This is a genomic window from Pseudomonas syringae group sp. 26L6 (assembly GCF_032587815.1).
GTDB lineage: Bacteria > Pseudomonadota > Gammaproteobacteria > Pseudomonadales > Pseudomonadaceae > Aquipseudomonas > Aquipseudomonas amygdali.
In genome coordinates this window covers 1-57,671 of sequence record NZ_JAWHPJ010000001.1, presented here as the reverse complement: position 1 = coordinate 57,671, position 57,671 = coordinate 1, and the positions used below count along the sequence as shown (strand labels likewise).

Here is a 57,671-nt window from a genome sequence, read left to right as displayed (position 1 = left end):
TGTCCGGCGAGTTCTCCCTTTCGGCAGCCCAGAGCAGCCTGATTCTGTCCGTCGCCACGGCGATGCTCGCCATCGGCCTACTGATCACCGGACCGATATCCGACCGGCTGGGGCGCAAATCGGTGATGGTCATGGCGCTATTCTGTGCATCGCTGTTCACCATCGCCAGCGCGCTGATGCCCAGCTGGGAAGGCGTACTTATCACACGGGCAATGGTGGGCCTGTCGCTGAGCGGTCTGGCGGCAGTGGCGATGACTTACCTGAGCGAGGAAATCCACCCCACGCATCTGGGCCTGGCAATGGGGCTGTATATCGGCGGCAGCGCGGTCGGCGGGATGAGCGGGCGGCTGATCGTCGGGGTCATGATCGATTACGTAAGCTGGCACGCGGCGATGCTGGTGGTCGGCGGACTGGCCCTGATCGCAGCTGTGGTGTTCTGGAAGATCCTCCCGGAATCGCGCAACTTCCGCCCCCGCTCACTGCACCCCCGCAGCCTGCTGGACGGCTTTGTGGTGCAGTTCAAAGACGCCGGGTTGCCGCTGCTGTTTCTGGTCGGGTTTCTGCTGATGGGCGCATTCGTCACGCTGTTCAACTACATCGCCTACCGCTTTTTGAGCGCCCCCTACAACCTGAGCCAGGCCGTGGTCGGGGTGTTTTCCGTGGTGTATCTGTCGGGAATTTACAGCTCGGCAAAGATCGGCTCATTGGCCGACCGTCTTGGCCGCCGACGGGTGCTATGGGCCGTGATCGTGATGATGCTGGCCGGCCTGCTGCTGACCCTGTTCACACCGCTGCCACTGGTTATCACAGGCGTACTGATATTCACCTTTGGCTTTTTCGGTGCGCATTCGGTAGCCAGCAGCTGGGTGGGACGCAGGGCCACCACGGCCAGAGGCCAGGCCGCGTCCCTGTACCTGTTCTGTTACTACGCAGGCTCGAGCGTAGCCGGAACCGGCGGCGGCGTGTTCTGGCACTACGCGGGATGGAACGGCATCGGGCTGTTTATCGGCGTGTTGCTGCTGATCGCCCTCGGAGTAGCGCTGCGCCTGGCAAGGTTGCAGCCGCTGGGGGCGAAGGTTTAGTCACAAGTCTCCACTCCAAAGAAATTTATTTTCATATATTTGTTTATATTTCATTTTCGTGTAATTTATTTTCATCACGAAAACAGAGATAAAAATAATGAATACCTGTGATCGCCTCGAAACCTGCTTCACTCCTTTTCCTGCGTCATCCCTGCCGAGTACTCCCGAGTCGCCTTCCGGCTGACGGCTTCAGCCGTCGGTATTGCGCTCTCGCCTACCCATTCTGCAAGGAACCGCCGCTATGTCGCCGTCACCCGGTATTTCGCTGTTGGTCTACGCCGCTGTCGCCATCATTGCCTTGATCGTGCTGATTGCGCGCTATCGTCTCAATCCGTTTATTGTCATTACGCTTGTGTCGGTCGGTCTGGCGCTGGTTGCCGGGATGCCGGCCAGTGGCGTGGTCGCCTCTTACGAAGCGGGAGTGGGCAAAACGCTGGGGCATATCGCGCTGGTCGTCGCGCTGGGCACCATGCTCGGCAAAATGATGGCCGAGTCCGGTGGTGCCGAGCAGGTGGCGCGCACTTTGATTGACCGCTTTGGCGAACGTAACGCGCACTGGGCCATGGTCTGCATTGCGTTTCTGGTGGGTTTGCCGCTGTTTTTCGAAGTGGGTTTCGTTCTGCTGGTGCCGATTGCCTTTACTGTGGCCCGACGTGTCGGGGTGTCGATCCTGATGGTAGGCCTGCCGATGGTCGCCGGTCTGTCGGTGGTGCACGCGCTGGTGCCGCCACACCCTGCGGCAATGCTCGCCGTTCAGGCTTATCAGGCGTCGGTAGGGCAAACGCTGTTTTATGCCATTCTGATCGGCATACCCACGGCCATCATCGCCGGTCCGGTATATGCCAAATTCATCGTGCCGCATATCCATCTACCGGCTGAAAACCCGTTGGCGAAGCAATTTCTCGACCGCGAACCAAGAGCAAAACTGCCCAGTTTCGGCCTGACCATGGCGACCATTCTGCTGCCGGTGGTGCTGATGTTGCTGGGTGGCTGGGCCAACCTGATCAGTACGCCGGGCAGTGCGTTCAATGGCTTTTTGCTGTTCATCGGCAACTCGGTGATCGCCCTGCTGCTGGCCACCCTGCTGAGTTTCTGGACGCTGGGCATCGCTCAGGGTTTCAATCGCGACTCGATCCTGAAATTCACCAATGAGTGCCTGGCACCGACCGCCAGCATCACGTTGCTGGTCGGTGCCGGTGGCGGTTTGAACCGTATTCTGGTCGACAGCGGCGTCACCAACCAGATCGTTGGTCTGGCGCAGGACTTTCATCTCTCGCCTTTGCTGATGGGCTGGCTGTTCGCGGCGCTGATGCGTGTTGCGACAGGCTCGGCAACGGTGGCTATGACCACCGCATCGGGGATCGTTGCACCAGTGGCGATGGGCCTGGGTTACCCGCACCCCGAGTTGCTGGTGCTGGCGACAGGCGCAGGCTCGGTGATCTTTTCCCACGTCAACGACGGCGGTTTCTGGCTTATCAAGGAATATTTCAACATGACTGTAACGCAAACCTTCAAGACCTGGACGGTACTGGAGACACTGATTTCCATCGTCGCTTTCGCCTTGACGCTGGGCCTGGCGCAGGTGCTTTGAGTGGACATTCTGTACCAGATACGTGCCCGTCAGGATTCACTCAGCGCGGGAGAAGGCCGGATCGCCAGGCTGGTGCTCAGCGATATCGCCTTTGCCGCAAGTGCCAGTCTGGACGAGCTGGCCAGCCGCGCCGGGGTCAGCAGCGCGACGCTGTCACGCTTCGCTCGCAGCATCGGTTGTCGGGACCTGCGCGACTTGCGCCTGCAACTGGCTCAGGCGAGCGGCGTGGGCAGCCGATTTCTCAACCCTGAACCGGCCCCGGAGCAGTCGGCCTTTTTCACCCGGATTGTCGGTGACATAGAGGCCACTCTGCATCAGCACCTGGCCGGGTTTGATGAATCGCGCTTTGCCGCAGCCGTAGCGTGCCTCAGCGATGCACGCATGATTCATGCGTTCGGCATGGGCGGTTGCTCCAGCCTGTGCAGCGAGGAGCTGCAAACCCGGTTGGTGCGTCTGGGCTACCCGGTGGCGGCCTGCCGCGACCCGGTAATGATGCGCATGATTGCGGCCACGCTTGGTCCGCAACACAGCCTGATTGTCTGCTCGCTCAGCGGGCGCACGCCGGAGCTGCTCGACGCAGTAACCCTGGCGCGTAGCTATGGCGCGCGCGTGCTGGCCATTACCTTGCCTGACTCCCCTCTGGCGCAACTGGCCGAGGTGGTGTTGCCGTTGCAAATTGCTGAGACCAATTTCATTTATAAACCCACCGCCGCGCGCTACGGCATGCTGCTGACCATTGATGTTCTGGCCACTGAACTGGCGCTGCTGAGCCCTGAAGACAATCAGGAACGGCTGCGTCGAATCAAGCTTGCACTGGATGAATACCGTGGTGGCGAAGACGGCCTGCCGTTGGGAGACTGAAGCATGATTTACGACCTGATCATCCGCGATGCGCTGGTCATCGATGGCAGCGATACGCCCGGAGTGCGCGCCGATGTAGCGATTAGCGACGGGCGCATCCAGCGCATCGGCAACCTGATCGATGCCACTGCGCAGGAAGAGGTCAACGCTGCCGGTCGTGTGCTGGCCCCCGGCTTTATCGACGTCCACACCCATGACGACACGGTAGTGATTCGCAAGCCCGACATGCTGCCCAAGATCAGCCAGGGCGTAACCACGGTTATCGTCGGCAATTGCGGGATCAGCGCATCACCGGTCTCGCTGCGCGGCAATCCGCCAGACCCCATGAACCTGCTGGGCGACGCGGCAGCGTTTGTCTATCCGCGCTTCGCCGACTATCGCGCAGCCGTAGATAACGCCCGGCCCGCCGTGAACGTGGCCGCTTTGATTGGCCATACGGCGCTGCGCAGCAATCACATGGATGATTTGTTTCGTAGCGCCAGCCCGGAAGAGATTGACGCGATGCGCGAGCAGTTGCGCGACAGCCTCGAAGCCGGCGCGCTGGGTTTGTCGACCGGCCTTGCTTACGCTTCGGCCTTCTCGGCCGAGACCAGCGAAGTCAAGCAGCTGGCTGAAGAGCTCAGCGCTTTTGGCGCGATCTACACCACCCACTTGCGCAGCGAATTCGAGCCGGTGCTGGAGGCGATGGCGGAGGCCTTCGACATAGGCCGCCATGCGCGCTCGCCAGTGGTGATTTCCCACATGAAATGCGCTGGCGCGGGTAACTGGGGCCGCAGCCCGCAACTGCTGGCGGCCCTGGAAAAAGCTGCGCAGGACCATCCGGTCGGTTGCGATTGTTACCCTTATGCGGCCAGCTCTTCGACGCTGGACCTGAAACAGGTCACCGACGCATTCCGTATCACCATCACCTGGTCAACGCCGTACCCGGATCAGGGCGGCCGGGATCTACAGGACATTGCCGCCGACTGGGGGCTGTCATTGCTGGACACCGCACGCAAGTTGCAGCCTGCGGGTGCGGTGTACTACGGCATGGATGAGGGCGACGTCGAACGCATCATGTCTCACCCGCTGTCGATGATCGGTTCTGATGGCCTTCCGGAAGATCCGTTTCCACATCCGCGCTTATGGGGAGCATTCCCCAGAGTGCTCGGCCATTTCAGCCGCGACAAAGGGCTGTTTGCATTGCACACCGCCGTACACAAAATGACCGGGCTGTCGGCAGCGCGCTTTGCCTTGCACGATCGCGGCTTTATTCGCGAGGGCTATTGGGCAGACCTGGTGCTGTTCAATCCGCAAACCGTGCGCGATGTGGCGGATTTTAAAGACCCTCAGCGAGCGGCACAGGGCATTGATGGCGTCTGGGTAAACGGCCGATTGAGCTATGCCGAAGGCAAGCCGCAGGGCAAGCGCCAGGGCAGGTTCCTGCCGCGCAGCGGTTCGCTGCTGGAGGGTTTTACAGATGGAAAAGCGCCGACGTAATCGTCGGCGCTGAAAAGAGCCGATGCGCCCTGATGTATCGACGCATCGTCAGCCGGACAATTACTGGTGATACTGCGCCGACAACTCATGTACTGCGTTGATGAACGCACCAGCATTGGCCGGGTCGACTTCAGGGGTGATGCCGTGGCCGAGGTTGAAGACGTGGCCGGTGCCGCTGCCGTAGCTGGCGAGGATGCGTGCGACTTCCTGGCGGATGGCTTCCGGGCGGGCGTAAAGCACGGTCGGGTCCATGTTGCCCTGCAACGAAACCTTGCTGCCGACGCGCTGACGCGCTTCGCCGATGTCGCAGGTCCAGTCCAGGCCCAGAGTATCGGCGCCTATGTCGGCGATGCTTTCCAGCCACAGACCGCCGCCTTTGGTGAACACGATGACCGGCACCTTGCGCCCATCGTGCTCGCGAATCAGGCCGTTGACGATCTTGCGCATGTAAGCCAGCGAGAATTCCTGATACGCCGCCGAAGACAGGCTACCGCCCCAGCTGTCGAATATCTGCACCGCCTGGGCGCCCGCGAGAATCTGGCCATTCAGGTAGGCCGTGACTGACTGCGCCAGCTTGTCGAGCAGCAGGTGCATGGCTTGCGGGTTGTCGTAGAGCATGGCCTTGGATTTGCGGAAGTCCTTCGAGGAGCCGCCTTCGACCATGTAGGTCGCCAGGGTCCACGGGCTGCCGGCAAAACCGATCAGCGGCACACGGCCATTGAGTTCGCGACGGATGGTGCTGACCGCGTCCATCACATAGCCCAGGTCCTTCTGTGCATCCGGGATGGGCAGTGCTTCGATGTCAGCCAGCGTACTGACGGTTTTCTTGAAGCGCGGGCCTTCGCCGGTCTCGAAGTACAGGCCCAGGCCCATTGCGTCGGGAATGGTCAGGATGTCGGAGAACAGAATCGCCGCATCCAGCGGGTAGCGATCCAGCGGCTGCAGCGTGACTTCACAGGCGAACTGCGGGTTCTTGCACAAGCTCATGAAGTCCCCGGCACTGGCGCGGCTGGCGCGGTATTCAGGCAGGTAACGGCCTGCCTGGCGCATCATCCATACCGGCGTGACGTCTACGGGTTGCTTAAGCAAAGCGCGAAGGAAACGGTCGTTCTTCAGGGCAGTCATGTCGGCATCCGCAATAAAAGTGCCGGCATTTTCTCAGAGCGCGACGCAAAAGGCACGGCAAGAGCCGTGCCTTTTGTCTATCGTGCCGATTTGCCGTGCTAATACAGCTCCGCGCCCGGCGTAAGACTGGGGCGGACCTGCGCTATTTGTGGGGATCTATGACGTCAAACGCCTTGATAACGCTTTTTTCAGCCCGGGCAAGTATCAGGCGCCAGGCACCTCTGCCGGTGCTCCTGCCAATACCGGGAAGGTCCAGCGAGAACTGGCTTTTACCATACTTGTGCAGACTGCCATTGCCATCCAGCACATATCTATCAACTGCTTTTTTGACAGCAGCTTCAAGGTCATCGTTAGGGAGGTCATTTTCCGCATGCCTGAAACGCCGACTTTCAAAAAAGCCATCGATGTCCACTTTGTATCTTTTTATCCGATTGCTATCCGAGGAATCGCCATCACTCCCCGAGCCGTTCGATGGTCTGCCTTTTAATCGTTTGTTGCCGCCGCGCAACCCTGCCGACGCATGTACCCAGACCCCTTGCCTATCAAGTTGAATCGGCAATTGATAATGCGCATCTGGCCGCCGGGGATCGATCACCCTCCATGCTGCGAAATCGGCATCGTATCTGACGGCATAGGTCTTACCTTGTTGCACAGCATAAAAGCGGCTTGGCGCACCTTCCTGGGTCTTTTCATAAACGCCGTTGTCGAGCTGTTTCAATCCACCGGGTGTTTTTGCCACTGCTGTTTTCGGATCAAGGACAGAACGGCCGATTGATGTGGTCGACGATGTCTGAACCCTTCGTGCTCTGGGCAGCGTCAAACCATCAGCCAGCAGCAACGCCGCCTGGACAAAATACAAGGGGGCACCTTTCTCTTCACCGCCAGCTTTTGCGACGCCCTGCCAGATGGCATAAAAGCTGCGCAATGCTGCAATCGGCAGCCTTACCTTGAAAGGCGCGAAGGTGAGCACGATGTCGCCAACGACTTTGGTGATTTCCCAGGCACTTTCCCAATAGATTTCCCAGTTGGTTTTGGTCTGTTCATTCACAGCAGAAATCACCCTCCCGACTTCAGAGTCATAGACTGCCTCAAGAAAACTTCCAGTGCAGGGCTGCAGTTCCATGAACAGCGTTTCACGGCGGACGGTCAGAATATGCCTGACATCGTCCTGGGAGGCCAAAGGCACCCTGCCCACCAGATAGTCCAGTAAATCCGGTTCAAGCAGTATCCGCTGCTGAAACTCCTGCGGATCGCTCATTTCCCGGAAGCATATTCCGTCAGGAGCCTGCGGGGTGAAAACCACAAAAGCGGCGACGCTGGAGCGCGACTCTGCGCCGATCACCAGTACGCCGCTCAATGACACGTCATTGATGGATAACTGGCTGACCTGAATGCGATGCCCCTCCACCGTTGCACGGTCATCACTGTCAATTGGGTGATCAAGCACGGCAGCAACCCATTTGTAGCCCCTGCTCGCCAGCTCGGGAGGAAGTCCGCCATCGCCCAGAAAGTCACCCGCCATCTTCGCCTCTATCACGTCGAGGCGCATTTGCGCGCGCATGACACGAGCATAACGTTCACGGTGCCATTGCCCTGCCGCCGACGTGGACAGTACTGTGCGGAGGTATCTTGAATAATCTTCGCCAATGTTCAGATCACGAATCAGGCCGAACAGATAACCGGCGTTGAGGAAACTGACCAGTTGCCCCTGATCGTCAAACGCGCGGCTGGTGAGCAGAAAGTTGATATTGGTGAGTGCAATGTTTTCCAGCGACAGATCTGTAAGGCTGCGCTTATGCGTTTCATAATGCGGCTCCAGTTCTGAAGGGCCGATATATTCGTAATCGGTATCAATAATAATGCCTGGATCAATCTCGATGCTGACGGTATGCACGCTGATATGGTCAGGATCCACTGCAATACCGTGGTCGAGCAAAATCCGTTCCTGCAGCTTTTGCCGCGCATATTTGCGCAATTGGTCGGGCTGTCCGTAGCCGGAAGGATCCAGCAGGTCAGGTGCCTGAGCTTCGAGCAAGGCTTGGCTGTAGTCCTGCACCGCCATTTTCCAGCTTTGTTTTTCGGCAGCCGTCGCGTTCGCGAACCAATCAGGCAGAAACCCGCTTTCGATTTCGGTTGGTTTGCCGGGGTCGAACCAGCCGCGATTTTCCTCGATCGCGTGCTGGGTCAGAACATCGCGAAAGCCCTGTACGTCCTGCTCGAATTGCATACCCAGCGATGACCGCTCGTCAGCCTTCAATTGCGAACTGATTGCCAGATAGAAGCTGTCGGTGCCCTGTTTGAATGAAGTTATCTCACCGTTGCCGGTGTCCTTTGCGCTGTAATTTCCGTAGTTGTCATGCAGCAGAATAATACGGTTATCGTCAGTATCTGCCGGGGCGTAATTGCTCGCACCAGCGTCGAAGATCAACACGTCCCGGCCCGATTCGGCCGCCAGTAATTTGCGGACGATACTGCGGGCCAGCTCATCCGTGTAGGAATTGAAGCTTCGCGTTCGCGACAGCCCGTCGATAGCCAGACTGTTGCTCCACTCATCCAGCGAAATGTTCATTGCTTCGCCAAATGCGTCCGGCAGAACAAGATTATTCAGGAAATCGGCCTCTTCCTGTTCTGTCAGCGGCATCTGCTGCAACAGCTCTTCGAGACGTCCTGCCGGAACCTCGGGGCATAAGGCGCACAGCGCGCTAAGGGCCGGAGACAGCGGCGTCTGCTGACGAACCCACAGAGGCAAGAAAGGATTGCGCGCGCGGGTATCCAGTTGGCCCTTTGAGGTGCCTTCATCAGCTGCCACCAGCGCATCGAACAACAGCGGTCTCTGGTCTTTTGCCAGCCCCGCTATTTGCTCACGCAGAGTAACGATTCGCCCGGCATCACTGCTACTGCCCGGAAAGTTACCCCCCATTCCAACGCTGGAACCTGCCGGCAACTGACTGAACACCCAGCGCAGTAACGGCTCGTCATCGGCGACCTGAACATTGTCCGGGACGATGTAAGCGTCGACATTTTGCGTCAGGACAATGCTGTCCTGAACGACGCTTTCATCACTGCCTTTCAGAAAGACTGCGAGTACTTCATCGTTTTCGTTGTGAATCCTGATGGACAGGTCTGCTGGCCAGTCTGGCAACTGAACCAGCAAGGAGAACAGCGCGTCTTCACCGTCTTCAGGAAAAAAATCCTTTTCTGTAAAGCGCTCGACGAACTGGTCGATTATCCGGTCCGCGCGTTCTCGGGTCCGGTGTTCGCGCACGGCAACCGTGCTGGGCGTGAACCTGTCCGGCCCTAGAGATTTCTGCTCATTGGATCGAGCAAGTTTGCCCATGGGTGCTGCTTTCAACATGGCTATTTCCTTATAGCGACATGGATGGCGGGAGTATCTAAGGCGATGAACTCCCCAAAAGGATCAGGAGCCTAAACCTTTTTAAGGGCAGGTACAGAGGGCGGAAAACAGCTGTAAACAATCGCTTGTCGCAGACGCCGGAACAGGCCTTGATCGGGACCTGGACAAGAGGGTTGAAACCTTGATGCGCCGCCTCTGGCGGGGCGACGCAACTTAATGAAAGGCGGTTGTAATTCCGGGACCGGATTATTTCAAAACGTCACAAAACCGTTTTTTCAGAGCCCCGTCCCCGCCATCCAGGCCTGGCCTGCACCAGACTGGGATAGGGAATCAATCAGCCTGGCTGATACCCGAATTAACCGAAGCTGCCGATGTTGCAAGCGCCTGTTCGAGTGCGTAGGCATAGCTCAGCAAAGCACCTTCATCCCAGGCAGTGGAAAGAAAATATAACCCTCTTGGCAGGCCATTCTCTTCGAGCCCGACAGGCACGGTTATTCCCGGATAACCTGCGATAGCGCCAACCGCTTTGAAAGAAACCTCTGACCAGTCAATGAGCACGTCCAGCGAGTGTTGCTGCAAGAGCCCATCGATCAATTGTCGATGAGCAGCACGCAAGCTGGTTGCAATCGACAGGTAATCCTCCTGATCTACAGACACGCTGGAGGAGTCAATCAATAAATCCTGATCATAAGCTTGCGCCCCAGGAAACGCGGTGTTGAATGCAATGATCTCATCCAGCGTGCTGACACCCAGCCCGGTGCGTGTGCTCAAGTAAGCGTTAAGCTCGCGCTTGAAATCATGCAGCAGCACTAAATACTCTGAAGTGCTATCAATCGACGGAACATCGACGGGAACCAGTATCGCCCCGGCAGCACTCAGACGACTCTTCACCTTTTGGAATTCAGGATCGTCATCCATTGGCATGCCGTCATGGGTGTGGTTTGGATAGCCCAGGCGCTTGCCGCGCAAGGCGTCCGTTCTGAGGTGGTCGACATAGTTCACTACATCGGTGGAGGCTCGGGCGGTGGCTTCGTCGAGAGGGTCGTTGCCGCTCATCGCCGTCAGCAGGATCGCGGTATCCGTGACCGTTCGCGCCATTGGGCCGGGGGTGTCCTGACGACTGGAGAGCGGAATCATACCGGTACGACTAAGCAGACCCAGCGTAGGCCTAAGCCCTATGACACCACTCGTGGCGGCAGGTTGAATGATCGAACCATTGGTCTCGGTGCCTACCGCCAAAGGTGAAAATCCAGCTGCAAGACCCACTGCCGAACCTGAGCTGGAGCCAAGCGGATCAGCGCTCAAGTCATAGGGATGACGCGTCTGCCCGCCTCGGCTGCTCCAGCCGCTAGGTACCTCGTACCCACGGAAATGCGCCCATTCGCTGAGATTGGCCTTGCCGATAATGATCGCGCCGGCATCGCGAAGCCGCTGCACCACAAAAGCATCGCGTGGAGCAGGCAATCCGACCATTGAGAGAGCGCCCGCAGTGGTCTGCATCTGATCGCCCGTATCAAGATTGTCTTTTACCAGTATGGGGATGCCATGCAGCGGCCCACGTTTCTCCCCGCGAGAACGCTCCCCGTCCATTTGCGCAGCTATCTGCAGAGCGTCGGGGTTGATTTCAATGACAGCGTTGAGCGCCGGGCCATTTTTGTTCAGCACTTCGATGCGCTGAAGCAAGTCTGTCACCAGCCCGACAGAGGTCAGGTTGCCTGCACTCATGCGTCGCTGAAGCTCGACACCGGATTCAAAGTAAACAGCCTTGTTTTCGATGATCGAACCGAAAACGGGTCCATCGAAGTTGGCGGGTGTCTGGCTGGCAAATGCAAAGGGCGCTATCGAGAGCGCGAAGCAGAAACCAAACTGATTTTTCATGATGTCCTTCCCTGGTTGATAAAACGCTCGTCTTGAGCGAGTTACACCAAGCTTAGGAAGGAGGTGGCAGAGGGGATGTCAGAAAAGTCGGTAAATAACACATGAAGGGTAGGCGCTTGTTGTCAGAGCGCGCCTCAGTAACGGCGCGCTCTGGCAACACAAGGCTCAGACGCCCAGGTAATCCAGAATCCCTTCAGCCGCATTACGGCCTTCGAAGATAGCGGTCACCACCAGGTCGGAGCCGCGCACCATGTCGCCACCGGCGAAGATCTTCGGGTTGCTGGTCTGGTGCTTGTACTGTGCTTGTTCCGGGGCCACGACACGGCCCTGGCTGTCAGTACTGATCGTGAACTGCTCGAACCATGGCGCAGGGCTTGGGCGGAAGCCGAATGCGATGACCACGGCTTCTGCCGGGATAATCTCTTCGGAACCCGGAATCGGCTCCGGGCTGCGACGACCACGAGCATCAGGCTCGCCGAGACGCGTCTCCACCACCTTCACGCCTTCGACCTTGCCATCGCCCACGATGGCGATAGGCTGACGGTTGTAGAGAAACTTCACGCCTTCTTCCTTGGCGTTCTTCACTTCCTTGCGCGAGCCTGGCATGTTTTCTTCGTCGCGACGATAAGCGCACGTCACCGACTTGGCACCCTGACGGATCGAGGTGCGGTTGCAGTCCATCGCGGTGTCGCCACCGCCCAGAACCACGACACGCTTGCCTTTCATGTCGACAAAATCTTCCGAGGCCTTTTCAAAGCCCAGATTGCGGTTGACGTTGGCGATCAGGAAGTCGAGCGCATCGTGCACGCCCGGCAGATCCTCACCGGGGAAGCCGCCTTTCATGTAGGTGTAGGTGCCCATGCCCATGAATACAGCATCGTATTCTTCGAGCAGTTGATCGATGGTGACGTCCTTGCCGACTTCGGTGTTGAGCCGGAACTCGATGCCCATGCCGGTGAACACTTCACGGCGATGGCTGAGTACGGATTTTTCCAGCTTGAACTCGGGGATGCCGAAGGTCAGCAGACCACCGATTTCCGGATTCTTGTCGAACACCACCGGCGTCACGCCGCCGCGCACCAGCACGTCGGCACAGCCCAGGCCTGCAGGCCCTGCACCAATGATGGCGACGCGTTTGCCGGTTGGCACGACTCTGGACATGTCCGGACGCCAGCCCATGGCAAACGCGGTGTCGGTGATGTACTTCTCGACCGAACCGATGGTGACCGCGCCGAAACCGTCGTTCAGCGTGCAGGCACCTTCACACAGGCGATCCTGCGGGCACACGCGGCCGCAGACTTCCGGCAGAGTGTTGGTCTGATGAGACAACTCCGCCGCCGCGAGAATATTGCCCTCGGCGACCAGCTTGAGCCAGTTGGGAATGAAGTTGTGCACCGGGCACTTCCACTCGCAATACGGGTTGCCGCAACCCAGGCAGCGATGCGCCTGATCGGCGGACTGCTGGGGCTTGAACGGTTCGTAGATTTCCACGAACTCCTTCTTGCGTTGACGCAGCAGTTTCTTCTTCGGGTCTTTACGTCCGACGTCGATGAACTGGAAGTCGTTACTGAGACGTTCAGCCATTCTCTGGAGCCTCTTTACGGCAGCTTCAGGTTACAAGCCTGAAGCTGCAAAAAATCGTGATCGCAGGCAATTAGCGCACTGCCGTTGGCTTGCGGTTTGAAGCTCACCGCTAGCAGCTGCTTTTATTGCGGATTCGCCCGAGTGCTGGAGAGCAGCGATTTCAGGTTGGCAGCCTTGGGCTTGACCAGCCAGAAACGACGCAGGTAGTCGTCCAGGTTTTCCGCAAGATTACGGCCCCATTCGCTGTCGGTTTCAGCCACGTACTCGTTGAGAACGCTCTGCAAGTGTGTGCGATAGGCTTCCATCGACTCGCCGCTGATGCGCTGGATCTCGACCAGCTCATGGTTGACCAGGTCAACGAAGGTGTTGTCCTGGTCGAGCACGTAAGCGAAACCGCCCGTCATACCGGAACCGAAGTTGTAGCCGGTCTTGCCCAGTACGCAGACGAAACCACCGGTCATGTATTCGCAGCAGTGATCACCAGTGCCTTCCACAACGGTGTGGGCACCCGAGTTACGCACCGCGAAACGCTCGCCCGCCGTGCCCGCCGCAAACAGCTTGCCGCCGGTTGCGCCGTACAGGCAGGTGTTGCCGATGATCGCGCTCTCGTTGGTCTTGAACGGGCTGCCCTTGGGCGGCACGATCACCAGCTTGCCAGCGGTCATGCCCTTGCCGACGTAGTCGTTGGCATCGCCTTCCAGATACATGTTCAGGCCACCGGCGTTCCACACTCCGAAGCTCTGACCGGCAGTGCCTTTGAAGCGGAAAGTGATCGGTGCCTTGTTCATGCCCTGGTTGCCGTGCAATCGGGCGATTTCGCCGGAAATCCGTGCGCCAATGGAACGGTCGCAGTTGCAGATGTCCAGTTCATACTCGCCACCGCTGAGCGATTCAATGGCCGGCTTGGCCATCTCCACCATCTGCTCGGCCAACAGACCCTTGTCGAACGGCGGGTTGCGATCCACCAGGCTGAACTGAGGCTTGTCAGCCGGAATGTGGTCGCTGCCCAGCAACGGTGTCAGGTCCAGATGCTGCTGCTTCTCGGTTTCGCCCGGCAGGATATCCAGCAGGTCGGTACGGCCGATCAGTTCTTCCAGCGTGCGAACGCCCAGCTTGGCCAGCCACTCACGGGTTTCTTCAGCCACGTAGGTGAAGAAGTTGATCACCATATCGACGGTGCCGATGTAGTGGTCCTTGCGCAGCTTTTCGTTCTGCGTCGCAACGCCGGTAGCGCAGTTGTTCAGGTGGCAGATACGCAGGTATTTGCAGCCCAGCGCGATCATCGGCGCGGTGCCGAAACCGAAGCTTTCAGCGCCGAGAATGGCCGCTTTGATCACGTCCAGTCCGGTTTTCAGGCCACCGTCGGTCTGCACCCGGACCTTGCCGCGCAGGTCGTTGCCGCGCAGGGTCTGGTGAGTTTCGGCCAGACCCAGTTCCCACGGCGCGCCAGCGTACTTGATCGAGGTCAGCGGCGATGCGCCGGTGCCACCGTCGTAACCGGAAATGGTGATCAGGTCGGCATAGGCCTTGGCCACGCCAGCGGCAATGGTGCCAACGCCCGCTTCTGCCACCAGCTTGACCGAAACCAGCGCCGCCGGGTTGACCTGTTTCAAGTCAAAAATCAGCTGCGACAAGTCTTCGATGGAATAGATGTCGTGGTGCGGAGGCGGCGAAATCAGCGTCACGCCCGGCACGGCATAGCGCAGCTTGGCGATCAGCCCATTGACCTTGCCGCCCGGCAGCTGCCCGCCCTCGCCCGGCTTGGCACCCTGTGCAACCTTGATTTGCAGCACATCGGCGTTGACCAGGTATTCTGGCGTGACACCAAAGCGGCCCGTGGCGATCTGCTTGATCTTGGAGCTGCGGATGGTGCCGTAACGCGCCGGATCTTCGCCACCTTCACCGGAGTTGGAACGCGCGCCCAGGCGGTTCATTGCCTCAGCCAGCGCTTCGTGAGCCTCCGGCGACAAGGCACCCAGAGAAATACCGGCCGAATCGAAGCGCTTGAGGATTTCGCTCAGCGGCTCGATTTCGTCGATGTTCAGCGGCTGGTCAAGCGTCTTGACCTGCAGCAGGTCGCGAATCATCGACACCGGACGCTGGTCTACCAGCGAGGTGTATTCCTTGAACTTGCTGTAGTCGCCCTGCTGCACGGCGGCTTGCAGGGTGCTGACCACGTCCGGGTTGTAGGCATGGTATTCGCCACCAAACACGAACTTGAGCAGACCGCCTTGCTGGATCGGCTTGCGCGTGCTCCAGGCTTCGGCTGCCAGCGCTTTCTGTTCGGCTTCAATATCGACGAAACGCGCGCCTTTCAGGCGGCTCGGCACACCGCGGAAACTGGTGTCGCAAACTTCCTCGGACAGACCGATGGCTTCAAACAACTGCGCGCCACGGTAGGACGCAACGGTCGAGATACCCATCTTCGAGAGGATCTTGAGCAGACCCTTGGTGATGCCTTTGCGGTAGTTCTTGAAGACTTCGTACAGATCGCCCAGCACTTCGCCAGTACGGATCAGATCGCCCAGCACTTCATAGGCCAGGAACGGATAGACCGCCGACGCGCCGAAGCCGATCAACACCGCGAAATGGTGCGGGTCACGCGCGGTTGCGGTTTCGACCAGGATGTTGCTGTCGCAGCGCAGGCCCTGTTCGGTCAGACGGTGGTGAACCGCGCCGACCGCCAGCGAAGCATGCACCGGCAGTTTGCCCGGTGCGATGTGTCGGTCGCTCAGCACGATCAGGGTACGACCGGCACGCACGGCCTCTTCGGCCTGATCGGCAACGCTGCGCACAGCGGCTTCAAGACCCAGGCTTTCATCGTAGTTCAGGTCAATGATGTGGCGTTCGAAGCCCGGACGCTCCAGGTTCATCAGCGAACGCCATTTGGCTGGCGAAATGACCGGCGAACTGAGGATTACGCGTGAGGCGTGCTCTGGCGATTCCTGGAAGATATTGCGCTCGGCACCGAGGCAGATTTCCAGCGACATGACGATGGCTTCACGCAGCGGGTCGATCGGCGGGTTGGTCACCTGCGCGAACTGCTGGCGGAAGTAATCGTAGGGCGAACGCACACGACGCGACAACACCGCCATCGGTGTGTCGTCACCCATCGAGCCCACAGCTTCCTGGCCCTGTTCACCCAGCGGGCGCAGCACCTGATCGCGTTCTTCGAACGTGACCTGATACATCTTCATGTACTGCTTGAGCTGCTCGCTGTCGTAAAAAGCCGAGCCGTGGTCGTTGTCTTCCATGGTGGCCTGAATGCGCAGGGCATTCTTGCGCAGCCATTGCTTGTACGGATGACGCGACTTGAGACGGTTGTCGATGGCGTCGGTGTCGAGGATCTGACCGGTTTCAGTGTCCACGGCAAAGATCTGCCCAGGACCGACGCGGCCCTTGGCGATAACGTCTTCAGGCTTGTAGTCCCACACGCCGATTTCCGACGCCAGGGTGATGTAGCCGTTCTTGGTCGTGACCCAGCGCGCCGGGCGCAGGCCATTGCGGTCGAGCAGGCAGACGGCATGACGACCTTCGGTCATCACGATGCCGGCCGGGCCGTCCCACGGTTCCATGTGCATGGAGTTGTATTCATAGAAGGCGCGTAGATCCGGGTCCATGGTCTCGACGTTCTGCCACGCAGGCGGAATGATCATGCGCACGCCACGGAACAGGTCGATGCCGCCGGTCACCATCAGCTCAAGCATGTTGTCCATGCTCGATGAGTCCGAACCCACGCGGTTGACCAGCGGGCCCAGCTCGTCCAGATCCATCAGGTCGTTGGTGAACTTGGTGCGGCGCGCCTGTGCCCAGTTGCGGTTGCCGGTGATGGTGTTGATCTCGCCGTTGTGGGCAAGAAACCGGAACGGCTGCGCCAGCGGCCATTTCGGCAGGGTATTGGTGGAAAAGCGCTGGTGGAACACGCAAATGGCAGTCTGCAGACGCTCGTCGCTCAGGTCCGGGAAGAAGGCCGTGAGATCGGCCGGCATCATCAGGCCTTTATAAATGATGGTCTTGTGCGAAAAGCTGCAGATGTAATGATCGGTATCTGCGGCGTTGGACACTGACGAACGGCGGCGCGCGCTGAACAGTTTGATGGCGAATTCCTGATCGCTCAGGCCTTCACCACCAATGTACACCTGCTCGATTTTCGGCAGGCGCTCCAGTGCCAGACGGCCCAGGACGCTGGTATCGATCGGCACCTGACGCCAGCCGACCAGTTCCAGGCCCTCGGCGAGGATCTCGCGGTTCATGTTTTCGCGTGCGGCGTCCGCCTTGGCGTCGTCCTGATTAAGGAACACCATGCCCACAGCATATTGGCGGGGCAGATCGGCACCGAAGTGCTCTTTGGCCATCGCACGCAAGAAGCCATCGGGCTTCTGAATCAACAGACCGCAACCGTCACCGGTCTTGCCGTCGGCGTTGATACCGCCACGGTGGGTCATGCAGGTCAGGGCCTGAACGGCCGTCTGCAACAGGTGATGACTGGGCTCGCCCTGCATATGAGCGATCAGGCCGAAGCCGCAGTTATCCTTGAATTCATCTGGTTGGTACAGACCTGCTTTCATAGACACTTTCTCACCAGGCTGCCTCTATGCGAGGCAAATTTCCTTTTAATTCAACCAATTACCTGTCACGCCGAACGTACGCCAGCTTCGGACAGGCAAAACGGAGGTCATTGTACACAGCGACACAAGGGCTAACAAATTTAACGACGACTGGTTGATAATCAATGTCGCAATTATGAAAGTTTTAAAACGGGTCGCTGTGCTAGTCAAAGCATTTCTTCAAGTATCTGACTGACGCGACGGGAGACTGTAAAGCGCTTGTAACGCAGACGCCGCAAGGCGCGCACCAATCAGGTGGCGCGCTTTGCGGGTTAAGTCAGGCTGGCTGGGTGAAGCGGCCCGGATAAGGCCGCTGCGACTTCAGCGACTGGCACCAAGCTCTTGTTGGACGCTGGCGACAGTACGGGGCCAAGGTTTACCAGCCTGAACCTTGGCTGGCAATACCTTGATGGCTGCCAGGGCGGCAGCACGGTCAGGAAAGTTGCCATACGTGATGACGTACAGCGGCTTGCCCTGCAGGGTTTTCTTGAAATAACGGTACTCGCCACCTTGCTCTGCGATGTAGGCCTGAGCGGTCGCTTCGGAGCTGGTGCCCAGAATCTGTACCACATAATGGCCTGGCGCCTGACTGCTGTACCAATTGCTACCGGCAGCCGGTTTGGCGGCTGCTGGCGCAGGTTTTTCCGCAGGCTTGGCAGCCGGGGCCGGAGCTGGCTTGGCTGTGGCGACCTGAGCAGGCGCAGGTGCAGGCGCTGGCGCTGGCTTGGCGGCTGGGGCAGGAATAGACGAGCGTGGCGTCTGGGCAGCAGCCTGACCGGCAGGCACGCCCGCAGGCGGCGCAGTGGTGGTCACGGTCGGCGGCTGGGCAGGCGAACCTGTCGGAACCGCGTCTTCGTCGGAATCACTCGACCCGGCCGCTTCTGCCAGCGGGCCGCGCATCACCGGTTGCGAGTTGCCATTCATCGGCAGCGGCATCGGCTGGGAATTGCCCGCGAACTCGATGGCCGGGCTACCGTTGTTCGATTGCTGAGCAGTTGGCTTGCCCTCGCCCAGCGGCAATTGCGCCTGAGCAGAAGCAGGGGCATTGGCTGGCGTGCCCGTTTTGTCACCGCGACCCGGGATCAGCACTGCTGCTGCCACGGCCACTATGACGACGGCACCCAAGGCCAATACGTGTTTTTTCGGCATGTTGAACCCCACACTTGGACGCTTGACCGCGGAACGACTCGCGATCATCGCCTCGATCATTGAATCGCGGGCTACCTGGTTGATTGCCCCAGGCCAGCCATCGGACTGTTCATGAATATCGGTGATCTGGTCGGCAGTGAACAACGCGATTCCTTGCCCTGCACCCTCCAGACGCTGAGCCAGATACTCTCGGGTTTCCTCTTCCGTATAGGGTTGCAGCTCGATGACGTGAAAGCGTTCGCCTTCGACATCGCCCTGCAGGTCGGCACACATCTGATCGAGACGATCGAGCAGCGATGGCTCTCCGAACAGGAATACATGCGGACGCCCTTCAGGCGTTCCCGCAGCAAGACCCAGCAACGCTTCGAGCGCCGAATCGCCCAGTTGTTCCGCGTCGTCAACCAGCAAGTAGACTTCCTGGCCGGTCAGCCCGAGCTGCACGACCTGCGACAGGATCGCCTGCATTTCAGCCTGGGCAACGCTCAGCGCCTGGGCAACCTGCTGCAGCACACCTGCCGCATCGCCAGCGCCGCGTGCAGAAACCACAACGCTTTGCACCGACTGCTTGTTGGTGCTTGCTACCAGCGCCTGACGCAGCAGGGTCTTGCCGCTGCCCTGCGGCCCGGTCACTGCCAGCAACAACTGGCTGTAACGCGCCAGATGATGAAGCTGACCCAGTACAGGCTTGCGCTGGGCAGGAAAGAATTTGAAGCCAGGTACCCGCGCTGCAAAGGGGTCATGACTCAACTGATAATGGCCGAGGAAGGCCTCGTCGGCATGCAAACTAGTCATGGGTTTTCCGTTAACCTCTAAGCTGATCCACCAGGGCGCGATAGTCCGCAACCAGAGTGGCCTGTAATACTTCTTTTGGATAATCGTCCGTGATAACCGCTTCACCCATCTGGCGCAACAGCACCAGACGCAAGCGACCGTCGATGACTTTCTTGTCGATCGCCATGTGTTCGAGGAAATTGTCTTCCGTCATGTCCTGTGGTGGCACCACAGGCAGCCCGGCGCGCTGAAACAGGCGAATACCGCGATCCCGATCCTGCGTGCTGATCCAGCCCAGACGCGAGGACATTTCCAGCGCCATGACCGTACCGGCAGCTACTGCCTCGCCATGCAGCCAGACACCATAGCCCATATGCGTCTCGATGGCGTGACCGAATGTGTGACCCAGGTTCAATGTGGCGCGGACACCGGACTCACGCTCGTCGGCGCCGACCACCAGCGCCTTGGCTGCACAGGAGCGTTCGATGGCCACGGTCAGCGCCGCCTGATCCAGTCCGCGCAGCGCGTCGACGTGCTCTTCAAGCCAGGTCAGAAACGGCTCGTCGCAGATCAGGCCGTACTTGATGACCTCTGCCAGCCCGGCGGACAGCTCACGCTCGGGCAGGGTATTGAGCGAGGTGGTATCGATCAGCACGACGCTTGGCTGATAGAAGGCCCCCACCATGTTCTTGCCCAGCGGATGATTGATGCCGGTCTTGCCGCCCACCGAGGAGTCCACTTGGGACAGCAACGTGGTGGGGATCTGGATGAAATTTACGCCGCGCTGATAACAGGCGGCAGCGAACCCGGCCATGTCGCCAATCACACCGCCACCCAGGGCGATGACCGTGGTGCGGCGATCATGACGAGCGGTCAGCAGGCCATCGAAAATGGTCTGCAGGGTTTCCCAGTTCTTGAACGCCTCGCCATCGGGCAGAACAATCGGAAGAACGTTGTAACCGGCCAGGGTCTGCGTCAGACGCTCCAGATACAGCGGTGCCACTGTCGTGTTGGAAACGATAGCCACCTGACGCCCGACGATATGCGGGGTCAGGAGCTCTGGCTGATCCAGCAGGCCTTCGCCAATATGGATCGGGTAGCTACGCTCACCAAGCTCGACCTTAAGTGTCTGCATGTGTCCCCACATTGATTACCGGTTGGACGGTTTGTGCTTCAGCAGGTCATGACGCAAGGCCATGCACCGTCGCTGTTTTGCTGGTCGACGAGAATAGCGCATTTTCGCCTGCGCTTTAACGGGGAGGAAGCTCTGCAAGGCGCGCCAATATCTCGAGAACCACCATTCGGGGTGGCCGCTCATCGGTTTCAATCACCACGTCGGCGATTTCCCGATAAAGCGGGTCGCGGATAGCCAGCAATTCACTGAGCACCCGGGCCGGATCAGCGGTACGCAACAAAGGACGATTTCGGTCACGCGCGGTGCGCCCGACCTGCTGTTCTATGGAAGCATGCAGATACACCACGCGCCCACCGGCACGCAACGCCTGACGGTTTTCACCGCGCATGACCGCACCGCCACCGGTGGCCAGAACCAGGCCATCGGCTTCGCACAGCTCGGCAATCATGGCCTGCTCGCGCTCACGGAAACCCGGCTCGCCTTCCTTGTCGAAGATCCACGGGATATTGGCGCCCGTGCGCAACTCGATTTCCTTGTCGGAATCCTTGAACGGCAGTCGCAACTCTTTGGCAAGCAAACGGCCGATGGTGCTTTTGCCAGCACCCATCGGCCCCACAAGTATTAAATTTCGCACAAAATCAACGACTCACAGAAATCGCCTGGTTGTTCATGATACGCGGAGTCAAAAATACCAACAGCTCGGATTTGGACTCGGATACCACATCGCGCCTGAAAAGCCGGCCAAGATACGGTACATCGCCAAGAAATGGCACTTTATCGACAACTTTACTTTGCGTATTTGAGAACACACCACCAATGACGATGGTTTCGCCATCGGAAATCAGCACTTTGGCGTTGACCTCGTTTTTCTTGATGGGTGGTACACCAAGCACCGCATTCAGGTAGTCCGGCTCATCCTTGGTGACCTTGACCTCCATGATGATGCGGTTGTCCGGCGTGATCTGCGGCGTTACCTCAAGCGACAGCGAGGCTTCCTTGAAGCTCACCGTGGTTGCACCGCTGGAGCTGGATTCCTGATACGGGATCTCGGTGCCCTTGAGGATCTTGGCGGTTTCCTTGTCGGAAGTGACTACCTTGGGCTGGGAGACGATTTCACCGTTACCGGTCTTCTCCATCGCGCTCAGCTCAAGGTCCAGTAACGTATTGTTGGTGACGAAGCCCAGGCCAATGCCGGAGGTTGCGCCAGATGCGCCCATATCGACAAACGGCACGTTGGAGGTCACGTTGCTGCCAGTGTTACCTGCCTCATCGCCATTATTATCAAGGCCATAGGTTGTCCATTTTCCATTGCCGCTGGTGTTGGTCGAGCCGCCCCAGCGCACACCCAGTTGCTTGTTGTAATCGACGTTGGCCTCGACGATGCGCGCCTCGATCATCACCTGACGCACCGGAATGTCCAGTTGCGAGACGATGCGACGCAGTTCGTCGAGCCGGTCCTGGGTTTGATAGGCAATGATGTTGTTGGTCCGGTCGTCCACAGTGATCGAGCCACGCTCGTCGGTCTTGGACTCGGCGCTGGTCACCGACTGGAACAGCTTGGCGATATCGGCAGCCTTGGCGTAATTGACCTGCAACAATTCACGACGCAGGGGCGCCAGCTCGGCGATCTGCTTGAGCGATTCAAGCTCCTGACGCTCGCGGGCAGCAATTTCATCGGCGGGCGCGACCAGCAGAACGCTGCCGACCTTGCGCTTGTCCAGGCCCTTGGTTTTCAGCACCAGGTCCAGCGCCTGATCCCATGGCACGTTCTGCAGACGCAGAGTAATACCGCCCTGAACCGTGTCGCTGGCTACCAGATTGAGGTTGGTGAAGTCGGCAATCAGTTGCAGCACCGAGCGTACGTCGATGTCCTGGAAGTTCAGCGACAGCTTTTCACCGGTGTACACCGGTTTGTCAGCGGCGCGGCGGTCCAGATCCTCATTGGTCAACGGCCGCACACTGATGGTCAGCTTGTTTTCGGTCTGAAACGCCGAGTAGTCGAAGGCACCCGACGGCTCGATCAGGATACTGGCCTTGTCGCCCGTAGCCGACGCACTGACAAACTGCACCGGCGTGGCGAAGTCCTTGACGTCCAGCCGCACGCGCAGCGGTTCGGGCAGTTGGGTCTTGGCGAAGTCGACACGGATCTTGCCGCCCTGCTCCTGAATATCCGGGGCAATGCCGGGGTTGCTCAAGTCTATGATCACATTGCCTTCACCCAGCTCGCCGCGCTGGAAATCGACATTCCTGATGGCCTTGACGCCCGCAGGGATAAACGGTTTGGCAGATGCCGGAGTGGGTGGCGGCACCGCTACCCGTTGCGCGCCCATCGCGGTGGTTGGCTGGGAAGCCTGCGCAGCGGCTGCGCCCTGACCGATAACCACGTAAAGGTTGTTACCGTCGACGCGGGAGCTGTAGGGCGAAAGCGTGGTCAGGTTAATGATTACCCGCGTGCGGTCCTGAGCCTGTACAACGACCACGCTGCGTGCGTTACCGTTACCGAGTTCACGGCTTTTGGTCGCCAACTGACTGGTCACGCCCGGCAGGTCCAGCGCAATACGCGCAGGTTGCGCCGTGGTGTAACCGCGCGGCGCAGGCACCGGCGAGTCGAATGCCAGCTTGAGCTCGATGCGATCACCCGGCAGGGCGGCGACATCCAGGGTCTTGAGGTTGGCAGCCTGGAGAACCGGCGAAAGCATCGCGATGCATAACGACACGCCGATAATCGAGAAAATCCGGGTCATGATCAATTTCCGTTGAGCGCTACTGTGCATACTTGGCCTTGCCCACTTCATGAGCGTTCTTTGAGGGCGATAGTGCGCGGCCTTTCCAGCCAGGCCCCCTCTCCATCAGGAACAATTTCAATGACATCTACCTGCGCATCACCGATTGACACTACCCGGCCGTTGTTACGGCCCAGGTAATCTCCCACCTTGACGCGATGAACGCCTCCCGCACCGCGCAACAGGGCAAATGTCCCTGACTCGTTGCCAATCGTGCCGACCATCTCGAACGACTCGATATTGAACCCTTCCAGGAACTGCCTGACCCGGTGCTCGTCCGGTGCTACCAGCCGCGAGCCCTTCTGGCGGTTGAGCAGGTCGATCTTGACCGGCGGCTGAAAAGGACTGCGCAGCGTAGAGGCGTTGTAGGTGAACGCTTCATACGGACGAAACTTCGGCAGGGCCTCGATAGTGCCGCTCGGGCGCGCTCTGGCCTGATCCATGAACGCCGACAGGTCGGCAAAATCATTGTCATTACCGCAACCGGCCAACCCTGTCATAACCACACTGACGCACAGCAATCGCGCCGCCCTCATTTCTTCAGCCCTTCATCGTTGTAGCGGTAGGTCTTGGCCAGAATGCTCATGCGCAACTTGGTCGGCACCTTCGGATCGACCGGTTTGATCTCGAAATCATGCAGCGTGACGATGCGCGGCAGGCTGGCGACACCGCTGACGAAGGTTGCCAGGTCGTGATAACCACCGACTACCGTGATCTGTATCGGCAGCTCGATGTAGAACTGCTGAACCGCCTCGGGCAGCAGTTTGATTTCCTCGAACTCAAGCCCGCTTCCCAGTCCGGTCCGGGTTATATCCTCAAGCAAGCCAGGCACTTCGGTGTCGCTGGGCAATTGCCGCAGCAGAGCACCGAAGGTGTTTTCCATTTCTTCCATCTGCTTCTTGTAAGGCTCAAGGTTGGCAGCCTGGAAGGCCTTGTTGGAAAACTGCTCCTTGAGCGTCACTTCACTGTTCTGTGCGCTTTCCAGCTGGGTCTCCAGGTCCTGAATAAAGAAGAAGTAGCCCAGTGCGAAAATCAGTACCGCGACCAGCACGCCGGCAATGGCCTTGACCGCTGCTGGCCAGGAACCCAGGTTGTTCAGGTCCAGCTCGCTCAGGTCAACCTTGCGAAGCCCTTCCAGCCATTCAGACATATTCATGGCTTGGCTCCTGTAGCGGGCGTGGTTGCAGCGGGTGCAGCCGCGGCAACCGGCGGCTGGGTCTGACGCACTGTCAACTGAAAGACGTTGGCCTGATCCACAGCCCCTGCAGTCGTGGCCTTCACTTCAGTCAGGCTCGGCGCTTCCAGCCAGTCAGAGGCTTCAAGGTTGCGCATCAGGTCGGAAACCCGGTTATTCGATTCGGCAGCGCCACTGATGGCAATCAGCTTGTCGGTCATTTTGACCTGCGAGAAATAAACGCCATCCGGAAGAGTGCGCGCCAGTTGATCGAATACACGCCCCGTGATCGGGCGGTTGCCTTGCAGGTCCTGAATGATCTTCATGCGCTCAAGTAACTGTTTGCGACGCGCCTTCAGGTCGCTGATCTCCTTGATGCGTATATCGAGCTGAGCGATCTGCGTCTGCACAAACGCGTTGCGCGCCATCTGATGCTCAATGGCGTTGCTGACGTAACGATCAATCAGAAACAGAATACCGACTGACACCACCAACACGCCGACCAGCGCGGTCAGGAAGCGCTTTTTACGTTCTTCGCGAAGCTCTTCGCGCCACGGTAATAAGTTGATCCGCGCCATCAGTCGAAGCTCCTCAACGCCAGACCGCACGCGATCATCAACGCGGGAGCGTCACTGGCCAGCGCCCCGGCATTGACCTTGGAGCTCAGGGCCATGTCGGCAAACGGGTTGGCGACCATCGTCGGGGTGCCAATGCGTCGTTGAATCAAATGCTCCAGCCCTGAAATCGAAGCCGTGCCGCCTGCCAGCATGATGTGATCCACGGAGTTGTATTGACCGGCCGCAAAGAAGAACTGCAAAGAACGGGAGACCTGCTGCACCAACGCATCCTTGAAGGGGTCCAGCACCTCGCTGACATAGTCGTCGGGCAACCCGCCCTGCTTCTTGGCAAGCCCGGCCTCCTCCATGGAAAGCCCATAGCGGCGCTGGATTTCGTCAGTCAGCTGGCGGCCACCAAACAGTTGCTCGCGGGTATAGATGATCCGGCCATGATGCAGCACGCTGAGGGTGGTCATGGTGGCACCGATATCGACCACCGCCACGGTAAGCTCGTCATGACCGTTACCCAGTTGCGCAGCCAGCAGGCCGAACGAGCGCTCCAGGGCATAGGCCTCGACGTCCACCACGCGCGCAGTCAGCCCGGCCAGAGCCAGCGCCGCCTCACGCACTTCGACGTTCTCTTTGCGGCAGGCAGCCAGCAATACTTCGACGCGTTCGGGATTGCGCACCGAGTAGCCCTGCACTTCGAAATCGATGGCGACTTCTTCCAGCGGATAAGGGATGTACTGGTCAGCCTCAAGCTTGAGCTGGTTTTCCATGTCGTCGTCGGAAAGACCGGCGTCCATTTCAATCGTCTTGGTGATCACGGCGGAACCGGCTACGGCGACCGCCACGATCTTGACGCTGGTCTTGGCCTTGGCGAGCACGCGAGACAGCGCCTGACCAACCCCTTCGAGCTCGGCAATATTCTTTTCGACGACAGCGTTGGCCGGCAACGGCTCGACTGCGTAAGACTCGACCTTGTAACGAGTGCCGGAACGACTCAATTCCAGGAGTTTTACCGAGGTGGAGCTAATATCGATCCCTAGAAGGGTGTTGGCCTTCTTACTGAAGAGTTCGAACACAACCTGATTCCTATGAGTTTCCGCCACTTACGGAGTTATTTCGGGCCAACGTCACTGTCGACAGCCTTGACAGTAGCGCAAATCACGCTCGTGGACGAAAAATGCTTATAATGCCCAGCGATTTTTTCATTTAAGAAAGCTTCAAGGCGTGTTCATTTGTAAATGCCTGCGCTTAACCCATTATTTTTTCTGGAAATCCAAAAGCCTTGATACGCCTGCTGAAGTTTTTCTGGTGGTCCCTCGTCGCGGTATTCTGCTCGCTGTTGCTTGGCCTGAGTGGCGCGTTTCTCTACCTGAGCCCGACCCTGCCATCGGTTGAAGCGCTGCGAAGCATTCAACTGCAAATCCCCCTGCGCGTATTCAGCAGCGACGGCAAGCTGATTGCCGAGTTTGGCGAGATGCGCCGCACGCCGATTCGCTTCGCGGAAATTCCACCCAATTTCATCAACGCCCTGCTATCGGCCGAAGACGACAACTTCGCCAACCACTATGGCGTCGACCCGAGCAGCCTGATGCGTGCTGCCACACAACTGGTAAAAAGCGGCCATATTCAGTCAGGCGGCAGTACCATCACCATGCAGGTCGCGAAAAACTTCTTCCTGACCAGCGAAAGAAGCTTTTCACGCAAAACCACCGAGATTCTGTTGGCCTTGCAAATCGAGCGCCAACTTACCAAAGACGAGATTCTCGAGCTGTACGTCAACAAGATTTATCTGGGTAACCGCGCCTACGGAATCGAAGCCGCGGCGCAAGTCTACTATGGCAAATCGATTCGCGATGTAAGCCTTGCGCAAATGGCCATGATTGCCGGTCTACCCAAGGCGCCGTCACGCTTCAACCCGCTGGCCAACCCGACCCGCGCCAAGGAACGCCGCGACTGGATCCTGGGCCGCATGTATCGCCTGGGCAAGATTGACCAGACCGCTTACCAGGCCGCTTTGAATGAGCCGCTCAACGCCAGTTATCACGTGCCGACGCCGGAAGTGAACGCGCCGTACATTGCTGAAATGGCGCGCGCCGAAATGGTCGGCCGTTACGGCAGCGAGGCCTATACAGAGGGCTTCCGCGTCACTACCACGGTGCCGAGCGACCTTCAGGAACACGCCAACAAGTCCATCCAGCAGGGCCTGATCGATTACGACCAGCGCCACGGCTATCGCGGCCCGGAAAGCCGCTTCCCGGGCATGACGCGCGCCAACTGGGTACAGGAACTGACCAAACAACGCATGATCAATGGCCTCGAGCCCGGCATCGTGACGCAGGTCGACAAGACCGGTCTACGCGTTCTGACCCGCAACGGCGAGAAGGAAGAAACCGTCGACTGGGCCACCATGAAGTGGGCGCGTCCTTACCTGAATACCAACAGCCTGGGCGCGAATCCGAAGCAGCCAGGCGATGTTGCGAAGGTGGGCGACCTTGTTCGGCTGTTGCGCCAGGACGACGGTTCGCTGAAATTCAGTCAAATTCCCGTCGCGCAGAGCGCCCTGGTCTCGCTTGACCCGCAAAACGGCGCCATTCGTGCACTGGTCGGCGGCTTCGCTTTCGAGCAGAGCAACTACAACCGCGCCATGCAGGCCAAGCGTCAGCCGGGCTCCAGCTTCAAACCGTTCATCTACAGCGCTGCACTGGATAATGGCTACACCGCCTCCAGTCTGGTGAACGACGCACCTATCGTGTTTGTCGACGAGTATCTGGACAAGGTATGGCGTCCGAAAAATGACACCAACACCTTCCTTGGGCCGATCCGCCTGCGCGAGGCGCTGTACAAGTCTCGCAACCTGGTCTCGATCCGCCTGCTCCAGGCCCTCGGTATCGACAGCACCATCGACTACATCACCCGCTTTGGCTTCTCCAAGCAAGACTTGCCGCGCAACCTGTCGCTGGCACTGGGCACGGCTACATTGACCCCGATGGAAATCGCCACCGGCTGGGCCACCTTTGCCAATGGCGGTTACAAGGTCAGTCCTTATCTGATCCAGACCATCGAGAACCGTGACGGGCAGACCCTGTTTGTGGCCAATCCGCCAAGCGTTCCGGCCAACGACGTCAATACTGCGCCCAACACGTCGACCTTTGCCGTGCATGACAGCCCGAGCGTGATCGCAGGCCCACCAGGGACACCGGCCCAGCCGCAAGCGCCCGCCGTTGCAGAGCGAGTTGTGGATGGCCGCACGACCTACATTCTGAACAGCATGCTGCAGGACGTAATCAAGCGCGGCACCGGGCGGCGCGCTCTGTCGATGAACAGGCCGGATATCGCCGGCAAGACCGGTACGACCAACGATTCCAAGGATGCGTGGTTCTCCGGTTACAACGCGGACTATGTGACAACTGTCTGGAGCGGCTTCGATCAGCCTGAAAGCCTTGGTCGTCATGAATTTGGCGGTACGGTCTCCCTGCCGATCTGGATGGACTACATGAGCGCTGCACTCAAGGACAAGCCACCGCATCAGCAGGCAGAACCGCCGGGCATCCTCAGCCTGCGCGTAGACCCACTAAGCGGCCGCGCTGCCACGCCCAGCACGCCGAACGCGTTCTTCGAACTGTTCAAAAGCGAAGACACACCGCCAAGCGTCAACGAACTGGGCGGCAGCAGCGCACCGGGCAGCCCGTTGCCAGCGGATGAGTCAGCACCGATCGATTTGTTCTGATAGCACTGCGCAGGTAGGTGACGCAGAGCGTCACCCAAGGCATTCCCACGCTGGAGCGTGAGGAACGATGATCCTAACTATCCCGTTAATCCCAATATCGTGCGACGCTCTGCGTCGCATGCCGTTATGGACGCTACACGTCCGCTCTTGATTCAGCGGTGCCGCGCAGATTTGTGACGCAGAGCGTCACCCAAGGCATTCCCACGCGGGAGCGTGAGGAATGATGATCCCAACTATCCTGTTAATCCCAGCTATCGTGCGACGCTCCGCGTCGCATGCCGTTCTGGACGCTCCATGCCCGCTCTTGATTCAGCGGCGCGGCGCAGATTTATGACGCAGAGCGTCACCCAAGGCATTCCCACGCTGGAGCGTGAGGAACGATGATCCCAACTATCCCGTTAATCCCAACTATCGTGCGATGCTCCGCGTCGCATGCCGTTCTGGACGCTCCGCGTCCTCTTTTGATTCAGCGGCGCTGCGCAGATTTGTGATGCAGAGCGTCACCCAGAGCATTCACACGCCGACGCGTGAGGAACGATAATCTCAATTCCAGGCATAAAAAAACCCCTGCATCGCTGCAGGGGTTTTTTATTGCATCAAGGATCAGCCCTTGAACACATCATCCACGCTGGTCAGCGGGTAGTGCTTCGGATACGGCAGGGTGGCAACACCGCTCTCGATGGCTGCCTTGGCAACTGCATCGGCGATCAAGCCCAGCAGGCGGGTGTCCATTGGTTTCGGGATGATGTACTCACGACCGAATTCCAGTTTGATGCCGCCGTAGGCATCGCTGACTTCCTGAGGAACAGGCAGTTTGGCCAGTTCACGCAGGGCGTTGGCTGCAGCGATCTTCATTTCTTCGTTGATACGCTTGGCGCGAACGTCCAGAGCACCGCGGAAGATGAACGGGAAGCCCAGAACGTTGTTGACCTGGTTCGGGTAATCCGAACGGCCGGTCGCCATGATCACATCGCTACGGGTGGCGTGAGCCAGCTCCGGGGAGATCTCCGGGTCCGGGTTCGAGCAGGCGAACACGATCGGGTCCTTGGCCATCAGCTTGAGGTTTTCAGCGCTCAGCAGATTAGGACCTGACAGGCCCACGAATACGTCAGCGCCATCCAGCGCATCGGTCAGCGAGCGTTTCTCGGTCGCGTGAGCGAACACAGCCTTGTACTGGTTCAGGTCGGTACGGCCGGAGTGAATGACGCCGGTACGATCGACCATGAAGATGTTTTCGATCTTCGCGCCCATGCTCACCAGCAGCTTCATGCAGGAGATGGCTGCAGCGCCAGCGCCCAGGCAGACGATCTTCGCGGTATCGAGGGTTTTACCGACAATTTCCAGTGCGTTGATCATGCCGGCAGCAGTCACGATAGCGGTGCCGTGCTGGTCATCGTGGAAAACCGGGATGTCGCACTGTTCGATCAGCGCTTTCTCGATTTCAAAGCACTCAGGTGCCTTGATGTCTTCCAGATTGATACCACCGAAGGTGATGGAGATACGCTTTACGGTGTCGATGAACGCCTGCGGGCTTTCGGAATCGACTTCGATATCGAAAACGTCGATACCGGCGAAACGCTTGAACAGAACCCCTTTACCTTCCATGACCGGCTTGGAGGCCAATGGGCCCAGATCGCCGAGGCCGAGAATAGCGGTGCCATCGGAAATAACTGCTACCAGGTTGCCTTTGCCGGTGTACTTGTAAGCCAGCTCGGGGTCACGGGCAATTTCACGCACGGGTTCAGCAACGCCAGGGCTGTAGGCCAGAGCCAGGTCACGAGCGGTTGCAGTCGGCTTGGTGAGTTCGACGCTCAGCTTCCCCGGACGAGGATTGGCATGGTATTCGAGCGCGGCAGTTTTCAAATCTGACATGTATTGGATTCCGCTTTTTTTACTGTGGGACAGACGGACCGCCGAGGATACGCAAGATGCATAGTCCTAACAAGACTGACCAGTCACTGCTGTCAATAGGCACAGGATTAGACTTTACGCTTAGATGCCTGAAACGTGAACAACCGGCCACCCATCACCAGACAACTGGCCAAAAGGCAGTATCTATCGACCTGACGGGCTCAGCATCGCGGGGTGGGTCAGTGGCAGCAGCCAGCGTGCCTGCCCTGATTTCAGAGCACCGCGCCGGGACCGATCGACCACCCAGCCGCGCGCCTCGACCTGCCGGCCCTTGAGGCGCTCCAGCATTGCCGTGTCGAATGAGTTCACGTTAGCCGGGGCAACACGCAGGACCAGCGAGCCTTGCAACTCGATCCAGATACCGCCGCGATTGCGCTGCACGCTCTTGACCTGACCGGACACAATCGCAAAGCCGCTTTTGCTCAGCCTGGTCGAGGGCTGAACCGGCGAGTCGCGCCACACACCCAATTGCGCCTGCCGCGCCGCACGTTCGGCAACTTGCTGGCAATCGACCAGCGCAACGTTGGGCGCAACGGCCACCAGATACCCCAGCCCTTCGCTGAGCAACTGCGCCTCAAGGTTTGCACCCTTGCGATCATAGACGTTGGCCAGAGTACGACCGTAATGGTCCTTGCCCTGCTGGCCGACACGCAAACCGACCTGACCGCCGCTTTCATCCACCAGTGCCTGCAAACGTCTTTTCGCAGCCTCGGCAAACGGCTCGGCAGACTGGCCTTTCTTGCCGGTCTCAGGCGTGTTGAGCCCGATCATCCGCACGCTGCGGCCATCACTCAGGCGCAGCGTGTCGCCATCGACCACACGCTGCACCTGCGCAACCGGCAACGAGGCAGGTGCCGGACAGAAGGCCTGCGCGCCGGACACCCAAATCGCGGACATAAAAAAGACGCCCACAAGGAGCGCCTTTTCAAGCAGCCTGGAGATGCCCATGGGGCAGCCAGTCTTACTTCGCTTTGGTAGCGCCGAACGCACCGAAACGGGATTTGAACTTGTCGACACGGCCGCCAACGTCAAGCGTCTTCTGCTTGCCGGTGTAGAACGGGTGGCACTCGTTGCACACGTCCAGGCTTAGCGGAGCGGCCAGGGTGGAACGGGTCTTGATGACATTGCCGCAGCTGCAGGTAGCGTCAATGGCTTCGTAAACTGGATGGATATCAGCTTTCATCGGTACTTCCTCGGTCTAACGCGCCGCCATCCAACACTATTGTTGAATACCGCACGGAAATAGGCTGCGGATAGTACCAGACAATTGCAACGACGCAAGCGAACCTTCACACCGGTCGTCTGCTAAGATCGCGCCTCCGTCATCACTCATCATCACAGGGAAACACCGCGTGCCCGACGCCATCCTGCGCCTTGCCCTGCCCTCGCCGCTTCGCCGACTGTTCGACTACCGCGCTCCTGCGGGCGTGTCGCGTAGCGCCTTGCAGCCTGGCATGCGTCTGCGGGTGCCATTCGGGCGACGGGAAATGATCGGCATTCTGGTGGAAGTGGTCGATCACAGCGAAGTGCCTGCCGACAAGCTCAAACCGGCCATCGCCCTGCTCGACAGCGAAGCGCCATTGCCGTCCGCGCTGTTCAAGCTGTGCCTGTGGACCTCGCAGTATTATCAGCACAGCCTGGGCGACACGCTGAGCTGGGCCTTGCCGGTGCTGTTGCGTCAGGGCGAACTGGCCGAAAGTCGCCAGGAACGCTTCTGGCACGTTGCACCGGGCGCCAGCGTCGGCGACCCGCGCATCGCGCGAGCGCCCAAGCAACGCGAAGCGCTGACCACCCTCGCCCAGCACCCGCATGGCGTGGCGCATCAGTTGCTGAGCAAGCTGATGCTTAATAAAGACAGCCTCAACCTGCTGCTGGCCAAGGAGCTGGTTTATGTCGAGGTTCGCAGCCACGCACCCAGCGCACGCCATGAACACTGGCTGGCCCAGCCTGAATTGCCGCTCAACACCGAGCAACGCGCTGCTTACGAAGCCATCCGTGCCGGGTTCGACAGCTTTCATGCGTTTTTGCTGGCTGGTGTCACTGGCAGTGGCAAGACTGAAGTCTATCTGCAACTGATCCGCGAAACGCTTGAGGCCGGTAAACAGGCGCTGGTGCTGATTCCGGAAATCAACCTCGGCCCGCAGACCCTGGCGCGTTTCGAACAGCGCTTCAATGCCCGCATCGCGCTGCTGCATTCGGCAGTCAACGACCGCGAACGACTGGATGCCTGGCTGGCAGCCCGCGATGGCGAAGCCGACATTATTATCGGCACGCGCTCGGCACTGTTCACGCCGATGAAGAACCCCGGCCTGATCATCATCGACGAAGAACACGACGGCTCCTATAAACAGCAGGAAGGTCTGCGCTATCACGCCCGTGATCTGGCCCTGGTGCGAGCCCGTCAGGAAAACATCCCTATCGTCCTCGGCTCGGCCACGCCTTCGCTGGAAAGCCTGCACAACGCCTACACCGGCCGCTACGGCCTGTTACGCCTGAACCAGCGTGCAGGCGGTGCGCAACAGCCGCGTTTCATGCGCCTGGACGTCAAGAGCAGGCCACTGGACAGCGGCATTTCCGGGCCGATGCAGCAAGCCATCGGCCAGACGCTTGCGGCAGGTCAGCAGGTGCTGGTCTTCCTCAACCGTCGCGGCTTCGCACCCACCTTGTTGTGCCACGACTGCGGCTGGATGTCTGGCTGCCAGCGCTGTGATGCGCGCATGACCGTGCACCAGCGCTCGGGCGAACTGCGCTGCCATCACTGCGGGTATGTCGAACGTGTACCGCGCCAGTGCCCGTCCTGCGGCAAGGTGGATTTGCGCCCGGTAGGCGCGGGCACCGAACGCGCCGAAGAGCGCCTGGCGATTCTGTTTCCGGACTTTCCCGTGCTGCGCGTGGATCGCGACAGCACCTCGCGCAAGGACGCCATGAATCAGTTATTCGCGACCATCCAGCGCGGCCAGCCCTGCATTCTGGTGGGTACGCAAATGCTCGCCAAAGGGCATCACTTCCCACGGGTAACGCTGGTGTCGATTCTGGATGCCGACGGCGGGCTGTTTTCCGGTGACTTCCGGGCCAGCGAGCGCATGGCGCAGTTGATCGTGCAGGTTGCAGGTCGTGCCGGCCGCGCGGAAGAGCCGGGCAAGGTGATCATCCAGACTCATCTGGCCGATCACCCACTGCTGATCCAACTGACCGAGCAGGGTTATTTCGCCTTCGCCGAGCAGGCCTTGAGCGAGCGTCGTTCGGCTGGCTTGCCGCCGTTTTCACACCTCGCCCTGCTGCGCGCCGAAGCGCACAAGCCGGGGCAGGCCGAAGCCTTTCTCGATCAGGCTTGCAGTGACGCCGAGCAACTGGTTGCGCAAATGGGCCTGGGCGGCATCGAGCTGCTGGGGCCGGTTCCGGCACCTATGGAACGCCGCGCCGGGCGTTACCGGGCACAGCTGCTGGTACAGTCCAGCGCACGCGCGCCACTGCACAAATTGCTTGCCACCTGGCTGCTCGCGCTGGAGCAAATGCCCAGCGGACGACAGGTCAGATGGTCGCTGGATGTGGACCCGGTGGATCTTTATTAAGTCACGCCGTTGGCAAGCACGCTTGAGCAACGGATAATGCGGAGTTTTTCCACCCGCGCATCGAAGCGCCACCGCGCTTGCGGTCGAAGAGAGCACAATGAAAGACACCATTCGCCAGCTGATTCAACAAGCCCTGACCCGTCTCGTCACCGAGGGCGTCTTGCCAGAAGGGCTGACGCCGGCGATTCAGGTGGAAAACGCCCGCGACAAGACCCACGGCGACTTCGCCAGCAATATCGCGATGATGCTCGCCAAGCCTGCCGGCATGAAACCGCGCGATCTGGCTGAAAAGCTGATCGCCGCCCTGCCTGCCGACGAGCAGGTCAGCAAGGTCGAAATTGCCGGTCCGGGCTTCCTGAACTTCTTCCAGAACACTGCGGCGCTGGCCGCACGCCTCGACGCTGCACTGGCCGACGCGCACCTGTCAGTCCGCAAGGCGGGCGCTGTACAGCGCGTGGTCGTCGATCTGTCGGCACCGAATCTGGCCAAGGAAATGCACGTTGGCCATTTGCGCTCGACCATTATTGGCGACGGCGTGGCGAACGTTCTGACGTTTTTGGGCGACACAGTCATTCGCCAGAACCATGTGGGCGACTGGGGCACCCAGTTCGGCATGCTGCTGGCCTATCTGCAGGAAAAACCGGCGACCAGCGACGAGCTGTCCGACCTGGAAAACTTCTACCGCGCCGCCAAGCAGCGCTTTGACGAATCCGAAGAGTTCGCCGAGCGGGCGCGAGGCCTGGTGGTCCAGTTGCAGGCAGGCGATGCCGAGTGTCTGGCCCTGTGGACACGCTTCAAGGACATCTCGCTGTCGCACTGCCAGGAAACCTACGAGCGCCTCAACGTCAAGCTGACCCCGGCAGATGTGATGGGCGAAAGTGCCTACAACGATGACCTGGCCAACGTGGTCAACGATCTGAAAGCCACTGGCCTGCTGGTCGAGAGCAACGGTGCGCAATGTGTGTTCCTCGAAGAATTCCGCACCGCCGATGACACGCCTCTGCCGGTGATCGTGCAGAAGGCCGGTGGCGGCTACCTGTACGCCACCACCGATCTGGCCGCCATCCGCTACCGCAGTAAGGTGCTCAAGGCTGACCGCGTGCTGTATTTCGTCGATCAGCGTCAGGCCCTGCACTTCCAGCAAGTGTTCGAAGTCGCTCGCCGCGCCGGTTTCGTCCACGACGGCATGCAGCTGGAACACATGGGTTTTGGCACCATGAACGGCGCCGATGGCCGTCCGTTCAAGACCCGCGACGGCGGCACGGTCAAACTCATCGACCTGCTCGATGAAGCCGAAGAACGTGCCTACACGCTGGTGAAGGAAAAGAACCCGGAAGTCGCCGAGGCCGAGCTGCGCAGCATTGCCAAAGCCGTGGGCATCAGCGCGGTGAAATACGCTGACCTGTCCAAGCACCGCGCCAGTGATTACAGCTTCAACTTCGATCAGATGCTGAGCTTCGAAGGCAATACCGCGCCTTATCTGCTATACGCCTACACCCGTGTGGCCGGTGTATTCCGCAAGCTGGGCACGCCGTTCGACGCCAGCAAGGGGCAGATTGTCCTGGCAGCACCGCAAGAGCAGGAACTGGCTGCACGTCTGGCGCAGTTCACTGAAACACTGAATAACGTCGCAGAAAAAGGCACACCGCACGTACTTTGTGCTTACCTGTATGACCTTGCGGGTCTGTTTTCGAGCTTTTATGAAAACTGCCCGATCCTTGGTGCGGAAAATCCCGATCAGCAGCAAAGCCGTCTGCGCCTGGCTGCCCTGACCGGCCGCACCCTCAAGCAAGGCCTGGACCTGTTGGGTCTGGAAACTCTGGAGCGTATGTAAGTTGGCAGTTGCGAAGAAGAAACCGGCACCCAAGCGGGGCGCCAGCCGTTATCAGGCACCCGCGAAGAAGCCGATTCCAGGATGGTTGTGGCTGGCGATTGGCTTGACCGTGGGCGCGTTCGTGGTCTTTCTGATGAAACTTGAACCGGGCGGCGAAGACGTCAAGCGGGTCAAGGCGGACGCCAAGGCCGCGAAGATCGCCGAGGCTAATAAAACACCACCGAGCCCGACGGCTCCGGTCAAGCCGAAGTACGACTTCTACACATTGCTGCCGGAATCGGAAGTGATCGTGCCGAACGAAGCCGTGCCAGAGAAGACCCCGCCGCCTGTGGCACCGACAGCACCGGTCTCGCCGGAGCAGGCAGCCAAGATCGACACGGCACGTGCCCAGGCAGCCCTCAGCGGCCTGACGCCTCCGCCAGCGCCACCGGTTGCCACGACCAAGCCGGCAGCAGTCACGACGTTCTTCCTGCAGGCGGGCTCGTTCCGCAAACAGGCTGACGCCGAGAAAGTCCGCGCGCAGATCATCCTGCTGGGCCAGACGTCTACCGTCGAGTCAGGCACTGTGAAAGATGAAACCTGGTACCGCGTACTGGTCGGCCCGTTCAGCAACCGCGAACAACTGACCACCGCCCAGAAACAACTGGCAAGCGGTGGATTTAGTAACCTGTTGTTGCAACAGCGTCAGAGCCGTTAGTCAAAGCACCTCTGTTTCCGTGCTCATCGCGATGTTTCGATGAGTACGAAAAACGGAGCTTCTGCCCGGTCGTCGTAGGAGCGGACTTGTCCGCGATCTGCCGGGAACCGGCAGCAAAACCAGCCGCATCGGTTTATCAGGCGCAGCCGAGGCAGCCTATTCTGGGGCCGCTTCGCAGCCCGTCGCGGACAAGTTCGCTCCCATAAAAGCAGGGAGATCGCGGACAAAAGAAGCGTCGTCCGGTCCGCTTAAAGGGTTGGGACAAGAATCGTACGATCATTTCCCCCCGATTTACCCCCAAGGTTGAAATACTCACCCACACCCCCATATGAGTTTGCATCAGGGCATTTTCGCCCCGCAGTGTGGAGACTCTCCCTTGACCACCATCGTTTCAGTGCGCCGCCACGGTAAAGTCGTCATGGCTGGCGACGGCCAGGTTTCTCTGGGCAACACCGTCATGAAAGGCAACGCCAAGAAGGTGCGCCGTCTTTATCACGGTGAAGTAATCGCCGGGTTCGCTGGCGCAACCGCCGATGCATTCACGCTGTTCGAACGCTTTGAAGCCCAGCTGGAAAAACACCAGGGGCATCTGGTTCGTGCAGCTGTCGAGCTGGCCAAGGACTGGCGTACCGATCGCTCGCTGAGCCGTCTTGAAGCAATGCTGGCCGTCGCCAACAAGGACGCCTCGCTGATCATCACCGGCAACGGCGATGTGGTCGAGCCCGAGGACGGCCTGATCGCCATGGGCTCCGGCGGCGCATTTGCTCAGGCCGCCGCACGCGCCCTGCTGCTCAAGACCGACCTGTCGGCACGCGAAATCGCCGAGACCTCGTTGCATATCGCTGGCGACATTTGCGTGTTCACCAACCACAACATCACCATTGAGGAGCAGGACCTCGTCGGCTAAGCCCTTGCCGGGCCGCACAGTCTGCGGCCCCTTCGGCTTGACCGTACCAGAGGACCGTGAATTACCATGTCCATGACTCCCCGCGAAATCGTCCACGAACTTAACCGCCATATCATCGGCCAGGACGATGCCAAGCGCGCCGTCGCCATTGCCCTGCGCAATCGCTGGCGCCGCATGCAGCTGCCTGAAGAGCTGCGCGTTGAAGTGACACCCAAGAACATTCTGATGATCGGCCCGACCGGTGTCGGCAAGACCGAAATCGCCCGTCGCCTGGCCAAGCTTGCCAATGCGCCGTTCATCAAGGTTGAAGCGACCAAGTTCACCGAAGTGGGCTATGTAGGTCGTGATGTAGAGTCGATCATCCGCGACCTGGCCGATGCGGCTATCAAGCTTCTGCGTGAACAGGAGATCATCAAGGTCCGTCATCGCGCCGAAGACGCGGCCGAAGACCGTATTCTCGATGCCCTGTTGCCGCCTGCGCGTGTCGGTTTCAATGAAGACCCTGCGCAAAGCAATGATTCCAACACCCGTCAGCTGTTCCGCAAGCGTTTGCGCGAAGGCCAGCTGGACGACAAGGAAATCGAGATCGAGATCAACGAAGCCGTAGGTGTGGATATCTCCGCGCCACCCGGCATGGAAGAAATGACCAATCAGCTGCAGAGCCTGTTTGCCAACATGGGCAAAGGCAAGACCAAGAGCCGCAAACTCAAGGTCAAGGACGCGCTCAAGCTGGTACGCGAAGAAGAAGCGGGCCGTCTGGTCAATGACGAAGAGTTGAAGGCCAAGGCGCTGGAAGCGGTCGAGCAACACGGCATCGTGTTCATCGACGAGATCGACAAGGTTGCCAAGCGCGGTAATTCGGGCGGTGTCGATGTGTCCCGCGAAGGCGTACAGCGCGACCTGCTGCCACTGATCGAAGGCTGCACCGTGAATACCAAACTGGGTATGGTCAAGACTGACCACATCCTGTTCATTGCATCTGGCGCGTTCCATTTGAGCAAGCCAAGTGATCTGGTCCCCGAGCTGCAAGGTCGTCTGCCGATCCGCGTTGAACTCAAGGCGCTGTCGCCGCAGGACTTCGAACGCATTCTCAGCGAGCCACATGCATCGTTGACCGAACAGTATCGCGAGCTGCTCAAGACCGAAGGCCTGAAGATCGAGTTCAAGCCTGAAGGCATCAAGCGTCTTGCCGAGATTGCCTGGCAGGTCAACGAGAAAACCGAGAACATCGGTGCCCGTCGCCTGCACACGCTGCTTGAGCGTCTGCTTGAGGAAGTCTCGTTCAGCGCTGGCGATTTGGCTATCAGCCCTGACGCAGCACCGATTGAAATCGATGCAGAATACGTCAACAGCCACTTGGGCGATCTGGCCGAAAACGAAGACCTCTCGCGGTATATCCTTTAAGGCTGCAAGCGGTTAGCTACAAGCTGCAAGAGGTTCTCCTCTTGCAGCTTTTTTGCTTCTGCCTGTAGCTTGTAGCTGCTCTTCCTTGAGGCTGCTTTCAATGCTCCCCACCGCCATCCAGCTGCACAAAGCTTCCAAAACCCTGACGCTGAAGTACGCGCCGGATGAGGAATATCATCTGCCCGCCGAATTTCTGCGGGTGCATTCCCCTTCTGCCGAGGTTCAGGGCCATGGCAGGCCGATCCTGCAATTCGGCAAACTGGGCGTCGGTCTGAGCAAGGTCGAGCCGGCAGGGCAATATGCACTGAAATTGACCTTTGATGATGGTCACGACTCAGGACTGTTCACCTGGGAGTACCTGTACGAGCTGGCAAGACGCCAGGAGTTCCTGTGGGAGGACTATCTGCAAGAGCTGAAAAAAGCCGGCAAATCCCGCGATCCCTCCGAGCAAGTCATCAAGCTGATGCTCTGATCCCGCCCGCCCGCGCGATCCTCACAGAACATTCAAACCCGTGCAGCCTCACCGCTCGCCGTTTTAGGACGCGCTTTCTAATCGTTTTTGTTTCAATGTTCCGTGCAGCGGCCAATGAGTGGCTGACGCTGCTTGCGATTTTTTGAAATCTCGCGTAACCAATAACCTTGGCAAGTTCCCTGCATCGAAGTCGATGCGAGAAACAGCCTGCAAGGCATGAGTTACACGAGCAGTAGTGCTGGCTAACCGCCTGTGTCACTGGTTCACGGGCAAGGAATGTCAGTGTTCGCATCAAGACAATGGAGCGTCGTAGATGAGTAACGCGAAAGACGATGACCTGCAGCGCCAGGCTTCCGAGCACACCCTGGGCCTCAACCCGGTCGTTGGCCTGCGGCGCAAGGATTTACTGAGCACTGCCCGGATGGTTTTGCGTCAGGCTTTCAAGCAACCGATCCACAGCATCAAGCACGTCGCACACCTGAGCGTCGAACTCGGCAACGTGATCTTCGGCAAATCTGCCTTGCAGCCAACACCGGATGACCGCCGCTTCGCTGATCCGGCCTGGAGCCAGAACCCGCTGTATCGCCGTTACTTGCAGACTTACCTCGCCTGGCGCAAGGAACTGCATGACTGGATCGGTGGCAGCGATCTCACCCCGCAAGACATCAGTCGCGCGCACTTTGTGATCAACCTCATGACCGAGGCCATGTCACCGACCAACTCTGCCGCTAACCCGGCCGCCGTGAAACGGTTCTTTGAAACCGGCGGTAAAAGCCTGCTCGATGGTCTGTCGCACTTGGCCAAGGACCTGGTGAACAACGGCGGAATGCCGAGCCAGGTCAACATGGACGCGTTTGAGGTTGGCAAAAACCTGGGCACCACTGAGGGGGCCGTGGTGTTTCGCAATGACGTACTGGAATTGATCCAGTACAAGCCGATTACCGAGCAGGTTCACGAGCGACCGCTGCTGGTGATCCCGCCGCAGATCAACAAATTCTATGTCTTCGACCTGAGCCCGGAAAAAAGCCTGGCGCGCTTCTGCCTGCGCAGTAACGTGCAGACCTTCATCATCAGTTGGCGCAACCCGACCAAGGCGCAACGCGAATGGGGGCTGTCGACCTATATCGAGGCGCTCAAGGAGGCGGTCGATGTGGTGCTGGCGATCACCGGCAGCAAAGACCTCAACATGCTGGGTGCCTGCTCCGGCGGCATTACCTGCACGGCGCTGCTGGGCCACTACGCAGCCTTGGGCGAAAAGAAAGTCAACGCCATGACCCTGCTGGTCAGCGTGCTCGATACAACGCTGGATACCGAGGTCGCGCTGTTCGTCGACGAGCAGACTTTGGAAACCGCCAAGCGCCATTCCTATCAGGCGGGCGTGCTGGAAGGTCGTGACATGGCCAAGGTGTTTGCCTGGATGCGCCCTAACGACCTGATCTGGAATTACTGGGTCAACAATTACCTGCTGGGCAACGAGCCGCCCGTCTTCGACATTCTGTTCTGGAACAACGACACCACACGCCTGCCCGCCGCCTTTCACGGCGACCTGATCGAAATGTTCAAGAACAACCCGCTGACCCGCGCCAACGCGCTGGAAGTCTGCGGCACGCCGATCGACCTCAAGCAGGTAACGGCCGACGTGTTCTGCCTGGCTGGCACCAATGACCACATCACGCCGTGGGCCTCATGCTACAAATCAGCACGGCTGTTTGGTGGCAAGACCGAGTTTGTACTGTCCAGCAGCGGCCATATCCAGAGCATCCTCAACCCGCCGGGCAACCCCAAGTCGCGTTACATGACTCACGACGAGCTGCCAGCAGACCCGGCGGCCTGGCAGGAAAACGCTACCAAGCACACCGATTCCTGGTGGCTACACTGGCAAGAGTGGCTGGCTACGCGCTCGGGCAAGTTGAAAAAGGCGCCTGCCGGGCTTGGTAACAAAGCCTATCCGGCAGCCGAGGCAGCGCCCGGAACCTATGTTCACGAGCGTTAGACCCGTCAGTCTTGAAAAAACCCGGGGTGCGTTCCCGGCGGTTAAATCAACAGGGCTTAGCGCATGCCGCAACCGTTTGTTTTTCGCTCCATCGACCTGAACGGACACACTATTCGTACGGCCGTGCGCCCAGGCAAGAGCCATCTGACACCGCTGCTGATCTTCAACGGCATCGGTGCCAACCTGGAACTGGTGTTCCCGTTTGTTGAAGCACTGGACCCGGACCTGGAAGTCATCGCCTTCGATGTGCCGGGGGTCGGTGGTTCGTCGACGCCCAATCGGCCTTATCGCTTTCCGGGACTGGCGAAGCTCGCAGCGCGCATGCTCGATTACCTCAACTACGGGCAGGTCAATGCGATCGGTGTTTCGTGGGGCGGGGCGCTGGCTCAGCAGTTCGCTCATGACTACCCGGAGCGCTGCAAGAAACTGGTGCTGGCCGCCACGTCGGCAGGCATGGCGATGGTGCCGGGCAAGCCTCGCGTGCTGTGGTTGATGGCCAGCCCGCGCCGCTACATTCAGCCGTCGCATGTGATCCGTATTGCACCGGAGATCTACGGCGGCGCGTTTCGACGTGATCCTAATCTGGCGGCCAATCATGCTGCCAAGGTGCGCTCGTCCGGCAAGCTGGGCTATTACTGGCAATTGTTCGCGGGCATGGGCTGGACCAGCATTCACTGGCTGCACAAGGTTCACCAGCCGACTCTGGTTCTGGCCGGTGATGACGACCCGCTGATTCCGCTGGTGAATATGCGCCTTTTGGCCTGGCGAATACCCAATGCCCAGCTACACATCATCGATGACGGGCATTTGTTCCTGATCACGCGTGCCGAAGCCGTGGCACCGATCATCATGGGTTTTCTGCAACAGGAACGGCAGCGCGCAGTCATGCACCCGCAGCCAACGCCGCCCAGAACGCGCTGATAGCGCCAGCACGCCCGTTAATATGAACAGCCCGAGAGAAACAGCGTCACCCACTGCGCAACACACTGGAGTTTTGACCGCGCAGAACGACGCCAGCCCCTTCGCAAGCGGACTGGCGCCAACCCATGAGTTGCCTGACGAAGGAGTGTTGCCCTCATGCAAGAAAAATCGGCAAAGGTTGCCAGCGCTGCACCCACAAATCTCATCAACGCGCAGAGCGCCATCACCGGCCTGCGCGGGCGAGACCTGTTTTCTACCTTGCGCAACGTCGCAGCCCAGGGTTTGCGGCACCCATTTCGTAGCGCTCGCCATGCTCTGGCGCTGGGCAAGCAGTTGGGGCGGGTGGTGCTGGGCGAAACACCCTATCCGCACAATCCCAAAGACCCCCGCTTCGCCGACCCGACCTGGAGTCTCAACCCGCTTTATCGCCGGGGTTTGCAGGTGTATCTCAGCTGCCAGCATCAGGTCAGGCAATGGATTGATGACAGCGATCTGTCCACGGAAGACCGTGTGCGCGCGCACTTTCTGTTCACACTGATCAACGATGCGCTGGCACCTTCCAATACGCTGCTCAACCCGCAGGCCGTCAAAGAGCTGTTCAACTCGGGTGGTACCAGCCTGATCAAGGGCCTGAGCCACATGGCCGATGATCTGTTGCACAACAGCGGGCTACCCAGCCAGACCACCAAAGACGCTTTTGAGGTAGGCCGAACCGTAGCGACCACGCCCGGTGCGGTGGTGTTTCGCAACGAAATGTTCGAGCTGATCCAGTATCGACCGATGAGCGAAAAGCAGTTCAGCCGACCGGTCCTGATCGTGCCGCCGCAGATCAACAAGTTCTACATCTTCGACCTCAGCCCAACCAACAGCTTTGTGCAATATGCCCTCAAGAACGGCCTGCAGACCTTTGTCATCAGCTGGCGCAACCCGGATGTCCGCCATAGGGAGTGGGGGCTGTCCAGTTATGTTGAAGCGACCGAGCAGGCGATGAATATCTGCCGGGCGATTAGCCCAGCACGCGAGGTCAATCTGGTGGGCGCTTGCGCGGGAGGTCTGACCGTTGCTGCGTTACTGGGTCACTTGCAGGCCAAGCGCCAAACCCGCCGCGTGGCCAGCGCAACTTATATGGTCAGCCTGCTGGACAGCCAGATCGAAAGCCCGGCCACGCTGTTTATCGACGAGCAAACGCTTGAAGCTGCAAAGCGCCGCTCCTATCAGCGCGGCGTACTGGAGGGCAGCGAGATGAATCGGGTGTTTTCCTGGATGCGCCCCAATGACCTGATCTGGACTTACTGGATCAACAATTACCTGCTGGGCAAATCGCCACCTCCGTTCGACATTCTTTACTGGAACAACGACACCACACGCCTACCCGCTGCGTTGCACGGTGATCTGCTGGACTTCTTCAAGCACAACCCGCTCAGCCATCCGGGTGGCCTGGAGGTCTGCGGGACCCCCATCGACCTGCAGAAAGTCACGGTGGACAGTTTCAGCATCGCTGGCATCAACGACCACATCACGCCATGGGACGCGGTGTACCGCTCTACGCTGCTATTGGGCGGCGAGCGGCGCTTCGTGCTGTCCAACAGCGGCCATGTGCAGAGCATTCTCAACCCGCCGGGCAACCCGAAAGCCAACTATGTCGAGAACAGCAAGCTGAGCAGCGACCCGCGCGCCTGGTACTACGACGCGCAGCATCATGATGGCAGCTGGTGGCCGAACTGGCTGAAGTGGATTCAGGAGCATTCCGGGGCCGAGCACGACACCAGGACGGAGCTGGGCAACGCCACTTACCCGCCAATGGAGGCTGCGCCCGGGACTTATGTGCATGTGCGCTGAAACGCTGGATTGCGCCCTGCCCGATCAGACAAAGCCGGCCCTTTGACTCTTGAACAAGAAGACTGGATGAAAACCCGCGAACGTATCCTTGAATGTGCCTTGACGTTGTTCAACCAGCAGGGCGAGCCCAATGTTTCCACGCTGGAAATCGCCAATGAAATGGGTATCAGCCCCGGCAATCTGTATTACCACTTTCATGGCAAGGAGCCGTTGATTCTGAGTCTTTTCGAGCGGTTCCAGGCAGAGCTGGCACCCCTGCTCGATCCGCCTTCGGATGCCAGGCTTGAGGCCGAAGACTACTGGATGTTTCTGCACCTGATTGTCGAGCGGTTGTCGCACTATCGTTTCCTGTTTCAAGACCTGTCCAACCTCGCCGGAAGGTTGCCAAAGCTGGCCCGCGGCATTCGCAACCTGCTCAACTCGATCAAGAAAACTCTCGCGTCACTGCTGGCCCGTTTGAAATCGCGGGGGCAACTGGTCAGCGAAACCCAGGCGCTGGGGCAACTGGTGGAACAGATCACCATGAACCTGCTGTTTTCGCTGGATTACCAACGCATTCTGGGCCGCGAGGGTGATGTGCGGGTGGTGGTCTACCAGATCATGATGCTCGTGACCCCACACCTGCTGCCCACCTCGAGGCAGGCTGCCGAACAGCTGGCGATGGAGTATCTGGGTAGGTAAACCTGGGCACGATAAGAAAGTTAACGTTAGCGCTCCTCACGCTCCAGCCCACACCTCTATCGCTCCTCACGCTCCAGCGTGGGAATGCCTTGGGTGACGCTCTGCGTCACAACTCTGCGCCACGCCGCATGCTCAAGACCGGACGCGGAGCGTCCAGAACGGCATGCCGACGCGGAGCGTCGCACGATAATTGAGTTCGCTCCCACGGCCTTCGGCCAGAAGCATTGGCACAGGCGGTGTTCGGGGATATCAAAAAAGCCCGGCCTGCTTGGCAGACCGGGCTTCGATGTTGCAGCTGTCTGTCAGGACTGGCTGGCGGGTGTTGCCGGTGCTGCGCTCGGGGATGATGCAGCGGGTGCCGCACCGGTTGCTGGAGTCGCCGATGCAGCAGGCTTGGCGGCAGGCTTGGCAGCCGGTTTTCTGGCTGCTGGTTTCTTCGCCGCGGCCGGCTTGGCAACCGTTTTGGCCTTGCTGGCGGTGGCAGTAGCGGCCTTGCTGGCTGCATCGACCGGTTTGGCCGCAGCTTTCTTGACTGCTGGTTTGGCCGCTGCGGTTTTCTGCGCCGTTTTATCCGCTGTTTTGGCGACGGTTTTAGCCGCAGCCTTGACCAAAGGTTTTGCCGCAGTTTTCGGTGCAGGTTTAGCCGCAGCAGAACTCGAAGCGACCGGTTTGGCTTTCTCACCCGTCAACAGCTCGATCTGCCGGGTCAGTTGGTCGACCTTGCTGTGCAGCGCCTGAACTTCATTGCGGCTCGGCACGCCCAAACGCGAAATGGCACTGTTCAGGCGCTTGTCGAAGGCCCCTTCCAGCTCATTCCATTTACCCACCGCGAGGTCTTTCACATCACCGACCCGCGATTTCGCGGTCTTGGCGGTGTCCTTGACCTCATCGAGCTGCTTCTGCGCCTCGACCTTGGTCTGCTTCTCGGCTTTCTCGCCGTCTTTGACCAGTGTCTCGAAAAGCTTGCTGCCGTCATTGCTTATCTTGGAATAAGCGCCCAGGCCCGCCAGCCAGATCTGGCGAGAGTATTTCTCGACCTCACCAATCCATGAGCTGCCGTCTTTGTCGGTTTTTTTCTTGCCAGCCATCCTGCTCTCCTTATTGTCCAGACTCTGAACGTTCGAATCGTTTCGACCCGGAGCGTTCAAGCTTTTTAGGCACGACACGTTCAAGCAATGCCGTCAGCTCGTCGAGCTTGGCAGAGAGCGTGTCAACATCATGTTTAGACGGGATTGCGATGCGGTTCAAGGCTTTTGCGACGCGACGGTCGAAAGCACTCTCGATTCTGCCGAGTTGCGCCTCGACACGACCTTTGGCGTAAGACACTTCGCCCTTGACCGAGTCGATTTCGCCGTTGGCCGCAAGACGCTTTTCATCGACCGTTTTGACGACTTCCTTTTCGGCCTGCTCGCCAGTCCTGATCAAGTCCCTGACGTACTGTGTGCCTTCCTCGTTGACCCTGGAATAGGCCCCCAGACCGGCCAGCCAGATCTTGCGGGCATACAGCCTGACGTCGGAAAGCGTGGAGGATTGCTGGTCTTCGATGTTTTTCTTCGTGTTCGCTCTGGCCATGGTGCACCTCATGCTCGAAAGTTGAAGGAACCGCCCAGCTATGGGCATAAGCACAACGTTACGGAGAAAAATTAGAATGCTCACCCTAGGGCGAATGCTCAGGCGGCCAGTGCTTTATCCAGGACGCGCTCGACTTCAGTCTTGATGGAGCCGCTCATGGCCGACAGGATGAAGTTCAGCTCGATGTTGATACGGATCAACGCGTCTTCGACTTCAACCTTGCCCTTGGCCCCCTTGCCTTCCAGTTTTACGGTATCGCCTGCCCATTCGTGCGCCAGTCCGTATTTGTCGGAAAGCTTCTCGACCAGTTGCTCGGCCCTCTCGCGAGCCTTTTCCCGGCCCAGTGCGTGCGGGCGTTCAACGGTTATCTTGGCCATGCAGGCTTCCTTGATGATCAGATGAAATGCGGCGCAACTATATACAGCCGTCTGCATCCAAGAAAGCGTTGCCGGTGAGCCTTGTCAAGACAAAGCCGGCCCTGGCGATTAGAATGACCCGCACTCTATTCCGGTGAAGCGATATGAACGATCAGCGCAAAGGCAGCGATGCCGAACCTACGACTCACTTCGGTTACAAAAATGTACCGGAAAGCCAGAAGGCAGAAAAAGTCGCTGAGGTTTTCCATTCGGTTGCAGCCAAATACGACCTGATGAACGACCTGCTGTCCGGTGGCATGCATCGTCTGTGGAAGCGTTTTGCAATCGAGCTTTCAGGCGTTCGTACCGGCAACCGCGTGCTCGACATTGCCGGCGGCACGGGCGACCTGACCCGTAAGTTCTCGAACCTGGTCGGCCCGACCGGGCAAGTGGTTCTGGCTGACATCAACGCCTCCATGCTCAAGGTCGGCCGTGACCGCCTGCTGGACCTTGGCGTGTCGGGCAACGTCGAGTTCGTCCAGGCCGACGCCGAGAAGCTGCCGTTCCCGGACAACCATTTCGACTGCGTGACCATCGCCTTCGGCCTGCGCAACGTGACGCACAAGGAAGACGCTCTGCGTTCCATGCTGCGCGTGCTCAAGCCCGGTGGACGCCTGCTGGTGCTGGAGTTTTCCAAGCCGACCAACAAGCTCATGTCCAAGGCCTATGACGCCTATTCGTTCGCGTTCATGCCGTTGATGGGCAAACTGGTCACCAATGACTCGGAAAGCTACCGCTATCTGGCCGAATCGATCCGCATGCACCCCAACCAGGAAACCCTCAAGTCCATGATGGTCGAAGCCGGTTTTGACCGTGTGACCTACCACAACATGACGGCGGGCGTCGTGGCTTTGCATCGCGGTATCAAACCCTGATGTTGCTTCGGGGGCTGCTCGCCAGTATCGAGCACGGCATCAATCGCGTGTTGCGCCTGGACAGCACCGCGCTACCGCGTATGGCGCGCCTGTCCGGGCATGTCATTGCCGTGGACTGTCGCGATCCGTCTCTGAAAATCTTCATCCTGCCCAGTGACGAAGGCCTGCTGCTGGCAGCAGACTGGGCTGCCGACGCCGACTGCACCTTGCGTGCGCCAGCCTCCAGCCTGCTGCGTCTGGCCCTGAGCAAGGACAAGACCGCTGTGCTGCATGGCCCCGACGTCGAGCTGGACGGTGACAGTGGCGTACTGCTGGAACTGGTCGGCATTCTTCAGGACCTGGAACTGGACTGGGAACACGAACTGTCCAACTGGGTCGGCCCGGTGGCCAGTCAGCTGTTCAGCAGCCGACTGCGCAACAGTGGACGCTGGACACGTGAAAGTTTCACCAGCCTCAGCCAGAACGTTGCCGACTACCTCAGCGAAGAATCGCGTACGCTGGTGGGTAAGCACGAAGCTGAAGCACGATTCGCCGAACTCGATCAGATCAAACTCGATCTGGACCGTCTTGAGGCGCGCTTTGCCCGCCTCGCCCACTCCCTCAATACCAGCGATAACGCATGAAGCTGCTTGCCGTCCGCCGTTTGTTTCGCATTCAACGTGTCGTTATCCGCTATCGCCTTGATGACCTGTTGTTCGCCCTGCCCCTGCCCTGGTGGATGCTCGCGGTGCGTTTCGTGCTGCCCTGGCGCTGGCTGCCACGGCGCAAATCCGAGCTGAGCCGTGGTGTACGCTTTCGTCTGGCATTGCAGGACCTGGGGCCGATTTTCATCAAGTTCGGGCAACTGCTGTCTACCCGGCGCGACTTGCTGCCCGAAGACATCGCCGACGAACTGATGCTGCTGCAGGACCGCGTGCCGCCGTTCGACCAGCAGGTGGCCATCAATCTCATCGAAGAACAACTGGGCGCACGTATCTGCGACGTCTTCAGTCGCTTTGACGAAACCCCGCTGGCATCTGCTTCGGTCGCCCAGGTGCATGCCGCCTGTTTGAAGACCGGCGAAGAAGTCGTGGTGAAAGTGGTACGCCCAGGCCTCAAGCCGGTTATTGGCCAGGACCTCGCGTGGCTGTTCATCCTTGCCCGCATGGCCGAGCGCGTGTCAGCCGATGCACGCCTGCTGCACCCGGTGCAGGTGGTGATGGATTACGAAAAAACCATCTACGACGAGCTGGACCTGCTGCGTGAAGCCGCCAACTCCAGCCAGTTGCGTCGCAACTTCGAAGGCTCGGACCTGCTCTACGTGCCACAAGTCTACTGGGACTGGTGCCGCCCCAAAGTGCTGGTCATGGAGCGTATCTACGGCCTGCAGGTCACCGATATGGCCGGGCTGGCCGACCAGCGTACCGACATGAAACTGCTGGCCGAGCGCGGCGTGGAAATCTTCTTCACCCAGATATTTCGCGACAGTTTCTTCCACGCCGACATGCACCCCGGCAATATTTTCGTCAGCACGGTCAACCCGTGGAGCCCGAAATACATTGCCATCGACTGCGGCATCGTCGGCAGCCTGACGCCGGAAGATCAGGATTATCTGGCCCGTAACCTGTTTGCCTTCTTCAAGCGTGATTATCGTCGGGTTGCGCAGCTGCACATTGATTCGGGCTGGGTGCCGGCAGAAACCAAGCTCAATGAATTCGAAGCTGCAATCCGCACGGTCTGCGAGCCGATTTTCGAGAAGCCGCTCAAGGATATTTCCTTTGGTCAGGTGCTGATGCGCCTGTTTCAAACCGCGCGCCGCTTCAATATGGAAGTCCAGCCGCAATTGGTTCTGCTGCAAAAGACCCTGCTCAATATCGAGGGGCTGGGTCGTCAGTTGTACCCTGATCTGGACCTGTGGAGCACCGCGCAGCCTTATCTGGAGCGCTGGATGCGTGAACGGGTCAGCCCGAAAACCCTGCTTGGCAATCTGCAGTCACAGGTCGAGCAACTGCCGCATATCGCGGGCATGACCCGCGATTTGCTGGAGCGCATGTCTCGCCCGCACGCTTCGGATCCGCCCCGTCCCTGGCACGAACGCAAGGACGAGCCGGTCCTGCGGCTTATCGGTGCAGCGTTGCTGGTAGGTGGCGCGATACAGGGCTGGGTGATGAGCGAGGCAGCTACGCAGCTGCTGACGCTCACCGCCTGGCCAGCGGCGATCATGCTGATTGCCGGGCTGTATCTGATCGTTCGCCGATAGCCAGCAGCGTATGGCGCTGGCACACTGTTCAATCCGCCGGGCATGAAAGCCGGCTGCCGGAGTAGATATGAAAGACTGGCTGGACGAGATTCACTGGAACAGCGACGGTCTGGTGCCTGCAATCGCTCAGGATCACAAGACCGGTCGAGTATTGATGATGGCCTGGATGAACCGCGAAGCCCTGAGCCTGACGGCGTCGGAGAATCGTGCCATCTATTGGTCGCGTTCGCGTGGCAAACTCTGGCGTAAAGGTGAAGAATCAGGTCACGTGCAAAAGCTGCACGAACTGCGCCTGGACTGTGATGCCGATGTCATTATCCTGATGGTCGAGCAGATCGGCGGTATCGCGTGCCACACCGGCCGCGAAAGTTGCTTTTACCGAGTGTACGAAAACTCAGGCTGGAAGACCGTCGACCCGGTTTTGAAAGATCCTGACGCTATTTACTCAGCAGGCCACTGAACATGACTGATACGTTGTCCCGTCTGGCCGAGGTGCTGGAATCACGCAAGGACGCCGCTGCCGACAGTTCCTACGTCGCCAGCCTGTATCACAAGGGCCTGAACAAGATTCTGGAAAAGCTCGGTGAAGAATCGATCGAGACCATCATCGCTGCCAAGGACGCTGCAGTCAGCGGAGATTGCAGCGACGTGATCTATGAAACCGCTGACCTGTGGTTTCATAGCATGGTGATGCTCGCAGCGCTGGGTCAGCACCCACAAGCCGTGCTCGATGAACTGGACCGCCGATTCGGCCTGTCCGGCCACGCGGAAAAAGCCGCTCGCACGGCAGAATAACGCTCACCCCTTTCAAGCTTGAAATCTTTTACGAGGACTGTTTCATGGGTATTTTTGACTGGAAACACTGGATCGTCATCCTGATCGTCGTGGTACTGGTTTTCGGGACCAAGAAACTCAAGGGTCTGGGCAGCGACGTCGGCGAATCGATCAAGGGCTTTCGCAAGGCGATGAATGACGATGACAAGCCAGCAGAACAGCCTGCACCTCAGCCACAGCAGGCACAGGCTGCCCCTCAGGGTTCGCCATTGAATCAGCCGCATACCATCGACGCGCAGGCGCACAAAGTCGACGAGCCGATCCGCAAAGACCAGGTTTAAGCCCATGTTCGGTATCAGCTTCTCTGAACTGCTGCTTGTCGGCCTGGTTGCCTTGCTGGTACTGGGCCCAGAGCGCCTGCCGGGTGCGGCACGCACCGCAGGCTTATGGATCGGCCGGTTGAAGCGCAGCTTCAATGCGATCAAACAGGAAGTTGAACGTGAAATCGGGGCCGACGAAATTCGTCGGCAGCTGCACAACGAGCACATTATTTCGCTGGAAGACGAGGCGCGCAAAATGTTCGCGCAGAATCAGCACCCCGAGACCACCTACGAGCCGGTTAGCCCGCAGCCGGCCTCGGTGCAGCCCGACGCCGCCAACACTGGTCACAACACCCTCGGCCCGGCGGAACCTGCGGCACCGAAAACCGCACTGTCGCTGGAGAAAACCGCGAAGCCTGTCGATGCCGATACACCGGTCCCGACGCCTCCCGTCCACGATTCGTCATTGCCACCGCGAGCCCCATGAGCGCTGATACCCCGGAAAACGATCAGCAAATGCCGCTGATCTCGCACCTCACCGAGCTGCGTACACGTCTGTTGCGTTGTGTCGCGGCAGTGTTCCTGATTTTTGCCGGTCTGTTCTACTTCACGCAGAAGATCTACACATTGGTCTCGGCGCCGCTGCGCGTCTATCTGCCTGAAGGCGCGACAATGATCGCCACCGACGTGGCCTCGCCATTCATCACGCCGTTCAAGCTGACCATGATGGTCGCGCTGTTTCTGTCCATGCCGGTCATCCTGCACCAGATCTGGGGCTTTATCGCGCCGGGCTTGTATAAGCACGAGAAGCGCGTTGCAGTGCCACTGCTGGTGTCGAGCATCATCCTGTTCTACGCAGGCATGGCCTTCGCGTACTTTTTGGTCTTCCCGCTGATTTTCCACTTCTTCGCCAGCGTTACACCGGAAGGCGTGTCGATGATGACCGACATCGCCAGTTATCTGGACTTCGTGATGACGTTGTTCTTCGCCTTTGGCGTGGCCTTCGAAATCCCGGTGGCCGTGGTGCTGCTGGTGTGGATCGGTATTGTCGACGTCAAGTACCTGAAAAAGATCCGTCCTTACGTGATCATCGGCTGCTTCGTGGTCGGCATGATCCTGACGCCGCCGGACATCTTCTCGCAGACGCTGCTGGCAGTACCGATGTGGCTGCTATTCGAGCTGGGCGTGCTGTGCAGTTCGATGATCAAGAAGCGTGGTGAACATCCGGACGATCAGGCCGAGGACGCTGACAAGCAGGATCAGCCGCCCGCGACAACACCGTGAACCTGCTGTTGCTTGAGGAAGCCGATTTCATTGCGGCTGACCGGGTGGTCCTGCGTGACCGCCGCCTGAAGCACATGCAGGAGGTGCATCGTGCAGAGGTCGGCGACAGTCTGCGCGTCGGCCGCATTAATGGCCTGCTGGGCAGCGCCGAACTGCTGCGCCTTGAACCTCATGAAGCAGAGCTGCGTGTTTCGCTGGATAGCGCCCCGCCGGCAAAACTGCCCATCACCCTGTTGCTGGCACTGCCACGCCCCAAGATGCTCCGCCGGGTGTTCCAGACCATCGCGACCATGGGGGTGCCGAAAGTCATCCTGCTGAACAGCTACCGGGTAGAAAAAAGCTTCTGGCAGACGCCATTTCTGGAGCCCGAGGCCATTCGCGAGCAATTGATTCTGGGGCTGGAGCAAGCGCGCGATTCTGTGCTGCCGGAAGTCATCATCGAAAAGCGCTTCAAGCCGTTCGTTGAAGACCGTTTGCCGCACATGGCTGCAGGCACCCTGGGCCTGGTCGGCCACCCCGGTGACTTGCCTGCCTGCCCGCGCGCGGTTACCCAGCCTGTCACGCTGGCTATCGGCCCCGAAGGCGGCTGGATCCCTTATGAAGTCGACTTGTTGCGACAATCCGGCTTGCAGCCTGTGCAACTTGGCGAGCGCATTCTGCGCGTCGAAACCGCTGTAACTGCCCTTCTCGCTCGTCTGTTCTAGACTCTGTTACATCAACCAGGCCGCTTCAGTTAGTTGATGCGCTGCCGATGTAAGTGCATTCATAAAAGAACAGACAGCTAAGGAGTGGTCATGTCTCGTGGGTTATCTCAACGTCTCGCCAATGCGAGTGTCAGCCTGAAATTGGGAATAGGCTTTGGTCTGGTCATGCTAATGACCCTGATGATCTCGGCCACAGGCTGGTTCAGCAACCAGGCACTGATCGATCGTGGAGATCGTGTCACAGCGATTGCAGAAATCAACGAGCTGACGCTCCAGCTACGCATCGACCGCACCCGTTACGAAGACCTGTTCAACGCAGAAAGCGCGGCCGAAGTCAGAAAGACCCTGGATCAACTTGATGCCGCACTGGTGCACGCGCGAAATCTGCTGCGCTCGCCCGAAAACATCCAGTCACTCGACGGCCAGATTCAGTCCGCTCGCGAATACCGCCAGTCTTTCGCTGACATGACCAAAGCTATCGATGCTCGCGAGATCAGCCGCAGCCAGATGGGCGACAATGCTGACAAGGCGGTGGATCAGGCAAACAAGGTTGAAGCCGAGCTGCTCAAGGCAGACAACATCCTCGCCTTTAACGGCATCGTCGGCGTCAGCAAGCTGATTCAGCAGGCGCGCTTCCAGGTTCGCGGTTACACCTACAGCGGCCGCCCGGATTTCGAAAAGAACGCCAACCAGGCCATTGATGAAGCCATTACCGGGATCAATACCCTGGCCGGTGACATTTCCTCCGAGTACCTGCCGTTGCTGCAGCAGGCCGTTGTCGGGCTCAACGGCTACCGCGCGGCAGTAGGCCAGTATCGGGACACGCAAGCCGCCAGCAAGGCCGCGCTGGAGAAAATGACGGCACTGGGCACCAAGATGCTGACCACCAGCGATGACATGATCGCCAGGCAGAACAAAAGCCGCGACGCAGACAGCGAAAAATCTGTTTTTATGATCACGGTGGCCACCGCTCTGGCCTTGGTGATCAGCATTCTGGCAGCCTGGGTAATCACTCGTCAGATTACAACGCCCCTGCAGGAAACCCTTGAAGTGGTGGAGAGAGTTGCTTCCGGCGACCTGAGTCGCAACCTGCGGGTCGACCGCAAGGACGAGTTGGGCAAGCTGCAAAGCACGATCCAGCGCATGACCGTCAGCCTGCGCGAGCTGGTGGGCGGAATTCGCGATGGCGTGACCCAGATCGCCAGCGCAGCGGAAGAACTCTCGGCAGTGACCGAACAGACCAGTGCCGGGGTCAACAGCCAGAAGGTCGAGACCGATCAGGTCGCCACCGCCATGCATGAAATGACTGCCACCGTTCAGGAAGTCGCGCGCAACGCCGAAGAAGCCTCTGAAGCAGCCGTCGCCGCCGACCAGCAGGCCCGTGATGGTGAGCGAGTGGTCAACGAAGCCATTGCGCAAATCGAGCGCCTGGCTTCTGCAGTGGGCAATTCCAGCGAAGCCATGGGCGCTCTGAAGCAGGAAAGCGACAAGATCGGCAGCGTGCTGGACGTCATCAAGTCGGTCGCGGAACAGACCAACCTGCTGGCGCTGAACGCCGCCATCGAGGCCGCCCGCGCCGGTGAGGCGGGTCGGGGCTTTGCCGTGGTCGCCGATGAAGTGCGCAGCCTGGCGCAGCGCACGCAAAAGTCTACCGAAGAGATCGAAGCGCTGATCGCCCGTCTGCAAAGCGGCACACAGCAGGCCGCTACCGTCATGGACAGCAGCCGGGAACTGAGCACCAGTAGCGTTGAGCTGACACGTCGGGCCGGTGGCTCATTGGAAAACATCACCAAAACCGTCTCGGCTATCCAGGCAATGAACCAGCAGATTGCAGCGGCCGCCGAGGAACAGAGCGCGACCGCAGAAGAGATCAACCGCAGCATCATCAATGTCCGCGATGTGTCCGAACAGACGTCTGCGGCCAGCGAAGAGACCGCGGCGTCCAGTGTCGAACTGGCAAGACTTGGCAACCATCTTCAATTGCTGGTGAGTCGCTTTACTGTCTGACCTGGCAGCATCCAGCCCGCGCCAGCACTGAGCGCGGGCTTCTTTTCCCGTAAAAACGTGACACCGTTCACCCCTCCTTCGTGCTCGGAAATATCCTACGACCTTCTCAGGTCACGCAATGAATCACCACGCCGATGCGCTCACAACGCATGTTCTGACTCGCCCGGAACATGCTTTTGTTCGCTCATTGCAGGAGATTCCTATGTTCCGACTGATCAATCACGCGCTCGGCAACATGAACGTCAGATTCAAACTGTCACTGGGTTTTGGCCTGGTGCTGTTATTGACGCTGATCATCACACTGACCGGCTGGCATGGTCTGTACACCATGATCGACCGCTCCGAGTCGCTCTCGGACATTGCCCAGCTCAACAGCCTCACCAAAGACCTGCGTGCCGAACGTATCACCGATCGCGTGGAAAAGACGCCAGAAAGCACGGCATTGGTGACAGACAAACTCAACGAAATGAAAGCCCAGCTCACAGCGCTGCACCGACAGAGCCTGGAGACGGAAACCATTACGCTGCTCAATGGACAGTTTGAGACGGTAAGCAGACTCGAGAAAACCTTCGCCGACGTCCGGGCCAACCGTCAGACTCGTAACCAGGTACGCACGCGCCTGGAGCAGACGTCAGAGCAGGCCTTGCAGGCTATCGCACTGGTTGAGAGCGAGGTACTCAAGAGCGTAAGCCAGGAACAGGACAGCACTGAGCGGATGGAGGAATTCACCAACATTTCCCAGCTCAGGCAGCAGGTACAGATCGCTCGCTATCAGGTACAGGCCTATACCTTCACCACTCGCGATGCCGATGAAGCCGCAGCCATTGTCGCCATCGACGAAGCGCTCAAGGAAATCGGGCAGATCGGGCAGGACGAGGACAGTGAAAGCCTTCAGGGCCTGGGAGCCGCCACTACAGCCCTGCAAGGCTATCGGGAAAGGCTCAACGAGTTCAAACAGATACAAACCAAAGCCGAGGCGGACCAGGAACTTATGAGAAGTCTCGGCGACCAGTTGCTGGACTCCGTCGCCGCGTTGAACCGTCTGCAAACCGCTCAGCGCGACAGTGAAGCAGTCAATTCCAGCACCACCCTGAGCAGTGTTGCGGGCCTGGCGCTGCTGGTCGGGTTGCTGGCCGCCTGGGTCATGACCCGGCAGATCACCGTACCTTTACAGCAGACGCTGCTTGTCGCAGCACGTATCGCTCAGGGTGATCTGAGTCGGGACATGTCAGTGACCCGTCGTGACGAAATGGGTCAGTTACAAGGCAGTATGCAGACCATGACGGTCAGCCTGCGCGAGCTGGTCGGCGGTATCAGCGAGGGCGTATCGCAGATCGCCAGCGCGGCCGAGCAGTTGTCAGCGGTGACCAAGCAGACCTGCATCGGGGTCACCAGTCAGAAAGACGAGACCGACCAAGTGGCCACGGCCATGAATGAAATGGCCGCGACGGTGCAGGAAGTCGCGCGTAATGCTCAGGAGGCTTCCCAAGCCGCGGCTCAGGCGGATCAACAGGCCCGCAGCGGTGACGAGGTTGTCGGGCGGGCTATCAGTCAGATCGAGCAACTGGCTCGCGAGGTAGTGAACTCTACGCAGTCGATGAGCGAACTCAAGCTGGAAAGCAACAAGATCGTCGGCGTTCTCGACGTAATCAAGTCGGTTTCGCAGCAAACCAACCTGCTCGCCCTGAATGCGGCCATTGAAGCAGCTCGCGCAGGTGAAGCCGGGCGTGGTTTTGCGGTGGTCGCCGATGAGGTACGCGGCCTGGCGCAACGCACGCAAAAGTCCACAGAAGAGATCGAGGAATTGATCGCCGCACTGCAAACCGGCACTCAGCAGGTCGCAACCACGCTGGACAACAGCCGCACCCTGACCGACAACACCGTTGAACTGAGCCGCCGCGCGGGAAGCGCGCTGGAGCAGATCACCCGTACGGTGGCGACCATCCAGCACATGAACGAACAGATCGCCACCGCCAGCGAAGAACAAAGCGTGGTTGCCGAACAGATCAACCGTAACGTCATCAGCGTACGCGATATCTCCGAACAGACCGCCGCCGCCAGCGAGCAAACCGCAGCCTCCAGCGTCGAACTCGCCAGACTGGGAACTCACTTGCAGACACTGGTGGGGAAATTCAGGGTGAGTTGAACCACCATTGCACCAGCAGGCGGCCCGGCTAACACTATCGTGCCCATGCTCCGCGTAGGCATACCGGTCCGGACGCTCCGCGTCCTCTGGCGACGCAGAGCGTCGTGAACTGCATTCCCACGCTGGAGCGTGAGGAACGAGCGTCGTCAGGGATAACACTATCGTGCCCATGCTCCGCGTAGGCATACCGGTCTGGACGCTCCGCGTCCTATGACGACGCAGAGCGTCATGAACTG

General features: G+C 59.2%; 45 protein-coding genes and 1 pseudogene (1 of these 46 running past the window's edge). 27 read left to right on the top strand and 19 right to left on the bottom strand.

The features are described 5' to 3' along the window. The 4 genes from RYA97_RS00225 to RYA97_RS00210 all read left to right on the top strand — a co-directional run. Positions 1-1,082: the 3' portion of an MFS transporter gene (locus tag RYA97_RS00225; protein WP_054072307.1), read on the top strand. The gene continues 175 nt to the left of window position 1, outside the view; 1,082 of the gene's 1,257 nt are visible here — the last part of the coding sequence; the start codon falls outside the window, past its left edge; it ends in the stop codon at positions 1,080-1,082. 241 nt (positions 1,083-1,323) lie between these two features. Beyond that, positions 1,324-2,673: a gluconate:H+ symporter gene (locus tag RYA97_RS00220; protein WP_004654277.1), complete on the top strand. Its 1,350-nt coding sequence runs from the start codon at positions 1,324-1,326 to the stop codon at positions 2,671-2,673. Then, the gene (locus RYA97_RS00215) at positions 2,674-3,534 is read left to right on the top strand and encodes a MurR/RpiR family transcriptional regulator (RefSeq protein ID WP_005743109.1); all 861 of its coding nucleotides are present in this window, start codon (positions 2,674-2,676) and stop codon (positions 3,532-3,534) included. A gap of 3 nt (positions 3,535-3,537) precedes the next feature. Then, positions 3,538-5,013 (top strand): N-acyl-D-amino-acid deacylase family protein, encoded by a 1,476-nt coding sequence (locus RYA97_RS00210; protein ID WP_117140323.1) that lies wholly within the window; start codon positions 3,538-3,540, stop codon positions 5,011-5,013. Positions 5,014-5,073: 60 nt separating this feature from the next. Here the strand turns inward: RYA97_RS00210 and hemE are convergent, their stop codons facing one another. The 13 genes from hemE to RYA97_RS00145 all read right to left on the bottom strand — a co-directional run bounded on the left by hemE (position 5,074) and on the right by RYA97_RS00145 (position 26,216). Beyond that, positions 5,074-6,138: a uroporphyrinogen decarboxylase gene (hemE, locus tag RYA97_RS00205; RefSeq protein WP_004666485.1), complete on the bottom strand. Its 1,065-nt coding sequence runs from the start codon at positions 6,136-6,138 to the stop codon at positions 5,074-5,076. Positions 6,139-6,280: 142 nt separating this feature from the next. Continuing rightward, positions 6,281-9,493 carry a dermonecrotic toxin domain-containing protein gene (locus RYA97_RS00200; protein WP_117140321.1) on the bottom strand — a complete coding sequence of 1,071 codons (3,213 nt, stop codon included), beginning with the start codon at positions 9,491-9,493 and terminating at the stop codon, positions 6,281-6,283. 330 nt (positions 9,494-9,823) lie between these two features. Next, on the bottom strand, positions 9,824-11,371 hold the full coding sequence (locus RYA97_RS00195) for an amidase family protein (protein WP_117140320.1): 1,548 nt from the start codon (positions 11,369-11,371) through the stop codon (positions 9,824-9,826). A 165-nt stretch (positions 11,372-11,536) separates the two neighbouring features. Further along, entirely contained in the window at positions 11,537-12,955 is a 1,419-nt protein-coding gene (locus RYA97_RS00190; RefSeq protein ID WP_117140319.1) for an FAD-dependent oxidoreductase, read from the bottom strand. Positions 12,956-13,077: 122 nt separating this feature from the next. Continuing rightward, a complete protein-coding gene (gene gltB / locus RYA97_RS00185; RefSeq protein ID WP_004667265.1) occupies positions 13,078-17,523 on the bottom strand; it encodes a glutamate synthase large subunit in 4,446 nt (1,481 codons plus the stop codon). 360 nt (positions 17,524-17,883) lie between these two features. After that, positions 17,884-19,503: an SPOR domain-containing protein gene (locus RYA97_RS00180; RefSeq protein WP_005778690.1), complete on the bottom strand. Its 1,620-nt coding sequence runs from the start codon at positions 19,501-19,503 to the stop codon at positions 17,884-17,886. A 10-nt stretch (positions 19,504-19,513) separates the two neighbouring features. Further along, on the bottom strand, positions 19,514-20,617 hold the full coding sequence (gene aroB / locus RYA97_RS00175) for a 3-dehydroquinate synthase (RefSeq protein WP_002551658.1): 1,104 nt from the start codon (positions 20,615-20,617) through the stop codon (positions 19,514-19,516). Between the two features lie 115 nt (positions 20,618-20,732). Next, positions 20,733-21,251 carry a shikimate kinase AroK gene (aroK, locus tag RYA97_RS00170; protein ID WP_002551657.1) on the bottom strand — a complete coding sequence of 173 codons (519 nt, stop codon included), beginning with the start codon at positions 21,249-21,251 and terminating at the stop codon, positions 20,733-20,735. A gap of 4 nt (positions 21,252-21,255) precedes the next feature. After that, positions 21,256-23,361, bottom strand: a complete 2,106-nt coding sequence (gene pilQ, locus RYA97_RS00165; protein WP_005743117.1) for a type IV pilus secretin PilQ — start codon at positions 23,359-23,361, stop codon at positions 21,256-21,258. A 47-nt stretch (positions 23,362-23,408) separates the two neighbouring features. Beyond that, positions 23,409-23,936, bottom strand: a complete 528-nt coding sequence (pilP, locus tag RYA97_RS00160; RefSeq protein ID WP_002551655.1) for a type 4a pilus biogenesis lipoprotein PilP — start codon at positions 23,934-23,936, stop codon at positions 23,409-23,411. Continuing rightward, complete coding sequence (gene pilO, locus RYA97_RS00155; protein ID WP_002551654.1) at positions 23,933-24,556, bottom strand: type 4a pilus biogenesis protein PilO; 624 nt, start codon at positions 24,554-24,556, stop codon at positions 23,933-23,935. The genes pilP and pilO overlap by 4 nt, the downstream gene beginning before the upstream one ends. Continuing rightward, positions 24,553-25,152 (bottom strand): PilN domain-containing protein, encoded by a 600-nt coding sequence (locus tag RYA97_RS00150; RefSeq protein WP_004654254.1) that lies wholly within the window; start codon positions 25,150-25,152, stop codon positions 24,553-24,555. The genes pilO and RYA97_RS00150 overlap by 4 nt, the downstream gene beginning before the upstream one ends. Beyond that, complete coding sequence (locus RYA97_RS00145; RefSeq protein WP_002551652.1) at positions 25,152-26,216, bottom strand: pilus assembly protein PilM; 1,065 nt, start codon at positions 26,214-26,216, stop codon at positions 25,152-25,154. Before RYA97_RS00145 ends, RYA97_RS00150 begins: the two co-directional genes overlap by 1 nt. Before the next feature lie 209 nt (positions 26,217-26,425). On the opposite strand from RYA97_RS00145, the gene RYA97_RS00140 reads away from it, so the two are divergent. Beyond that, positions 26,426-28,867: a penicillin-binding protein 1A gene (locus RYA97_RS00140; RefSeq protein WP_371911680.1), complete on the top strand. Its 2,442-nt coding sequence runs from the start codon at positions 26,426-26,428 to the stop codon at positions 28,865-28,867. Positions 28,868-29,470: 603 nt separating this feature from the next. Here the strand turns inward: RYA97_RS00140 and RYA97_RS00135 are convergent. The 3 genes from RYA97_RS00135 to rpmE form a co-directional block, all read right to left on the bottom strand. Continuing rightward, positions 29,471-30,739, bottom strand: coding sequence for a malic enzyme-like NAD(P)-binding protein (locus RYA97_RS00135; RefSeq protein WP_011167463.1), 1,269 nt, complete (start codon positions 30,737-30,739; stop codon positions 29,471-29,473). A 183-nt stretch (positions 30,740-30,922) separates the two neighbouring features. Continuing rightward, a complete protein-coding gene (locus RYA97_RS00130; RefSeq protein ID WP_005743119.1) occupies positions 30,923-31,726 on the bottom strand; it encodes a thermonuclease family protein in 804 nt (267 codons plus the stop codon). Positions 31,727-31,739: 13 nt separating this feature from the next. Beyond that, positions 31,740-31,961: a 50S ribosomal protein L31 gene (rpmE, locus tag RYA97_RS00125; protein WP_002551648.1), complete on the bottom strand. Its 222-nt coding sequence runs from the start codon at positions 31,959-31,961 to the stop codon at positions 31,740-31,742. 169 nt (positions 31,962-32,130) lie between these two features. On the opposite strand from rpmE, the gene RYA97_RS00120 reads away from it, so the two are divergent. The 10 genes from RYA97_RS00120 to RYA97_RS00075 all read left to right on the top strand — a co-directional run bounded on the left by RYA97_RS00120 (position 32,131) and on the right by RYA97_RS00075 (position 45,098). Further along, complete coding sequence (locus tag RYA97_RS00120; RefSeq protein ID WP_117140315.1) at positions 32,131-34,350, top strand: primosomal protein N'; 2,220 nt, start codon at positions 32,131-32,133, stop codon at positions 34,348-34,350. Between the two features lie 97 nt (positions 34,351-34,447). Next, positions 34,448-36,184, top strand: a complete 1,737-nt coding sequence (gene argS, locus RYA97_RS00115; RefSeq protein ID WP_117140314.1) for an arginine--tRNA ligase — start codon at positions 34,448-34,450, stop codon at positions 36,182-36,184. Position 36,185: 1 nt separating this feature from the next. Continuing rightward, the gene (locus tag RYA97_RS00110; protein ID WP_002551645.1) at positions 36,186-36,881 is read left to right on the top strand and encodes an SPOR domain-containing protein; all 696 of its coding nucleotides are present in this window, start codon (positions 36,186-36,188) and stop codon (positions 36,879-36,881) included. A gap of 376 nt (positions 36,882-37,257) precedes the next feature. Next, positions 37,258-37,788: an ATP-dependent protease subunit HslV gene (hslV, locus tag RYA97_RS00105; RefSeq protein WP_002551644.1), complete on the top strand. Its 531-nt coding sequence runs from the start codon at positions 37,258-37,260 to the stop codon at positions 37,786-37,788. Positions 37,789-37,854: 66 nt separating this feature from the next. Beyond that, the gene (gene hslU / locus RYA97_RS00100) at positions 37,855-39,192 is read left to right on the top strand and encodes an ATP-dependent protease ATPase subunit HslU (protein ID WP_002551643.1); all 1,338 of its coding nucleotides are present in this window, start codon (positions 37,855-37,857) and stop codon (positions 39,190-39,192) included. 100 nt (positions 39,193-39,292) lie between these two features. Further along, complete coding sequence (locus tag RYA97_RS00095; RefSeq protein WP_316891649.1) at positions 39,293-39,664, top strand: DUF971 domain-containing protein; 372 nt, start codon at positions 39,293-39,295, stop codon at positions 39,662-39,664. 313 nt (positions 39,665-39,977) lie between these two features. Beyond that, positions 39,978-41,657 (top strand): class II poly(R)-hydroxyalkanoic acid synthase, encoded by a 1,680-nt coding sequence (phaC, locus tag RYA97_RS00090; protein ID WP_054995178.1) that lies wholly within the window; start codon positions 39,978-39,980, stop codon positions 41,655-41,657. A 63-nt stretch (positions 41,658-41,720) separates the two neighbouring features. Beyond that, positions 41,721-42,578 (top strand): poly(3-hydroxyalkanoate) depolymerase, encoded by an 858-nt coding sequence (gene phaZ, locus RYA97_RS00085; protein ID WP_004654231.1) that lies wholly within the window; start codon positions 41,721-41,723, stop codon positions 42,576-42,578. 156 nt (positions 42,579-42,734) lie between these two features. After that, entirely contained in the window at positions 42,735-44,417 is a 1,683-nt protein-coding gene (gene phaC / locus RYA97_RS00080; protein ID WP_316891647.1) for a class II poly(R)-hydroxyalkanoic acid synthase, read from the top strand. Between the two features lie 66 nt (positions 44,418-44,483). Continuing rightward, positions 44,484-45,098, top strand: a complete 615-nt coding sequence (locus RYA97_RS00075) for a TetR/AcrR family transcriptional regulator (RefSeq protein ID WP_316891643.1) — start codon at positions 44,484-44,486, stop codon at positions 45,096-45,098. Between the two features lie 302 nt (positions 45,099-45,400). Here RYA97_RS00075 and RYA97_RS00070 read toward each other — a convergent pair whose 3' ends face one another. The 3 genes from RYA97_RS00070 to RYA97_RS00060 all read right to left on the bottom strand — a co-directional run bounded on the left by RYA97_RS00070 (position 45,401) and on the right by RYA97_RS00060 (position 47,047). Further along, positions 45,401-46,186, bottom strand: a complete 786-nt coding sequence (locus RYA97_RS00070; RefSeq protein WP_316891641.1) for a phasin family protein — start codon at positions 46,184-46,186, stop codon at positions 45,401-45,403. A gap of 10 nt (positions 46,187-46,196) precedes the next feature. Next, a complete protein-coding gene (locus tag RYA97_RS00065) occupies positions 46,197-46,670 on the bottom strand; it encodes a phasin family protein (protein ID WP_316891639.1) in 474 nt (157 codons plus the stop codon). Between the two features lie 98 nt (positions 46,671-46,768). Then, complete coding sequence (locus tag RYA97_RS00060) at positions 46,769-47,047, bottom strand: polyhydroxyalkanoic acid system family protein (protein ID WP_002551636.1); 279 nt, start codon at positions 47,045-47,047, stop codon at positions 46,769-46,771. Positions 47,048-47,190: 143 nt separating this feature from the next. Between RYA97_RS00060 and ubiE the strand changes: the two genes are divergently transcribed. The 12 genes and pseudogenes from ubiE to RYA97_RS26350 all read left to right on the top strand — a co-directional run bounded on the left by ubiE (position 47,191) and on the right by RYA97_RS26350 (position 57,435). Further along, positions 47,191-47,961 carry a bifunctional demethylmenaquinone methyltransferase/2-methoxy-6-polyprenyl-1,4-benzoquinol methylase UbiE gene (ubiE, locus tag RYA97_RS00055; protein ID WP_002551635.1) on the top strand — a complete coding sequence of 257 codons (771 nt, stop codon included), beginning with the start codon at positions 47,191-47,193 and terminating at the stop codon, positions 47,959-47,961. Next, positions 47,961-48,584: an SCP2 domain-containing protein gene (locus RYA97_RS00050; RefSeq protein ID WP_004654219.1), complete on the top strand. Its 624-nt coding sequence runs from the start codon at positions 47,961-47,963 to the stop codon at positions 48,582-48,584. The genes ubiE and RYA97_RS00050 overlap by 1 nt, the downstream gene beginning before the upstream one ends. Next, entirely contained in the window at positions 48,581-50,200 is a 1,620-nt protein-coding gene (gene ubiB / locus RYA97_RS00045; RefSeq protein ID WP_016982474.1) for a ubiquinone biosynthesis regulatory protein kinase UbiB, read from the top strand. The genes RYA97_RS00050 and ubiB overlap by 4 nt, the downstream gene beginning before the upstream one ends. Positions 50,201-50,267: 67 nt before the next feature. After that, entirely contained in the window at positions 50,268-50,660 is a 393-nt protein-coding gene (gene hisI, locus RYA97_RS00040) for a phosphoribosyl-AMP cyclohydrolase (RefSeq protein ID WP_002551632.1), read from the top strand. A 2-nt stretch (positions 50,661-50,662) separates the two neighbouring features. Further along, the gene (locus RYA97_RS00035) at positions 50,663-50,995 is read left to right on the top strand and encodes a phosphoribosyl-ATP diphosphatase (RefSeq protein ID WP_002551631.1); all 333 of its coding nucleotides are present in this window, start codon (positions 50,663-50,665) and stop codon (positions 50,993-50,995) included. A gap of 44 nt (positions 50,996-51,039) precedes the next feature. After that, positions 51,040-51,315, top strand: a complete 276-nt coding sequence (locus tag RYA97_RS00030) for a twin-arginine translocase TatA/TatE family subunit (protein WP_002551630.1) — start codon at positions 51,040-51,042, stop codon at positions 51,313-51,315. A gap of 4 nt (positions 51,316-51,319) precedes the next feature. Then, on the top strand, positions 51,320-51,781 hold the full coding sequence (tatB, locus tag RYA97_RS00025; RefSeq protein WP_005778657.1) for a Sec-independent protein translocase protein TatB: 462 nt from the start codon (positions 51,320-51,322) through the stop codon (positions 51,779-51,781). Beyond that, a complete protein-coding gene (gene tatC / locus RYA97_RS00020) occupies positions 51,778-52,578 on the top strand; it encodes a twin-arginine translocase subunit TatC (protein ID WP_002551628.1) in 801 nt (266 codons plus the stop codon). Before tatB ends, tatC begins: the two co-directional genes overlap by 4 nt. Then, the gene (locus RYA97_RS00015; RefSeq protein ID WP_005743130.1) at positions 52,575-53,282 is read left to right on the top strand and encodes a 16S rRNA (uracil(1498)-N(3))-methyltransferase; all 708 of its coding nucleotides are present in this window, start codon (positions 52,575-52,577) and stop codon (positions 53,280-53,282) included. The genes tatC and RYA97_RS00015 overlap by 4 nt, the downstream gene beginning before the upstream one ends. Positions 53,283-53,453: 171 nt before the next feature. After that, positions 53,454-55,289, top strand: coding sequence for a methyl-accepting chemotaxis protein (locus RYA97_RS00010; protein ID WP_410478500.1), 1,836 nt, complete (start codon positions 53,454-53,456; stop codon positions 55,287-55,289). 118 nt (positions 55,290-55,407) lie between these two features. Then, positions 55,408-56,577 (top strand): annotated as a pseudogene (locus tag RYA97_RS26355) (methyl-accepting chemotaxis protein); the annotation flags it as partial. Next, positions 56,560-57,435 (top strand): methyl-accepting chemotaxis protein, encoded by an 876-nt coding sequence (locus RYA97_RS26350; RefSeq protein ID WP_371912912.1) that lies wholly within the window; start codon positions 56,560-56,562, stop codon positions 57,433-57,435. The pseudogene RYA97_RS26355 and the gene RYA97_RS26350, both read left to right, overlap by 18 nt. The last annotated feature ends 236 nt before the right edge of the window (positions 57,436-57,671 follow it).

What these genes read in the sequence shown, in the direction of transcription:
- phaC (WP_054995178.1), top strand. Translation starts at nt 39,978, where the DNA reads ATGAGTAACGCGAAAGACGATGACCTGCAGCGCCAGGCTTCCGAGCAC.
- RYA97_RS26350 (WP_371912912.1), top strand. Translation starts at nt 56,560, where the DNA reads ATGCAGACCATGACGGTCAGCCTGCGCGAGCTGGTCGGCGGTATCAGC.
- RYA97_RS00050 (WP_004654219.1), top strand. Translation starts at nt 47,961, where the DNA reads ATGTTGCTTCGGGGGCTGCTCGCCAGTATCGAGCACGGCATCAATCGC.
- rpmE (WP_002551648.1), bottom strand. Translation starts at nt 31,961, where the DNA reads ATGAAAGCTGATATCCATCCAGTTTACGAAGCCATTGACGCTACCTGC.
- phaZ (WP_004654231.1), top strand. Translation starts at nt 41,721, where the DNA reads ATGCCGCAACCGTTTGTTTTTCGCTCCATCGACCTGAACGGACACACT.
- tatB (WP_005778657.1), top strand. Translation starts at nt 51,320, where the DNA reads ATGTTCGGTATCAGCTTCTCTGAACTGCTGCTTGTCGGCCTGGTTGCC.
- ubiE (WP_002551635.1), top strand. Translation starts at nt 47,191, where the DNA reads ATGAACGATCAGCGCAAAGGCAGCGATGCCGAACCTACGACTCACTTC.
- RYA97_RS00035 (WP_002551631.1), top strand. Translation starts at nt 50,663, where the DNA reads ATGACTGATACGTTGTCCCGTCTGGCCGAGGTGCTGGAATCACGCAAG.
- RYA97_RS00130 (WP_005743119.1), bottom strand. Translation starts at nt 31,726, where the DNA reads ATGGGCATCTCCAGGCTGCTTGAAAAGGCGCTCCTTGTGGGCGTCTTT.
- RYA97_RS00180 (WP_005778690.1), bottom strand. Translation starts at nt 19,503, where the DNA reads ATGACTAGTTTGCATGCCGACGAGGCCTTCCTCGGCCATTATCAGTTG.
- RYA97_RS00220 (WP_004654277.1), top strand. Translation starts at nt 1,324, where the DNA reads ATGTCGCCGTCACCCGGTATTTCGCTGTTGGTCTACGCCGCTGTCGCC.
- hslU (WP_002551643.1), top strand. Translation starts at nt 37,855, where the DNA reads ATGTCCATGACTCCCCGCGAAATCGTCCACGAACTTAACCGCCATATC.
- RYA97_RS00075 (WP_316891643.1), top strand. Translation starts at nt 44,484, where the DNA reads ATGAAAACCCGCGAACGTATCCTTGAATGTGCCTTGACGTTGTTCAAC.
- RYA97_RS00030 (WP_002551630.1), top strand. Translation starts at nt 51,040, where the DNA reads ATGGGTATTTTTGACTGGAAACACTGGATCGTCATCCTGATCGTCGTG.
- hisI (WP_002551632.1), top strand. Translation starts at nt 50,268, where the DNA reads ATGAAAGACTGGCTGGACGAGATTCACTGGAACAGCGACGGTCTGGTG.
- RYA97_RS00095 (WP_316891649.1), top strand. Translation starts at nt 39,293, where the DNA reads ATGCTCCCCACCGCCATCCAGCTGCACAAAGCTTCCAAAACCCTGACG.
- RYA97_RS00195 (WP_117140320.1), bottom strand. Translation starts at nt 11,371, where the DNA reads ATGAAAAATCAGTTTGGTTTCTGCTTCGCGCTCTCGATAGCGCCCTTT.
- RYA97_RS00010 (WP_410478500.1), top strand. Translation starts at nt 53,454, where the DNA reads ATGACCCTGATGATCTCGGCCACAGGCTGGTTCAGCAACCAGGCACTG.
- RYA97_RS00135 (WP_011167463.1), bottom strand. Translation starts at nt 30,739, where the DNA reads ATGTCAGATTTGAAAACTGCCGCGCTCGAATACCATGCCAATCCTCGT.
- aroB (WP_002551658.1), bottom strand. Translation starts at nt 20,617, where the DNA reads ATGCAGACACTTAAGGTCGAGCTTGGTGAGCGTAGCTACCCGATCCAT.
- RYA97_RS00150 (WP_004654254.1), bottom strand. Translation starts at nt 25,152, where the DNA reads ATGGCGCGGATCAACTTATTACCGTGGCGCGAAGAGCTTCGCGAAGAA.
- RYA97_RS00210 (WP_117140323.1), top strand. Translation starts at nt 3,538, where the DNA reads ATGATTTACGACCTGATCATCCGCGATGCGCTGGTCATCGATGGCAGC.
- hemE (WP_004666485.1), bottom strand. Translation starts at nt 6,138, where the DNA reads ATGACTGCCCTGAAGAACGACCGTTTCCTTCGCGCTTTGCTTAAGCAA.
- tatC (WP_002551628.1), top strand. Translation starts at nt 51,778, where the DNA reads ATGAGCGCTGATACCCCGGAAAACGATCAGCAAATGCCGCTGATCTCG.
- pilQ (WP_005743117.1), bottom strand. Translation starts at nt 23,361, where the DNA reads ATGACCCGGATTTTCTCGATTATCGGCGTGTCGTTATGCATCGCGATG.
- argS (WP_117140314.1), top strand. Translation starts at nt 34,448, where the DNA reads ATGAAAGACACCATTCGCCAGCTGATTCAACAAGCCCTGACCCGTCTC.
- RYA97_RS00190 (WP_117140319.1), bottom strand. Translation starts at nt 12,955, where the DNA reads ATGGCTGAACGTCTCAGTAACGACTTCCAGTTCATCGACGTCGGACGT.
- RYA97_RS00060 (WP_002551636.1), bottom strand. Translation starts at nt 47,047, where the DNA reads ATGGCCAAGATAACCGTTGAACGCCCGCACGCACTGGGCCGGGAAAAG.
- RYA97_RS00065 (WP_316891639.1), bottom strand. Translation starts at nt 46,670, where the DNA reads ATGGCCAGAGCGAACACGAAGAAAAACATCGAAGACCAGCAATCCTCC.
- RYA97_RS00070 (WP_316891641.1), bottom strand. Translation starts at nt 46,186, where the DNA reads ATGGCTGGCAAGAAAAAAACCGACAAAGACGGCAGCTCATGGATTGGT.
- pilO (WP_002551654.1), bottom strand. Translation starts at nt 24,556, where the DNA reads ATGAATATGTCTGAATGGCTGGAAGGGCTTCGCAAGGTTGACCTGAGC.
- ubiB (WP_016982474.1), top strand. Translation starts at nt 48,581, where the DNA reads ATGAAGCTGCTTGCCGTCCGCCGTTTGTTTCGCATTCAACGTGTCGTT.
- gltB (WP_004667265.1), bottom strand. Translation starts at nt 17,523, where the DNA reads ATGAAAGCAGGTCTGTACCAACCAGATGAATTCAAGGATAACTGCGGC.
- phaC (WP_316891647.1), top strand. Translation starts at nt 42,735, where the DNA reads ATGCAAGAAAAATCGGCAAAGGTTGCCAGCGCTGCACCCACAAATCTC.
- pilP (WP_002551655.1), bottom strand. Translation starts at nt 23,936, where the DNA reads ATGAGGGCGGCGCGATTGCTGTGCGTCAGTGTGGTTATGACAGGGTTG.
- RYA97_RS00200 (WP_117140321.1), bottom strand. Translation starts at nt 9,493, where the DNA reads ATGTTGAAAGCAGCACCCATGGGCAAACTTGCTCGATCCAATGAGCAG.